Origin of the sequence: Streptomyces sp. NPDC026659, assembly GCF_040638245.1 — a bacterium.
Taxonomy (GTDB): domain Bacteria; phylum Actinomycetota; class Actinomycetes; order Streptomycetales; family Streptomycetaceae; genus Streptomyces.
Genome location: NZ_JBEZXY010000014.1, coordinates 1 through 56,394 on the forward strand (window position 1 = coordinate 1; position 56,394 = coordinate 56,394).

Sequence of the window (56,394 nt, forward strand, 5' to 3'; positions counted from 1 at the left end):
CCGATGCTCCGCATCGACTCCCTCCTCCGCCTTGCGATGCACGGCACCAGACGCCGCTCCCTGATCCGGCCTGATCGACGAGACACCCCCTAGGCGGACAGGGAGGCGGCCACCGTGGCGCCCAGTTCCCAGCACGCCTCCGTGTCGGTCTTCGCGGGGGTGCCGGTGACGGTCACGGTCTCGGCGACGCGGCGCCAGCCCAGGCCGGTGGTGATGGCGTCGAGGCCGCGCAGGGCGCCGGTCACGTCACTGCCGCCGTGGACCCAGCTGCCGAAGGGGCGGCCCCGGGTCGCGTCCAGGCAGGGGTAGTAGATCTGGTCGAAGAAATGCTTGAGGGCGCCCGACATGTAGCCGAGGTTCGCGGGGGTGCCGACGAGGTAGCCGTCGGCCTCCAGCACGTCGGAGGCGGTGGCGGCGAGGGCGGCCCGGCGTACCACGCGGACGCCCTCGATCTCGGGGGTCTCCGCGCCCGAGACCACGGCCTCGAAGAGTTCCTGGCAGTTCGGCGAGGGGGTGTGGTGGACGATCAGCAAGGTAGGCACGCCTGGCAGCGTGCCCTGCGGACACCGGGGGCCGCAAATGGTGTCGTTGTGGCGCACCGGCCGGGATGCGACGATGCCGGGCAGCTGAACGGGATACGGGAGGAGCCGTCTTGGCCGAGGACGAACAGCGGGCACCGGCAGCCGTGGTGTTCGACGCGCTGGGTCTCGCCTACGAGGAGGCGTTCGCCGCCTCCGCACCCCACCTCGCCTCGCTGGGCTGGCTGGTGGAGCGGCTGAAGCCGGGCAGCCGGGTGCTGGACGTGGGCAGCGGGACGGGACGGCCGACCGCGCGGGTCCTGGTGGACGCGGGGCACACGGTGCTCGGCGTCGATGTCTCGCCGGTGATGGTCGAGTTGGCCGCGCGCCAGGTGCCCGAGGCGGAGTTCCGGCTCGCGGACGTCCGTGAACTGCCGCTCGGCGAGGGGTCGTTCGACGCGGTGTGCGCGTACTTCTCGCTGCTCCAGATGACGCGCGCCGAACAGGTCGCCGTCGTCGGCAAGTTGGCCGCCGCACTGCGGCCGGGCGGGCTCGCCGTGCTGGCGACGGTGCCGGTCGACGTGGAGGGCGTGGACGTGACGTTCATGGGGCAGCCGGTGCGGGTGACGAGCTTCGCGGCGGCGGACTTCGCCCGGCTGGCGGCGGACGCGGGGCTGTCGGTGCTGGCGGAGGAGAACGTGCTGTTCACTCCGGCGCATCCGGACGGCGGGCCCGAGCCGCAGTTGTTCCTGTACTGCCGACGGAAGGCGGGCTGAGACGACGACAGCGGCGGTGCGGGGCTCGTCGCCCTCGCACCGCCGCTGTCCTGTCGCTACGGCTGTTCGTTCCGGGTCAGTAGCGCAGGCGCCGGGCCCGCAGGAACATCACCAGGCCGGAGAGGGCCAGGAGGACGCCGATCGCGGCGGGCCAGAGCTGTGCGCCGGTCTCCGCGAGGCTGCCGCCGGACGTCTGCGGCTCGGTGCCGGTGGCGGGCGGAGGCGTGGTGGTCTGCGGAACGACGGCCGCGCCCGTGCTGTCGGTGGCCGAGACGGAGGGGTTGGCCCCGGCGGTCTCGGTGGCCTGTGCGGTGGGGGCGGTGGTGCCGGCGGGGACGGTGGTGCGGTCCGCCTTCGGGGCCTGGGCCGGCCGGGTCGCGCCGGGCTCGGCGGGGTCGTCCTGCTTGACTCCGCTGCCGCGACCGTCGTTCTTGGTGCCGCCGGTCGGGGTGACGGTCGCGTCGGTCCTCGGCGCCTCGGCGGGGCTGCTCGCGGTGGCGGTGTCGTCGGGGTTGCCGCCCTCGGACGGCGCGGCGGTGCCCTTGTCGTCGCCGTTCTGGCCGCCGCCGTTCTGGCCGCCCTCGTTCTTGCCGCCGTCGCCCGGGTTGTCGCCGTTGCCGTCGCCGCCCGGGTTCGCCGTGGCGCCGCCGTCGTCACCGCCGTTGTTGTTGCCGTTGTCGCCGCCGTTGTTGCCGCCGCCGTCACCGCGCGGGCCGCACGTGCGGCCGGAGTTGATGCAGTCGACCATCTCGTTCATCAGGCCGTCGTCGAAGACGTTGATGAAGTCGCCGTGGTCGGTGACGGGCTTGTGCTGCTGCTCAGGGAAGGAGTCCACCGCGAACAACGGCACCGTCTTCCCACCGTCGTTCAGGCTCGGCGCGTCCACGTCGTAGACGATCCGCTGCACCAGCTGCGGGATGGGCTCGAAGCCCGCGGCGCAGGCGCCGTCCTGGCCCGCGAAGGCCACGTGCGTACGGTGGTTGGCGCTGTCGGTGTTGCGGCCGTCCCAGCAGCTCTGGAAGCGGAAGGTGCGCACCACGTCCGAACCGGACGGGCAGATCGGGTACTTGTCATTCAGCTGCCGGTCCTCGAACCCGGTGCAGCTCCAGGACGCGTTGGCGTTGGCGGGGCCGTTGACGAAGGACTTGGCGTCGCCGGTGATGATGCGCAGCAGCCGCGGCATGGCGGTGACCTTGCCGCGCGGGTTGCCCTCGAAGGTGATCGTGACCTGCTTGGGCGTGACGATCTCGCCCGCGTTGCCCTCGGTTCCGCCGCCCGGGGCGCCCGCGTCCTTCTCCTGCTTGCCGTTCTGCAGACGCAGCACCGGCCAGTAGTACGTGGACTTGTCGCCCTGGTCCACGCAGGAGGTGGCGGCCTTGGCGAGGTCGTCGTCGCTGGCGAAGGCGGTGTTGGACTGGTTGCCGACGTAGTCGTGGAAGTGGTGGGCGCCGTTGGAGACGCCGGGGGCCACGATGACGTTGTCGGAGTTGCGCAGGCCGTTCTCGTTGACGCCGCACTCGGAGGTGAAGGTGCCGCCGGAGGCGTCCGAACCCTTGGCCGGGTCGGGCACGTTGGGCTGTACGGAGTTGATGTCGACGTAGTCCGCCGCGACGGGTCCGTTGCCGCCCTGGCCCGGGGCGGGGGCCTGGCCGTTGTCGGCGGGGGCCTGTGTGGCGGCGGGAGGCGTGCTCTCGGCCGAGGCACTGTCACCAGGGGCGCTCTCGGCGGGGCGCATGGTGCAGGCGGCGAGCGCGTCGAGACCCTCGGGGCGGTTCCCGGCCCGGCCGATGGCGTCGGCCACGCGGTCCAGGGTCGCCTTCCGCTTGTCCTTCAGCGGGTTCATGATCGGGCCGTCTGCGGCGACCGGGTCCTGCCGTATCTCCGGTGCCGCCTGCTGGAGTTGCTGGTAGGCGGCGGCGATCTGCTGGTCCAGCTGGGCGAGTTCGCGGTCCACGTCGGCGCGGGCCGCCTCCGGCACCTGCGTCAACTGGGTGCCCACGTCGGGGCAGTCGATCGTGGCCATGCCGGCGGCCTTGACCTGTCCGGTCGCCTCCGCGCCCTGCCCGCCCCAGCCGCCTTCGGAGGCCGAGGCGTAGACGTTCGCCACGACGAGGCCACCGCCGCCGAGCATCAGGGCCATGGCGGCGAAGGTCACACGTCGTGCGCCGGTCGGGCGTCTGCGCCTGTTGGGTTCCAAGGTCGTTCCCCTGCGTGTCGTGGTCGGTCGGGGCGTGCTCGGTCCGGGGCATGAGGTGCCCCGGACCCCATACGCGGGGTGACGCAGATGTGTTCAACGACATCAGGGATTCAGGCCGAACTCATAAGAAAAACCGGCCACATGACGGGTGACGCCCTACAGGCGTGACGCGTTCGGCGCGTTCAGGGGGCGCAGGACCGGGCCTGTCACGGGCGTACTCCATTTCCCGCTCGAACGCTGCTGTGAACATCACAAATACGTATCGGACATTCCACCCGTCGACCTTCACACGAGTGACACAAGTTGGCTAGGTTGACGCCAAGGCCGCCCGGCTCCCCACCCCGAGAGCCCTCCGCGGCGCCCGGAGCGGGGGCTCGACCGACTCGCGGGCGCGCCGGCCCGATTGCCCCGCGGGGCGAGGAAGGAGCGCGTCTCGCATGGCATCGGAGAACCCCGAAGAGGTGCGGCAGCGGATCGACTCCCTCTACGCCCGGGCCGAGAACGACACCGGAAACTTCAACGCGACCCGCGCGATGGCGGCCGCCACCCGCAGGGGTGTGCCGCTGGCCAAGCAGCGGGGCGGCGGTTCCGACCCGGCCCTGGACGCCCTCGCCCAGCAGTGGTTCGACGTGGCCCGCGCCAAGCTGGGCCCGACGGTCCCCGCCGCGCTGCCGCCGGACCGGATGCCGGAGATCGCCCCGGGCGGCCGTACCGACTACGCCGCCGAACTCACCGCCCCCTCCGCGCCCGCGCTCGGCGCCGGGCCCTCCGGGCAGCGCGCGGCGGCGGAACTGATGGGCGGCGGCGGCCCCGCGGCGGCTCTCCCAGGTGCGCGGCCTCCGGCGGCGCTGGAGGCCGGACCGGGTCCCGCTCAACCTCAACTCCCGCCCACACAAGCCGCTTTCCCCGCCCCGACCCCGCCGGGCTACGCCGGGCCGGGCATGACCGAGACGAGCGGTCTGATCCCGCTTCCGGCCATGACGGCGGGACCGCCGGAGCCGATGGGGTACGGCGCGCCCGCCGCCGGTGCCGCGCTCGCCGCGCCGCCCGCCGGTCCCGCCCCGGCCGTCGCCCAGGAGACGGCGGTGCGCGCGTCCAGCGGGCTGCCCGCCTCGCCGACCGGCACGGAGGCCAAGGCGGAGTACCAGGACAAGCTCGCCTCCGCCAACCAGCTCCTCACCCGGCACCCCGTACCGCCGACGACCCCCTCCGCGCAGCCCGCGCAGCCGCCCGTCCAGCCCGCACAGCCGCCGGCCCAGGCCGCGCCGTCTCCGGCCCAGGCCCAGCCCATGGGCCAGGCTCAGCCCATGGGTCAGCAGCAGGCCGGGGGCCCGTCGCAGGCCACGGGTCAGTGGCAGCAGCCCCAGCAGTGGGCGGCGACGCCTCCGGCCGCCGCGCCGCTCACCGACACCGGTGCCGGTACCTGGGCCGCCTACGCGGCCTACGCGGCCATCCCGGACGCGGTGACGGACACGGGGTCGCTCGCGTACTTCCCGCCGACTTCGCCGACTCCGTCACCTGCGGCGGCTCCCGGCGGTACGGGGACGTTCCCCGGCGGGGACGCCGGTGCGTTCCAGGCGGCAAGTACGGGCGGCTTCCCGGCGGTTGACCCGGGGATGCTCCAGGCCGGTGGCACGGGCGCGTTCCCGGTCGTCGACCCGGCGATGGCCCAGGCGGGGAACACGGGGACTTTCCCGGGGGCCGCCACGGGTGCTCCTGCTCCGCAAGCGACAAACACGGGATCGTTCCCGGGAGTCGGCGCCGCGATGCCCCAGCAGGGCGGCACCGGCACCTACCCGATGGCCGACACGGGCTCCATGCAGGCCGCAAACGCGGTGGCTTTCGCGGGAGTTGGCACTGCCCCGCCCCAGCAGGGCGCCCCCGGGGCATACCCGGCAGCGGACACCGGCTCGATGCAGGCCGCGAGCACGGGAGCCTTTCCGGGGGTCGACCCCGGGATGCTCCAGCAGGGCAACGCGGGTGCGTACCCGGCGGCCGGAACCGCCGCTCCCCAGGCGGGAAACACGGGTTCGTTCCCGGGAGTTGGCGCCGCGATGCCCCAGCAGGGCGGCGGCATGGGGGCGTACCCGACGGCCGACACCGGCTCGTTCCAGGCGGTAAACGCGGGTGTCGCCAAGGCAGTTGACCCGGGGATGCTCCAGGCCGATGGCACGGGCGCGTACCCGGCCGTCGACCCGGCGATGGCGCAGGCGGGGGCACCGGGCCAGTTCCCGGCCGCCGACCCGAGCGCGTTCCCCACCACCGCCCCGGGGATGCAGCAGGCCGGTGGCACGGGCGCGTACCCGACCGTCGATCCGGCAATGGCGCAGGCGGAGGCACCGGGTCAGTTCCCGGCCGTCGATCCAGCGATGCTCCAGGCGGGAGCCACCGGCACGTACCAGGCGCCGAATACCGGTGCGATGCCTGTGGTCGACCCGGCCATGGCGCAGCCGGGCACCCCCGGGACAGCCCCGACCGCACCCGCCGCCGCGTACCAGACGGGCTCGTTCACGTTCCCGCCCGCCCAGGCTCAGGCCACTCCCCCTCAGGCCGCGCCGCAGCCCCAGACCACTCCCCCTCAGTTCGCGCCCCAGCCCCAGCAGCCCCCCGCCGCCCCCATGCCCCCGGCAGCCGCCGCACCCCCCGCCTACCCCCAGCAGCCCCCGGCCGCCGCTCCCGCTCCGCCGGCCCCAACGACCCCGCCCCAGCAAGCCGTCCCCACTCCCCCGCCCGCCCAGGCCACCGGCAGCTTCCCCCTCGCCGCCCCCATCGCGCCCGCCGCCAGCGAGTCCGCGCACGCGGTCCGTGCCGCCAAGGCCATCGAGTTCGCGCGGGCGCAGCTCGGGAGGCCGTGCGTCTGGGGGGCGACCGGGCCGGACTCGTACGACTGCTCCAGCCTCACCCAGGGCGCGTGGCGGGCGGCCGGGGTCGCGCTGCCGCGTACCGCGGCCGAGCAGGCGCTCGGGGGCAGCTCCGTCACCCTGGCCGCGATCCAGCCCGGCGACCTCGTCCTGTTCTTCGAGGACGACCGGCACGTGGGCCTCTACGTCGGCAACGGCACGATGATCCACGCCCCGGGCCCCGGCGCACTCATCCGCGAGGAGTCGATCTACGGCGCGGGAGAGGCCGCGATCCACCGCGTGATCCGCCCCGCATGATCCGCCGCGCATGACCGACCGGTCCCGCGCGGCCGGGAGCAGCGGAAACCTCTCGGCCGCGAGCACTCGGCCACACATGGGGTCAGACACCACATCTGGCCCCATAACCCGACCTATCGCCCCATAAGACAGCCTTATGAGTCCATAGATCGGACCCGCGTACTAACTTAGGGCTGCCTTAGCTTAGGCTTCCTGATCGAGTCGCCTGTCCACGCTCGAAGGGAACCTGATCATGCCGCGCCCCCTGCGGGTAGCCATCGTCGGAGCCGGCCCCGCCGGGATCTACGCCGCCGACGCCCTGCTGAAGTCCGAGACGGCCGCCGACCCGGGCGTGTCCATCGACATCTTCGAGCGGATGCCCGCCCCGTTCGGCCTGATCCGGTACGGCGTCGCCCCCGACCACCCGCGTATCAAGGGCATCATCACGGCCCTGCACCAGGTGCTCGACAAGCCGCAGATCCGTCTCTTCGGCAACGTCGACTACCCCGCCGACATCAGCCTGGACGACCTCCGCGCCTTCTACGACGCGGTGATCTTCTCCACCGGCGCGATGGCCGACCGCGAGATGTCGGTCCCCGGCATCGACCTGGACGGCTCGTACGGCGCGGCCGACTTCGTGTCCTGGTACGACGGTCACCCGGACGTCCCGCGCACCTGGCCGCTGGAGGCCGAGAAGGTCGCCGTCCTGGGCGTCGGCAACGTGGCCCTGGACGTGGCCCGCATCCTCGCCAAGACGGCGGACGAGCTGCTGCCGACGGAGATCCCGCAGAACGTCTACGACGGTCTGAAGGCCAACAAGGCCCTGGAGGTCCACGTCTTCGGCCGTCGCGGCCCGGCGCAGGCGAAGTTCAGCCCCATGGAGCTGCGCGAGCTGGACCACTCCCCGAACATCGAGGTCATCGTCGACCCCGAGGACATCGACTACGACAAGGGCTCCATCGAGACCCGGCGCGGCAACAAGCAGGCCGACATGGTCGCCAAGACGCTGGAGAACTGGGCGATCCGCGACGCCGGCGACCGTCCGCACAAGCTCTTCCTGCACTTCTTCGAGTCCCCGGCGGAGATCCTCGGCGAGGACGGCAAGGTCGTGGGCCTGCGCACCGAGCGCACCGCCCTCGACGGCACCGGCAACGTCAAGGGCACCGGCGAGTTCAAGGACTGGGACGTCACCGCGGTCTACCGCGCCGTCGGCTACCTCTCCGAGAAGCTGCCCAAGCTGCCCTGGGACCTGGAGACGGGCACCGTCCCGGACGAGGGCGGCCGCGTCATCGAGGAGAGCGGCAACCACCTGCAGTCCACGTACGTCACCGGCTGGATCCGGCGCGGCCCGGTCGGCCTGATCGGCCACACCAAGGGCGACGCCAACGAGACGGTGGCCAACCTGCTGGACGACTTCGCGGGCGGCCGTCTGCAGACCCCGGCCGCGCCCGAGCCGGAGGCCGTCGACGCCTTCCTGGCCGAGCGGAACGTCCGCTTCACCACCTGGGAGGGCTGGTACAAGCTGGACGCCGCCGAGCGCGCCCTCGGTGAGCCGCAGGGCCGCGCGCGCGTGAAGCTCGTCGAGCGCGAGGACATGCTCCGCGAGAGCGGCGCCTGAGACACGCGGAAGGCGACCTGAGCCGCGTACGAACTGAAGACCGAGACCCCTGCGGGACCGCGCCGGTCCCGCAGGGGTCTCGGCGCGTCACAGGCGCGTCGTACGGCGTTCTCCCACGTGGAAGCGGGAGGGACGCGACGGCGGGGGCGTCCGAACGGGCGACGCGCCGCCGGGGGGACCGGCCGCCGTCGCACGGACCCGAACGGTGATACTGGAGGACGCACCCGCCTCCATCAGCAGAATTGGCCCATGTCGAACTCCGCCACCGAACGCGACACCGTCCCCCGGACCCTCTGGGCGGCGCGGGGCCGGCACACCGGCCCCGCCCCCGAGGAGGTCGTGCGCCGCACCCTGCGACGGCGCAAGGAGAGCGGGGACATAGACGACTTCGCCGAACCCGCCGTACCCGGTGACGGGGACGACCGGTCCGGGAAGCACGTCTTCGAGGCCCGCTGGCGGGCCGGGGGCGCCGTCACCGTACGGGCCCGGATGACCCTCCTGCCCCGTACGGGACGCCCGGAGGGGCACGAGTGGCGGCTGGTCGCGGAGGCGGAGCGGCCCTGGGACGAGTCGTGGCCGTCGCCCGCCACCCTGTTCTGGCCCGAGGGCGGCGCCCCGCAGGACAGCGGCTGGGACCACCACCCCACGGTCACTGGCCTGCGCTTCCGGCAGGTCAACCCGCTTCCGGCGGACGACAAGGAGATGCGGCGCAGGCTGCGCGACGCGGCCAAGGACGCCTGGTGCGTCAACCTGGTCGTGCACGAGGCGATGACCCCGGACGAGCGCGGCCGCCTGCCGCTGGCCGGACTCCTCCCGCCGGGCCTGCGCCATCGCGTCGTCGAGCACCGGGCCACCCCGCAGCAGTTCCGCGGGGTCAACTGGGCCCTGAAGGACCTCGGGGTCGAGGTGCCGCGCGGCGGTGCCGTACTCCTGTCCCCGGACCCGGCGCCGAAGGACTACGACAGCCGCGACTTCAGCGTGCGCAGCGTGTTCCTGGACGGCTCCGAGCCCACCGAACTCCTCGCGGCGCTGCGGCGTTTCGTGGCGCTGCCCCGGCCGCTGTCCCGGAGCCTCGGGGAGGCCCTGACGGAGCTGAGGGACCACTGGACGCTGATGACGGCCCAGGAGGAGCTGGAGCGCGAGCGGCAGCGCGTCACGCGGTACGCCGAGGCGCTGGAGGCGATGACCAAGTCGCGGGACCTGTACCGGCAGGCCGCCGAGGAGGCCCACGAGGCGCTGGCCGCCTACCGTGAACTGGCGCCCGCCGCGCTGCCCCAGCAGCGGGCCGACGCCCGGACGGGCTCGCCGTTGCAGCAGCTCACACGGACCTTCGAGCGGCTGAGGTTTCTGCCCAAGGGCGCGAAGTCCGGGCCCGCCCCGGACGCGCCGTCCGACGACGAGGGGGCGGACCGGCCGGAGTGAGCGGGCCGCCGGTGCCGTAGGGCGCCGTACGGCGGGCAGAGGAAAGACGTACGGTTCCGGGGCTCCCGCGCGGGGCCCGCGAGGAGCTCACGGCGAAAGGGGAGGGGAGACCGTATGGATTCCACCACGATCCTGTTGCTGGTGGCCGCCGTCGTGGCGGCCGGGGTGCTGGCCGTCGCGGTCGCGGTGCTGGTGCGGCTGGTGCGGACCCGGCAGGGGCTGCGGCGGGCCGGACTGCCCACGGGGCCGCGCTGGGTGTTCTGGGGCGCGGTCGTCTATCTGCTGCTGCCGACCGACCTGCTGCCCGATCCCGTCTATCTGGACGACATCGGCGTGCTGCTCCTCGCCCTGCGCTCCATGCGCGCCCCGCGCGCCCTTCCGGAGGAACCCGTACGGGCTCCCGCCGCCGGGGTGAGGCGGGGGCGTCCGGGTAAGGCGGCGCGGCGGTCCTCGTAGTGCGCCGTCCGCCACCGGCTGTGACGGTCTCGCCTGATGGGGCCGGGCAGTGTAGACATGGGCACATGGTGCGACTGCCCGGCCGGCCCGACACGCGGACGCCCCGTTCGTTCGGGCATCCGCGTGCGCCCTTCGGTGCGCACCGACCGGACGGTACGCCCGGGAACGGCTCGCACCCCGGTGTGCTGCGGGCGGCGGTGTCCGCGCGCAGTCTCGCGGGGCAGGTGTTCATCCTCCAGGTCGTGATCGTGCTGCTGCTGGTCGTCGCGGCCGTGGTGGCACAGGTGCTCCAGGTACGGCACGACAGCGATCTGGAGGCACGCAACCGCTCCCTGGCCGCCGCCGGGACGTTCGCCAACGCGCCCGGCACGGCGGCGGCGCTGCGCGCCCCGGACCCGACGGCGATCCTCCAGCCGAGCGCGGAGGCGGCCCGCAAGGCGTCCGACGTGGACTTCATCGTCGTCATGAACACCGACGGCATCCGCTACACCCATCCCAACCGGGACCGCATCGGCAAGAAGTTCGTCGGCACCATCGGGCCCGCGGTGCACGGCGCCACGGTCGTCGAGCATCTGAACGGGACGATAGGGCCGCTGGTCCAGGTCGTGGTGCCGGTGCACGACTCCGGCGGCAAGGTGGTCGGGCTGGTGTCCGCGGGCATCACCACCGCGCACGTCGGCGGGGCGGCCGACCAGCAGGTGCCGCTGCTGCTCGCGGCGGCCGCGGCGGCGCTCGTGCTGGCCACGGCGGGCACGGCGCTGGTCAGCAGGCGGCTGCTGCGGCAGACGCACGGGCTCGGCCCCTACGAGATGACCCGGATGTACGAGCACCACGACGCGGTGCTGCACGCCGTCCGGGAGGGTGTGCTGATCGTCGGCGGCGACGGCAAACTGCTGCTCGCCAACGACGAGGCGCACCGGCTCCTCGACCTGCCCGACGACGCCGAGATGCGCAGCGTCCTCGACCTGGGCCTGGACGACGAGACGGCCGGTCTCCTCGCCTCCGGGCGGGTCGCGACGGACGAGGTGCACCTGGTCAAGGACAAGCTGGTCGCGATCAACCAGCGCCCCACCGATCTGCAGGGCGGCCCGCCCGGCAGCGTCACCACCCTGCGCGACTCCACGGAGCTGCGCGCCCTGTCGGGCCGGGCGGAGGTGGCGCGCGAGCGGCTGAACATGCTGTACGACGCCGGGGTGGGCATCGGCACCAGCCTGGACGTGAGCCGTACGGCGCAGGAGCTGGCCGAGCTGGCGGTGCCCCGGTTCGCGGACTTCGTGACGGTGGACCTGTTCGACGCGGTGCTCGGCGGCGAGGAGCCCAACCCGGGCACCGACCTGCGCCGGGCGGCGTACAGCGGCATCCGCAAGGACGCCCCGCTGTATCCGCTGGGCGAGCGCATCCGGTTCGTGCCGACCTCGCCGCAGGCCCGCAGCCTCGCCACGGGACAGTCGGTGGTGGAGCCGGACCTGCGGGAGGCGCCGGGCTGGCACGCGCAGGACCTGGAGCGCACCGGGGAGGTCGTGGAGTACGGCATCCACTCGCTGATCACGGTGCCGCTCAGGACGGGCAACCTGATCCTCGGGGTGGCCAACTTCTGGCGCTCGGAGAAGCCGCAGCCCTTCGACGCCGAGGACGTCACGCTCGCCGAGGAGCTGGTGACGCGGGCGGCGGTGTCCATCGACAACGCCCGCCGCTACACGCGGGAGCACAGCATGGCGGTGACGCTCCAGCGGAGTCTGCTGCCCCGCTCGCTGCCCGCGCAGGACGCCCTGGAGATCGCCTACCGCTATCTGCCCGCGCAGTCCGGCGTGGGCGGCGACTGGTTCGACGTACTGCCGCTGCCGGGCGCCCGGGTCGCGCTCGTGGTCGGTGACGTGGTCGGGCACGGGCTGCACGCGGCGGCGACGATGGGCCGGCTGCGCACGGCGGTGCACAACTTCTCCTCGCTCGACCTGCCGCCCGACGAACTCCTCGGTCTCCTGGACGAGTTGGTGGGCCGGATCGACCAGGACGAGACCCCGGCGGACGGCGCGGCAGCGGTGACCGGGGCGACCTGTCTGTACGCGGTGTACGACCCGGTGTCCCGGCGCTGCACCATCGCGCGCGCCGGTCATCTACCGCCCGCGGTGGTGTACCCGGACGGCCGGGTGGAGTTCCCGGACGTGCCCGCCGGCCCCCCGCTGGGCCTGGGCGGGCTGCCGTTCGAGACGGCGGAGCTGGAGCTGCCGGAGGGCAGCCGTCTGGTGCTGTACACCGACGGCCTGGTGGAGGACCGGGACCGGGACATCGACGTGGGCCTCGATCTGCTGCGCGACGCGCTCCGCCATGCCCCGGACGCCTCGCCGGAGGACACCTGCCGGGTCGTACTGGACCGGCTGCCGCTGCGACCCGCCGACGACGTGGCGCTGATCGTGGCCGAGACGCGGGTGCTGGGCACCGACCGGGTGGCCGAGTGGGAGGTGCCCTCCGATCCGGCGGCGGTCTCGGAGATCCGGGCCAAGGTGACCCGGCAGCTCGCGGAGTGGAACCTGGACGAGCTGACCTTCACCACCGAGCTGATCCTGAGCGAGCTGGTCACCAACGCCATCCGCTACGGACGTGGCCCCATCGGGGTACGGCTGCTGCTCGCCCGCTCGCTGATCTGCGAGGTCTCGGACGGTACGACGACCTCCCCGCACCTGCGGTACGCGGCGAGCACCGACGAGGGCGGCCGGGGTCTGTTCCTGGTGGCCCAGATCGCGGACCGCTGGGGCACCCGCTACACGCCGACCGGCAAGATCATCTGGGCGGAGCAGCCGCTGCCGTGAGGCTCGGCCGGAGAGCGGCCGGGCTGGAGTCGGACTAGAGGCGGCGCTGCCAGGTCTGGCCGATCAGATCCTGGCCGAAGCTGTGGTGGGGGTCCTCGGCGGTGAGTTCGAAGCCGTGGCGCCGGTAGAGGCGGCGGGCGGAGCCGAGGACGTCGTTGGTCCACAGGATGATCGCCTCGTATCCGGCCTCGCGGGCGAAGCCCAGGCACTCCTCGATCAGCCGGGCGCCGACGCCGAGGCCGCGGGCCGCCGGGTCGACGAGGAGCAGGCGCAGTTTGGCGGTCCGGTCGTCCGCGCGCACGCAGAAGACGCAGCCCGCCCGCCGCCCGTCCACCTCGGCGATCCAGGCGGCCTGCGGTCCGGGTTCCTTGCCGTCGGCGTAGTCGGCGACGATCCGGCAGACCAGTGCCTCGAAGTCGGTGTCCCAGCCGAACTCCCGGTCGTAGAACTCGCCGTGGGCCATGACCACCCAGCCCAGGTCGCCGGGCCTGCCCAGGGGCCGTACGACCGCCTCACGCTCCGTCATCGCGTCCTCCCGGTACCCTTCCGCGTCACTGAAACGACTGTTTCAGTAGACTAACTCCTGTGAGCCCCTCCGAGCCAGACCCCTCCCCCCGCCGCCGGGAACTGCTGGAGGCGGCCTACGCCTACGCGCTGCGCGGTGGCCTCGCCGAGCTGTCCCTGCGGCCGCTCGCGGAGGCGATCGGGTCCAGCCCGCGCGTGCTGCTCTATCTGTTCGGCAGCAAGGACGGGCTGATCCGCGCCCTGCTCGCCCGGGCACGGGCCGACGAACTGACCGCGCTGCGGCGGATCATGGACACGCGGGAGTCGCCGGAGGAGCCCGGCGGGCTGCGGCCGGTCGCGCTGGAGCTGTGGCGGTGGCTGTCCGACGACGCCCACCGGGGTCTGCTGACCCTGTGGGTGGAGAGCTACGCCCGCTCCCTCACCGACCCGGACGGCCCGTGGGGCGGCTTCGCGCGGGCCACGGTCGAGGACTGGCTGACGCTGCTCGCGGGCGCGCAGCCCGCCGAAGTGCGCGACAGCGAGGCGGCCCGCGCCGAGCGCACGCTCGTGCTCGCGGTGCTGCGGGGCGGACTGCTGGACCTGCTGGCGACGGGTGACACCGCGCGCGTCACGGTGGCGGTGCACAGCCAACTCGCCCCCGAAGAGCACTAGTTCACCCCAGCGCCCGGTCCAGGTTGAAGGCCGCGCTGATCAGGGAGAGGTGGGTGAACGCCTGCGGGAAATTGCCCTGTTGCTCTCCGGTGCGGCCGATCTCCTCGGCGTACAGGCCGAGATGGTTGGCGTAGGTGAGCATCTTCTCGAAGGCGAGGCGGGCTTCGTCCAGGCGGCCCGCGCGGACCAGTGCCTCGACGTACCAGAACGAGCAGATGGAGAAGGTGCCTTCGTCCCCGCGCAGGCCGTCGGGGCTGGCGCCGGGGTCGTAGCGGTAGACGAGGGAGTCGGAGACCAGTTCCTCGGTGAGCGCGTCCAGGGTGGAGAGCCACTTGGGGTCGGTGGGGGCGATGAACTTGGCGAGCGGCATCATCAGCACGGAGGCGTCCAGGACGTCGCTCGCCTCGTGCTGCACGAAGGCGTGGCGCCGCTCCGACCAGCCCCGGTCCATGATGCGGCGGTAGATGTCGTCGCGGGCCTGGCGCCAGCGGCGGTGGTCGGCGGGCAGGCCGCGGCGGTTGGCGAGCCGGATGGCGCGTTCGATGGCGACCCAGCACATCAGCCGGGAGTAGAGGAAGTTCTTGCGGCCGCCCCGGGTCTCCCACACGCCCTCGTCGGGCTGGTCCCAGTGGTCGCAGACCCAGTCGACCAGGCGGCACACGTCGTCCCACTGGGCGCTGGAGATGGGCTGGGCCCACTTGTCGTAGAGGTAGATGGAGTCCACCAGGGCGCCGTAGATGTCGAGTTGGAGCTGTCCGGCGGCTGCGTTGCCGACGCGGACCGGTGCGGAGCCCCGGTAGCCCTCCAGGTGGGGCAGTTCGCGCTCGGGCAGCCGGGTGCGGCCGTCGATGCCGTACATGATCTGGAGCGGGCCGCCGGACTCGCCGTCGCCGGGGCTGATGTGGGTGGTCAGGAAGCGCATGAACGCCTCGGCCTCGCCGCTGAAGCCGAGCCGGAGCAGGGCGTACACGGCGAAGGCGGCGTCGCGCACCCAGACGTAGCGGTAGTCCCAGTTGCGCTCGCCGCCGAGCTGTTCGGGCAGGCTGGTGGTGGGGGCGGCGACGATCGCGCCGGTGGGGGCGTAGGTGAGCAGCTTGAGGGTCAGGGCCGAGCGGTGGACCATCTCGCGCCAGCGCCCCCGGTAACGGGACTGGGAGAGCCAGCGGCGCCAGTAGGCGACGGTCGCGTTGAACTGGTGCTCGGCCTCGGCGTGGGCGCAGCCGCGCGGGGCGATCTCGTCGCCCGCCTGGTCGAGGGCGAACACGGCGGTCTCGCCCTCGCCGAGCTTGAAATCGCCCCGGGCGTCGTGGCCGTCGCGCTCCAGGGCGACGGTGGTGGTGAGCGCGAGGGACAGTTCCGGCGACTCGAAGAGCAGCCGCCCTTCGTCGTCGCGCAGGGTGTGCGGGTCGGCGCCGTAGCCGAAGCGCGGGGCGACCAGGACGCGGAACGGGACGGTGCCCCGGACGCAGACCACGCGCCGGATCAGCCGGTGGCGGCCCTGTGCCGCCTGGTCGTCGCCGGTGACCGGCATGAAGTCCTGGACCTCCCCGACGCCCTCCTCGGTGAAGAAGCGGGTGATGAGCACGTTGGTGTCGGGGAAGTAGAACTGCTTGGTGCGGGCGGGTACGGCGGCGGACAGCGCGAAACGGCCACCGCGCTCGGGGTCGAGCAGGGCCGCGAAGACGCTGGGGGCGTCGAAGGAGGGGCAGCAGTACCAGTCGATGGTGCCGTCGCTGCCGACCAGGGCCACACTGCGCAGATCCCCGACGAGGCCGTGCTCGGCGATGGGCAGATGGCGCGGGCCACCCCTGGGAATGTCCTGCTGGAAGGAGGTGCCGTCCATCGCCGCTGCCTCCCGGTGGGGGTACGGGGTGCTTCCAGCTTAGGGCGGGGTGGTGCGCGTGCACTCCGAGGGTGCACTCCGGGCCAGGGGGATGTGTGGGGCCGCCGAGGCCGGGCAGGCGCTCCGGCACCGGCCGCACGGGCCGCCCCGGGATGCGGGGCGTGGCCCGGCGGGCAATGGTGAAAGGGTGCCCCGTTCTGCGGGCACCGGCACGGATGCGCCCATCCGGACCGACGAGGAGGCATCATGTCGAGCTCAACATCCGAAGAGTCCCGGTCGTCCGACGATTACTGCACCCCGGACGCCCTGCTCCACACCGCTCCCTCCCGGGACGTCACACCGGAGGACCTGGTGATGGCGGCGGGCAGGGACGTCACGCCGAAGAACCTGGACTGGGCCCGCCGCAAGCTGGAGAGCGAGGGCTCGGTGGCGGTCGAGAAGCTGCTGCCCTAGAACGGGTGCGGCGCGCGGAGCCGGCGGCTCCGCGCGCCGTGGGCTCGGCCATGACCGGCAGGGTGATGCGGCGCTGCGCCGGGGCGCTGGAGAACGAGGTGCTGACCACGCTCTGGGCCACCGAGCGGGCGCTGACCCCTGCCGAGATCCAGGCCGGGATCGGCGGTCTCGCCTACAACACCGTGCACACCATCCTCAAGCGCCTCTACGACAAGGGGCTGGTGCTGCGCGACGCGGACGGCCGCCGGGGCGCGTACCGCCCGGCGAAGCACCCGGCCCAGTTGACCGCCGAGGCCCTGCGCCGCGCCCTGGACCAGGGGCCCGACCCCATCGGCGCGCTCGCCCGCCTGGTGCCGCTGCTGCGGCCGGAGGAGGCGCGGGCGCTGCGCGGCTTCCTGGCGGCGGAGCCGGACGGGGGCGCGGGGTGCGACGGAGGTGCGGGTCAGGGGTGCGACGGGAGCGCGGGGGGCGACGGGGCCCCGAGCCCGGCGGATTCCACCGCCCCGGCACCCCAGCCGCACCCCTGACCCGCGCCCCCGGGAATCCGTGACCGCTCAAAACCCGTGCCCCCTCAGACGTTCCGCGCTCAGACGTTCCGCGGCTCCCGGTGCGGCGGCTGCTCCGGAGCCGGCCGCAGCGGCACCGGCGGCAGGGGTCGTACGGCGGGCTCGCCGGTGTGCAGGGTGAAGGACTCCCCGTGGTGGCTGAGGAGCAGCGGCGGGCCGTCCAGCAGGGAGTACGTCGCCTTGTCCGCGCTGATCTCCACCCGCAGCCTGCGCCCCCGGTACTGGAGGTGGAAGGCGAGGCGGCGCAGATGCTCGGGCAGGCGCGGCGCGAACCGCAGCCCGGAGCGGCCGACGGGGCGCCGCATCCCGCCGAAGCCCACGACGAGTGCCATCCAGGTCCCGGCCAGCGAGGCGATGTGCAGTCCGTCGCGGGTGTTGTGCTCCAGGTCGTGCAGGTCCATCAGGGCCGCCTCGGTGGTGTAGGCGTAGGCGAGCCTGAGGTGCCCGGTCTGGGCGGCGATGACGGCCTGGCAGCAGGCGGACAGGGAGGAGTCGCGGACGGTCAGGGGCTCGTAGTAGGCGAAGTCGCGGGCGATCTGCTCGTCGTCGAAGCAGGTGTCGCAGGTGTAGAGCGCGAGGATCAGGTCGGCCTGTTTGACGACCTGTTTGCGGTAGAGGTCGAAGTACGGGAAGTTCAGCATCAGGGGGTACTGGTCGGGGCGGGTGCCCGCGAAGTCCCAGCGCTGGTAGCGGGTGAAGCCCGCGCTCTGTTCGTGGACGCCGAGTTCGTCGTTGTACGGGATGTTCATCGCCTCGGCGGCGTCGCGCCAGGCCGCGCTCTCCTCCTCGTCGGCGCCGAGCAACTGCGCCTCCTTGGGGTGGCGTTCGACCGCGTCGGCCGCCGCGAGCAGGTTCTGACGGGCCATCAGGTTGGTGTACGCGTTGTCGTCGGCGATGGCGCTGTACTCGTCGGGGCCGGTGACGCCGTCGATGTGGAAGGCGCCGTGGTGGTCGTGGTGGCCCAGCGAGCGCCACAACCGGGCGGTCTCCACGAGCAGTTCGACGCCGACCTCGCGCTCGAAGCGGACGTCGCCGGTGGCCTCGACGTAGCGGACGACCGCGTCCGCGATGGCCGCGTTCACATGGAAGGCGGCGGTGCCTGCCGGCCAGTACGCGGAGCCCTCCGAGCCCTCGATGGTGCGCCAGGGGAACGCGGCCCCGCCGAGCCCGAGTTGGGCGGCGCGTTCGCGGGCGGCGTCCAGGGTGTTGTGCCGCCAGCGCAGCGCCTCGGCGACGGCGCGCGGGGAGGTGTGGGTGAGGACGGGGAGCACGAACATCTCCGTGTCCCAGAAGGCGTGCCCGTCGTAGCCGGAGCCGGTGAGGCCCTTGGCGGGGATCGCGCGCTGCTCGGCGCGGGCGCCCGCCTGGAAGACGTGGAAGAGGCCGAAGCGTACGGCCTGCTGGATCTCCTCGTCGCCGTGCACCTCGACGTCGGCGCGGGCCCAGAAGTCGTCCAGGCACTCCCGCTGGTCGGCGAGCAGGCCCTGCCAGCCGTCGTGCGAGGCGGCGGCGAGGGCGGCGTCCACCTGGTCGGCCATCGCGGGCAGCGAGCGGGTGCCGGACCAGCCGTGCGCGACCAGTTTCTCCACCCGCAGGGTCTGGCCGGGCTCCAGGACGGAGGTGACGGTGAGCCGGGCCACGTCGGTGCCGCTCTCGCTGCGGCTGGTGGTGCGGCCGGGCCCGGAGACGACGTGGTCGGCGGCGACGGCGACCCGCAGTCCGCTGCGCTTGGTGCGGTGGACCAGGCGCAGCCGCTCGCCGGAGGCGAAGCCGTCCTCCTGTTCCAGCGGGGAGTGCGGGGTCATCGCGGCGCGCGGGTCGCCGTTGGGTCCGGGCAGGCTCTCGTTGGCGACCAGCTCCGACTGGATGACGACCCGGCTGCGGCGGCCGACGGCCTCCACCTCGTAGGCGATGGCGGCCACGGCGCGCTGGGTGAGCGAGACCAGGCGGGTGGAGCGGACCCGGACCGTGGACCCGGCGGGCGAGGTCCACTCGCAGGTGCGCTCCAGGACGCCGCGCCGCATGTCGAGGACGCGTTCGTGGGAGACGAGGCGGCCGTAGCGCAGGTCGAAGGGCTCGTCGTCGACGAGCAGCCGCAGGATCTTGCCGTTGGTGACGTCGATGACGCTCTGGCCGGACTCCGGGTAGCCGTACCCGGCCTCGGCGTACGGCAGCGGGTGCAGCTCGTGCACGCCGTTGAGGTAGCTGCCGGGCAGGCCGTGCGGCTCGCCCTCGTCGAGGTTGCCGCGCCAGCCGACGTGGCCGTTGGACAGGGCGAAGACCGACTCGCTCTGGGCGAGGATGTCCAGGTCGAGTGCCGTCTCGCGGACGGTCCACGGTTCGACGGTGTAGGCGCGCTCCGTGATCACGGCTTTCCTCCCAGCTCGGCGAGGTCTTTCACGACGATATGCGCGCCGTGCGCGTAGAGCGCGTCGGCCTGTCCGGTCCGGTCGAGTCCGACGACGTATCCGAAGCCGCCCGCGCGGCCCGCGTCCATCCCGGCGAGCGCGTCCTCGAAGACGGCGGCGCGCCCCGGCTCGATGCCGAGGTCGTGCGCGGCGGCCAGGAAGGTGTCGGGGTGCGGCTTGCCCGGCAGGTGCCGTTCCGCCGCCACCATCCCGTCGATCCGTACGTCGAAGAGGTCCTCGGCGCCGACCGCGCGCAGCACGTCGCGGCAGTTGGCACTGGACGACACGATGGCCGTCGGCAGCCCCCGCGCCCGCACCGCCTCGATGTACCGCAGCGTCCCCTCGTACGCCTCCACACCCCCGCTGCGGATCTTCGCGAGCAGCAGCTCGTTCTTCCGGTTGCCGAGGCCGTTGACGGTGTCGGCGCCGGGCGGGTCGTCCGGGCCGCCGTCGGGCAGGCGGATGTCCCGCGATTCCAGGAAGGCCCGCACCCCGTCCGCGCGGGGCCGCCCGTCCACGTACTCGTCGTAGTCGGCGACCGCGTCGAACGGCCGCCCCCGCTCCCCCTCGTACCCGCGCAGGAACGCGTCGAAGGTCTCCTTCCACGCGGCCGCGTGCACAACGGCCGTCTTCGTGACGACTCCATCGAGGTCGAACAGGCAGGCCAGGATGGTGTCGGGCAGTCCGAGCTGAGTCATAACAGGCAGCCTTCCCCGGAAGCGGGGGCGGATTCCCGGGGCTTTACGGGGGTACGGCCGTGTGGGGGGCGCCGCGCCGCCGGACGCGGGGCCGCGTGTCTCTCCCGCCGCGCACCCCCGACCTCACCCCGCGTCACCCGTTCCACCGGCGGAGCCCCGGTGGCACACTCGGCCCCATGCAGTCGATCTTCGAAGACCTTCTGGTCCGTGCGCGTGGCCTCGTCCGGGACGGGGAGCGGGCGATTCTGGGTATCGCGGGCGGCCCCGGGGCGGGTAAGACGACGCTCGCGGAGTCGTTGACGCGGGCGCTGAACGCCGAGGGGCCGCCGTGGGTGGCGCATGTGCCGATGGACGGGTTCCATCTGGCCGATGCCGAGCTGGAGCGGCTGGGCAGGCGGGAGCGGAAGGGGGCGCCGGACACGTTCGACGCGGGCGGGTACGCGGCGCTGCTGCGGCGGCTGCGGGAGGAGACGGACGACGTGGTGTACGCGCCCGGGTTCGAGCGCGTCCTCGAGCAGCCGCTCGCCGGGGTCGTCCCCGTGCCGCCGACCGCCCGGCTCGTGGTGACGGAGGGCAACTACCTTCTGCTGCGCGAGGGTTCGTGGGCGCGGGTGCGGCCGCTGCTGGACGAGGTCTGGTACTGCGAGGTGGACGAGGCGGAGCGGGTGCGGCGCCTGGTGGCGCGGCACGAGGAGTTCGGCAAGCCGCACGCGGACGCGATGGCCTGGGTGCTCGGCCCGGACCAGCGCAACGCCGACCTGATCGCGACGACGCGCGACGCCGCCGACCTGGTCGTGCCCTGCGCCGCACTGCCGTCACCGCAGGGGACGCCGCCCGTCCCCTCCCCGGCGTCGGGGTGAACCCCGGCCGCCCCGGGGCCGTACCCCAGGGCACGGCGGAGAGTCCGCCGGTACGACTCACGAGGCGGTGGCGCCGCCGGGTAAGGGTGACGCTTGCCGTCGCCCCGGGACCCGCCGGTGCCGTCGCGGGGCAGGCGATGGCAAGCGAACAGCGGACGGCACTTCGGGACGAGCGGGCATCCGAAGCCCCGGGACCCGTCCTCTCCCCGGCATGGCTCCGCCTCTCCCCGGCACGGCTCCGGCTGCCCCCGGAGGGCCGCCGCCGGCCCCTCCTCCTGCTGCTGATCGCCCTGCTGCTCGGCCAGATGGCCGTCGCCATGGTGACCACCGCCGTCCAGCAGACGCCCACCATAGACGAGCCGGTGTACGTCGCCACGGCCACCGACTACCTCCGCGAGCACCGCCTGCGCTACAACCCCGAGCACCCCCCGCTCGGCAAGCTCCTGATCGCCGCCGGGCTCGCGGTCGCCGACCCGCGCTACGACCCGTCCACCCCCGGCACCCAGGGCGATGTCGGCCGGCATCTGCTGTACGAGTCGGGCAACGACCCCGGGCGGCTGATGCTGTGGGCGCGGCTCCCGGTGATCGTGCTGACGCTGCTGACCGGCCTGGTGGTGTTCGCGTTCGCCCGTGACGTGGCGGGTACGGCGGGCGGCCTGGTGGCGCTCGCGCTGTACGCCTTCTCGCCCGACGTGATCGCGCACGGCTCGCTGGCCACGCTGGACATGCCCGTGACGGGCTTCCTCGTGACGGCCGCGTGGCTGGCCTGGCGCGCGCGACGGCGCCCCCGTCTCTACGTACCGCTCGCGGGCCTGGCACTCGGCGCGGCGCTCGCGACGAAGATGAGCGCGCTGCCCGCGATCCCGCTGCTGATGCTGCTCGCCGCGCTGTCCGTGTGGCACGCGCTGCCCGGCGCGGACCGGCGGCGCCGGGCGCTGCTGAGCGCCGGGGCCGCGGCGGCGGTGGCCGTGCTGGCGGTCGTCGTGGTGTGGGCGGTGTACGCGGCGGTCGATCCCCTCCTGCGCTTCTCCCCCGCCGAGCCGGTGCCCGTCATCGGCGGGCTGCGCGGCCGGCTGACCTCGCTGCTCCCGCTGCCGCCCGCCTACCGGGCCGGGATGCTGGTGCAGTTCGCCTTCGAGAACCACGCCTGGGAGGGCTTCCTGTTCGGGCGGCTGTACACCGGCCCGCTCTGGTACTACCTCCCCGTCGCCCTGCTGGTGAAGACCCCGCTCGCGCTCCTCGCGCTGGGCGCCGCCGGAACCGCGGCCGTCCTGGCGCTGCGCCCCCTGCGCCCCGCCGCGCCCTATCTGCTGCTGCCTCCGGCGCTGCTGCTGGCCGTGGCGATGACGGGCTCGCGGGGCTTCGGCACCCGGTACGCGCTGTTCGTGCCGGTGTTCCTGGCGGTGGCGGCGGGGTGCGTGACGCGGGTCCGGGCCCGGTACCGGTGGGCGGTGCCGCTGACCGGCCTCCTTGTGGCCTGGGCGGCGGTGAGTTCGCTGCGCGTGTTCCCGTACTACCTGCCGTACTCCAACGAGGCGTTCGGGGGCCCGGCGGCCACGCACCGGCTGCTGCACGACTCCAACGTGGACTGGGGGCAGGACCTCGGCAGGCTCGCGGACCGGCTGCGGGAGCGGTACCCCGGCGAGCGGGTGTGGCTGGTCTACAAGGGCGCCGGGGTGCCGTCGGCGTACGGCATCCGCGCCGGTGATCCGCGCAAGGTGCCCGTGTCCGAGGTGCACGGGCTGCTCGTGGTGTCGGACTCGTCGGCCGCGAAGGCGCGCGGGGATCTCGCCCGGCTGATCCGGACCAGCCGTCCCGTCGGTCAGGTGGGGTACTCGATCACGCTGTACCGGCGCTGATCCGGGTACTCCGGCCCGCCACGACCCGGCGGGCCGCCCAGGCCGGTGAGCTATGTTGACTGATCGTGGGAGAAAAAGTCGACGGGCCGGTGCCCTCTCCGCAAGCGGCACGCGCCCAGGCGTCAGCGATCACCTCGCGCGGCTCCGTCTCCCGGGACGACGCCTCCCCAACCTCCCGGCTGCGCGCGCTTTTCGACGGGCCCCGGCTGTCCCCGGGGCAGCGGCGGATCGCGCAGTATCTGATCGAGCACATCACCGAGGCCGCGTTCCTGTCGATCACCGAGCTGGCCGACCGGGCGGGGGTCAGCCAGCCGTCGGTGACCCGGTTCGCGGCCGCCGTCGGCTTCAGCGGCTACCCGGCGCTGCGCGAGCGGCTCCAGTCGATCGCGCTGAGCACGCTGCCGGGCCCGCACGAGGCGGACCGGGCGAACGAGCTCCAGGCCGCCGTGGACGCCGAGATCCAGAACCTGGAGAACCTGCGCCGCGACCTCGCGGACCCCGGCAAGGTGGTCCGGGTGGGCCGCGCGCTGTCCCGCTCGGCCCCGCTGACCGTCCTCGGCCTGCGCATCTCGGCCTCGCTGGCGGAGTACTTCGGGTACGCGGCCCGGCGCATCCACCCCGACGTCCGGCTGGTGACCCGGGGCGGGAGCGTGGCGTACGACGCGCTGCTCCAGGCGCGGGAGGCGGGCGGCAGCTGGGTGCTGGCGTTCGGGATGCCCCGGCACGCGCGGGAGACGCTGACCGCGCTGCGGGTGGCGCGCGAGGCGGGACTGAAGGTCGCCCTGGTCACCGATCTCGCGCTCGGTCCGCTGCCCGACGAGGCCGACGTCACCTTCGCCACGGGCACCGGCTCCCGGCTGGTCTTCGACTCGTACGCGGCGCCCGGCGTGATGGCCGCCGCGCTGCTCCAGGCCATGACGGACGCGGACCCCGAGCGCACCCAGGCCCGGCTGGAGAAGTACGAGCGGGGAGCCGAGGAGCGGCGGTTCTTCCTGCCGGAATGAGCCAAAACCCCTGAAACGCTCCACGTGACCAGGCACGCATGAATGTTTTCATGCGTCTTGAAAACCCGACGGCATATATAAATACTGCTCCCGGCGCCCCCCACGCGGCACACCCGGAAGCGACGACGATCATGCCCATGACCACCACGCGCATCAGCCCCGACTGGCCATGCCAGGTCAAGCCCCCGGGCAGCTACGACTGGGAGCGCTCGGCGACCCGCTGGCTGCGCGAGCTGATCCCCGCCCGCTACGCCGGTTACCCGGCGCTGATCCGGCACCCCGTCCTGCTCGCCCGGCACGCCCGGCTCCAGGTCCAGCAGGAGATCCGGGTCGCGCGCACCGCACTGCAGACCGCCCGGACCGAGCTGCCCGTCCTCGGCCTGCCCGAGTCGGTCATCGAGCACACGATCAAGCTCTACGCGGCCGAGCTGCTCCAGCTCCAGCACATCGCGCGCAGCGTGCGCGTGGTCTCCGAGGCGCTCGGCGGACGCGGCACCACCCGCTGAGCGGCGCGCGTACCGCGTGAGCAGCACACGTACCGGCCGGACACGTGATCGAGCGGGCTCGGCTGTGCCATGCTCGACGCGTGACGAGCGACCCGGCACTTCCCCTGGACCCGGACACGGGCGCCGACCCCACGGCGCCGGCCCGGGCCATGGCCCGGCAGCGCGCGGAACTGGAGCGGCTGCGCAACGAGGCCGCGATCACAGCGGTGGTGGAGCGCGCCAAGGGCGCCCTGATGGCGGTGGACGGCCGTTCCGCCGACGCGGCCCACCACGAACTGGTGCGGCGCGCCCGGGCGGGCGACCGCACCCTCCTGGAGGAGTGCTGGCTGACCCTGGGCGCCCTGGAACAGCCCCGCCGGGAGGCAGCGGGAAGCCCCGACCGGGCCACGCGGCGCTCCGCGGCGGCCCCCGGCACCGGCGACATCGCGGACGTGCTCGGCGCGGTGGGCCGGGACCTGGTGCGGGTCGGCTCCCCGCAGGAGCTGGCCGCGTGCCTGCTGCGGCATCTGACACCCGAGGCCGGTGCCGACGCCGTGATGCTGTACGAGCGGCTGCCCGAGGGCGGCCTCGAATTGATGGGGCACGCCGGGATCGCCCCCACCTTCGCCGCGCAGTGGCACCGGATACCGCCCCTGACCGGTGTCGCCCCGCTGGAGGCGCTGGCGGCGGGCGAGCCGCGCTGGCTGGAGGACCTGGCCAAGGACCGGGAGCACTATCTGCTCGTCGACGATCCGCCGGACCGGTGGCGGTCCCGGGCCTGGCTGCCGGTGCCCGGCGGGTCGGCCTCGAAGGTCGCGCTCGGTGTCCTGCGCGGCGAGGAGCGGCCGTTCACCTCGCGCGAGCGGCGGCTGCTGCCCGCCGTGGCCCGGCTGTGCGCGGGACGGCTGCGCGCCTTCGACGCGCGCCCGGACGGCCATGACGACGGGTCACGGCCCGTGCAGAGCGTGCTCGACGCGCTGCCCGGTGCTGCCATCCTGCTGTGCCCGCTGCGCTCCGCCTCCGGCGAGGTGGAGGACTACCGCATCGAGGCCGCGGCGCCCGAGGCGGTCGACGTGTTCGGCCGTACCGGGCAGGACATGGTCGGCAGCCGCATCCTGGAGAGCTATCCGTCCGTCGCGGGCGAGGCGCTGTGGGACGGCTACCTCCAGGCGCTCACCACCAAGGTCCCCTTCGAGAGCGAGCCGTTCGCCTACCACGACACCGTGGACGGCGTGCCCGTGACCGCGACCTACTCGGTGCGGGCCGCCCCGCTGGACGGCGGTCTGCTGGTGACCTGGCTGCGGCACGACCCGGCCGAACTCCAGGAGCAGCGCCTGGCCGACGTGCAGCGGCTCGGCAATCTGGGCTGGGCCAACTGGAACCTGGCCACCGGCGAGACGGCCTGGTCCGCGCAGACGTACGCCGTGCTCGGCCTGGACCCCGCCGCCGGACCGGTGCCGCTGGACCGTCTGCCCCGGCTGGTCGCGGCGGACGACACCGACACCCTCACCCGCGCGATCACCGAACTCACCACGACGGCAACGCCGTTCGACCTCCCGTTCCGCGTCCACACCGAGCGCGGCGTACGGCATCTGCGGATCGTCGCGGAGGCGGTGACCGAGCCGGACGGCACCCCGGTGGAGGTGCACGGGTTCGTGCAGGACCTCACCGCGCAGCGCAGCGCCGAACTGGCCCTGGTGGAGAGCGAACGCGCGATGCTGCTCCAGCGCGGTGTGCTCCAGGCCGAGCGGGCCATCGGGGACCGGCTCCAGCACGCGCTGCTGCCGCTGCCCCGCAAACCGGTGCGGCTGGCCGGACTGCGGGTCGAAGTCGCCTATCTGCCCGCGCAGTCGGGCATCCAGGTCGGCGGCGACTGGTTCAGCGCGATCGAACTCCCCGACGACCAGGCCCTGTTCGTGGTCGGTGACGTGGCCGGTCACGGGATCGACGCGGTGGCCACGATGGCGCAGCTGAGGTTCACCGCCAAGGGCATGGTCAGCACGGGCTCCTCGCCGGCCGGGGCGCTGGCCCGGCTCAACCAGCTGCTGCTGCACTCCCGGGACGCGCTGACCACCGCGACCATGATCCTCGCCCGCTACGACCCCCGTACCCACGTGCTGACCTGGACCCAGGCCGGGCATCCGCCGCCGCTGCTGGTGCGCGGCACGGAGGTGCGTTACGTGTCGCGGCCCCGGGGCATGCTGCTCGGCGCGAGCGCGGAACCGGTCTTCGAGTCGGCGGAGCTGCGCCTCGAACCGGGCGACCGGCTGCTGCTGTACACCGACGGCCTGGTGGAGCGGCCCGGCGAGAGCCTGGACACGGCTCTGTCGCGCCTGGCCGACACGGTCCGCGCGCAGGGCCGGAAGGGCGTCGGCTCGCTGGACGCGCTGCTCGCCTCGCTGCTGGCGGACGAGCGGCGCGACGACGTGTGCGTGGTGGACATCCGGGTGCCCTCGGCCGAGGAGTAGCCGGGCCGCTCACGTACGCGACTCCAGAGCGCGGCGGGTGTCGTCGCCGTAGACGCCGCGCTCGTCGCCGCTGACGCCGTACCAGACCTGGAACCGGGCGACGGCCTCGGCGAGTACGGCGTCGTAGCCGCCGCTCGGGGAGCCGTCCCGGAACACGTCGGGGATGCGCAGCAGGCGCTCGCGCAGTTCGGTGACGCCGGGCCCGGAGTCGCCCTCGCGCAGGGTGCCGGGGCCGTCCGGGTCGGCGGGTCCGGTGGTGGCCGGGGTGATGGTCACGGGGCGCGGAGCGGCGGAGTGCGCGGGGCGGGCGGCCGCGGTGGCGTTCTGCCGGGCGGGGAGCAGCAGGGCACAGCCGAAGCCGACGAGCGCGGCGGCGCCGAGGGCGAGGACCGCGGCGGCCCGGCGGTGCCCGGCCCGCGCCGGGGGCGCCTCGGGCACCGGGGTCAGCTCCTGGGTGTCGTCCTCGGCCCCGGCGGGCGCGAAGGGCGGCGGTGGCGGTGGCGTGACAGGGGGCCCGGGAGGCCGCGCACCGGCGCTCTCGCGCGGGCCCGGGCCGTCCTCCGGCAGCAGCTCGCGCATCAGCTCCGCGAGGGCGTCCTGACGGCGGGCCCGTACGACGCGGACGGGCTCCACGATCCGCCCGGGTCGCGGCGGCTGGGGATCAGGGGGTGTCGGCACGCTGCTCTCCTTTCCGTCCCTCGGGTCCGGGAGTGCGCGGTCCCGACGGGGGATACGGCGCGCGGGGCACGGGCGTTCAGGACCGCGCCCCGGCGGCGGAGATCAGCCCCTGGGGATGTCTCCCCCTAGGGGGTGTCTCGTCGATCAGGCCGGATCAGGGAGCGTCGTCTGGTGCCGTGCATCGCAAGGCGGAGGAGGGAGTCGATGCGGAGCATCGGCGACCGACGACAACGCGGCGAGGTGCGGTGCCAGGCGTCGCGAGCCCGGCTTGATCGACGAGACACCCCCTAGGACGCCTCCTGGGCGAAGCGGTTCAGGGAGGTGGTCAGGGTGGCCACGAAGGCGTCGCGGTCCTCCTCGGACAGCGCGTCCAGGGAGAGGTAGGGGTTGAGGTCCTCCAGCTCGACCAGGAGCAGGTCACCGGCGACGGTGCGGCAGGCATCGACGCGCTGGATGCCGTGGCCGAGCGCGTTCCAGTCGATGAACCGGCGGGCGAACTCCAGGTCGGCGGCGGTGGCCTGGTACGGCTTCAGCTCCCAGCGGCGCCGAGGGTCGGGGGCATAGAGGGCGTACTCGAAGTCGTCGTCCACGAAGTAGAAGGAGATCTCGTGGGTGAAGTCGACGTGCGGCTGCACCAGGACGCTGCCGTCGGCGACGGGCGCCTCGGCGACCCGGCTCGCGGGCACCAGGCGCAGGCCCAGGGAGTCGGCGCCGAAGCGCGGCTTGACCATGTAGCGGTCGGCCCGCGGCAGCCGGTCCAGGTCCTCGGCGCGGTCGACGGTGGGGATGACCGGGAAGCCCGCCGAGGTGAGCTCGATCAGATAGCCCTTGCCCGCCATGTCCGCCTTGCCGGTGAGCGGGTTGTACACCCGGGCCCCGGTCTCCAGCGCGTGCGCCCGGAACTTCTCGTACTCCGCCAGGTAACCGAGCACCGGGCCGCTGTTGCGGACCACCACGGCGTCGTAGCCGTCCATCAGGGCGGCCGCGTCCAGCGGGTGGCACAGGGCGAGGTCGAAATGGGCGCGCAGCCGGGAGGTGAGGAACACGTCCTCGTCGCCGTAGCGGCGCCCACGGGCCGGGAACGCCAGGTCGGTCACGTAGAGCAGGCGGGGGCGGCGCATGGGTTTCTCCTCGGGCGGACCGGTGGCGACAGGGTGGAGAAAGGTTACGCCGCAGGCCGGGAGCCATGATCGACGGGCGTGGGGGGATCGCGTGGAGACGCACGTCCCGGCCTTGCCGTACAGCACTCGGTTCCCTCGCGGGCGGCCCATGGTGCACCCAGTGCCACGCGGGTCCGCGGGGTGCTACGTTCCCGCTCATGAGCACCAGCAGCGCGGCCCCGGCCGTGAAGCCGCCGATGCGTGACGCCCTGGTCGAGGCCGCCTTCCGGCTCTTCCTGGAGCGGGGGTACGACCGCACCACCGTGGACGACATCGTGGCGCTGGCCGGGGTCGGACGGCGCTCGTTCTTCCGCTACTTCCCCTCCAAGGAGGACGTGGTCTTCCCCGACCACGAGCGCTGTCTCGCCGACATGACGGCGTTCCTCGCGGCGGGCGACGGCACCGGGGAGCCGGTGGCGCGGGTGTGCGACGCGGCCCGTCTCGTGCTGCGCATGTACGCGGAGAACCCGGCCTTCTCGGTGCGCCGTTACCGGCTGACCAAGCAGGTGCCGGGGCTGCGCGCGTACGAACTGTCGGTGGTGCGGCGCTACGAGCGGGCGCTCGCCGGATATCTGCGGGAGCGGTTCGCGGGGCGTCCCGACGGCACGCTGCGCGCGGACGTGATCGCGGCGGCGGTGGTCGCGGCGCACAACAACGCCCTGCGGTCCTGGCTGCGTTCGGACGGGGCGGGGGACGCGGACGCGGCCGTGGACCATGCGCTGGGGTGCGTGCGGGCGGCGTTCGCGGAACCGGGCGGCGATGCGGCGGTTCGGCCCCCTGCCACGCCCGCCCGGGGCGAGGACGTGGTCGTGGTCGTCGCCCGGCGCGATGCCCCGCTGTGGCGCGTGGTGCGGGAGGTCGAGGCGGCGCTCGGGCGGCCCTGAGGGGGCAATCGGGCGGTCGCGCCCGCACATTGAGGGTACGGAGTGCCTTTACGACTGACACTGAGTGCCATACGCTGGCGGTGTGCACGGTGGCACGACGACCGGGCACACGTGTGCGCGGTTCGCACCGCGCGTTCGGGATTTCCGGCCCAGCGCAGGGAGTTGACCAGCGTGTACCACCACTCAGCAAGCGCCACGCACCCGGCGGGCGGCTCGACGGCGGGTGTACTCGAACCCCGGTCCGCCGCGACGGCGTCCGACGCCCCCGCCACGTCCCCCACCACCGGTTCCGTCACACCCCAGCGCTCCACCGAGGACAAGGACGCCCTGACCTACCAGCGCTGTGCCTGGTGCGGCACGGCGATGTACCACCGGCTGCTGTGCCCGGTGTGTCAGGGCAGCGACCTGCGCACCGAGCGCAGTCAGGGTGCCGGCACGGTCCGCCACTCCACCGTCATGCACCGCAACACCCCGATGGCGCGCAATGTGTCGCTGGTCGAAATGGCCGAGGGCTTCGTGGTGCGCGGCCGGGTCATGGGCCCGGCCATCGGCATCCACAGCGGGGACCGGGTACGGCTGTCCACGGCCAAGGACCCGGTCCGGGGCGAGCCGGTGTTCCAGCTGGTCGACGAGGCGTACCGGGCCTGGAGCTGAGCCGCACGCGCTCTGCGGCTCCGCCCTCGCGCGACTCGGCCCTCGCTCGGCCCAGTCCTCGCTCGGCTCAGTCCTTGAGGGCGATCCGGATGCCGACCGTGCCCTCCACGCCTCGGCGCAGTCGGCTGCCCAGCAGGGTGAGGCGGCCGACGATGCCGTACTTGCGGGCGATCAGGGAGCGGTAGCGGGCCGTGGTGTCCGCGTCGGTGATCCCGGCGGTGGCCGGGACCGGCTCGCCGGTCGGACGGCCGCGCACGTCACAGGGGCCCACGAGGACGTCGGCGCGGCGGCGGATGCGCTTGACCTTCCAGCTGTCGGCGGTTGTCCACACTCCGAGGGTGTCGCCGTCGCGCACCACCCAGACCGGGGTGGGAACGGGCGTGCCGTCCTTGCGGTAGCTGGTGACCAGCAGGTACTTGCCCGTGCCGAGCCGGGTCAGGAGCGTGTCGTCCATGTCCGCAGTCTAGGAGGCTGCCCCGCACCCGGCAGCACGGCGGGGCCCGGTACCGGCGCCCGCTCCGCACGGACGCGCCCGGCGGAATACCCGGGACCAGCGACGGGGATCAACTCCTGCGTCTAGATTGCGTCTTGACCCGTGTACCGCTCAAGACACCACTGCCCCAAGGCCCTCAGGAGCTGACCCACGTGACCGACAACCCGGCCGCCGCCAACGATGTCGCCGAGTCGCTGCGCGCCCGTATCAACACCGGCCAGCCGCACACCGCCCGGATCTGGAACTACTGGCTCGGCGGCAAGGACAACTACGAGGTGGACCGCGCGGCCGGCGACCAGATCCGCCAACTGCACCCGGGCATCGGGGAGTACGCCCGCGCCGACCGTCTCTTCCTCGGCCGCGCCGTGCGCCATCTGGTGCAGGAGGAGGGCATACGGCAGTTCCTGGACATCGGCACCGGGCTGCCCACCGCCGACAACACGCACGAGGTCGCCCAGCGGCTCGCGCCTGACGCCCGGATCGTCTACGTCGACAACGACCCGCTGGTCCTCGCGCACGCCCGCGCCCTGCTCACCAGCACCCCCGAGGGGCGTACCGACTACCTGGACGAGGATCTGCGCAACATCGACGCGATCTTCGAACACGCCGCGAAGACACTGGACTTCAGCGAGCCCATCGGTCTGATCCTGCTCGGCGTGGTCATCTTCATCGGCGACGACGAGGACCCGTACGGCCTGGTGCGGCGGCTCACCGAGCGGCTGCCCGCCGGGAGCCATCTCGTGCTCTCGCACACCATCACCAGCCCGTCGATGCCGGACGTGGACGAGGCGGTCGCGTTCTGGAACGAGCACGGCACCCCGAAGCTCACCCAGCGCACGCCCGAGGACGTGACCCGTTTCTTCGACGGTCTCGAACTGCTGGAGCCGGGCGTGCTCTCCTGCTCGCGCTGGCGCCCGGAGCCGGGTGACGAGGGCGAACCGGAGGAGGTCGCGATGTTCGGCGGAGTGGCCCGCAAGCGCTGACCCGGCCCGCGCGAACTCGCCCCGCGCGCAAGGGAAAACGGAATCCGCGAACCCGAGCGGAAGATCGCCGCGGTCGCTGAACGCGCCCGCCCCGCCCCACGTACTCAGGGGCGGGCGCTCATCGACCGGAGGGCCCCGTGGTGCCGGCAGGGGCATCGCGCGCTCGGGGTTTTCGGGAGTCTGGCATGAGGCACGCACGACGGCGGGTCGTCCGGCGAGTGACACGGCTGGCGGCCGTCGGCGGACTCCTTCTGGGAGGCGCGATGGTGACGCAGGCGGCCATGGCGAGCGAGCCCCCGAGCTCCCCCGCGACCCCGCTGAGCACGGCGGGCACCGCCGGGGTGACGGGTTCCGCGCTGACGGCGAAGCTGGGCACCGCGCGCTCCGCGGGAAGCTGGATCGGCGCCGACGGGAAGCCGGTCGTCGCGGTGACGGACGCGAACGCCGCTACGGAGGTCCGGCGGGCGGGCGCCGAGCCCAAGATGGTGAGCCACAGCATGAACGAGCTGAAGTCGGCCACGGAGACGCTGCGTTCGGCACCGCGCGTGGCGGGCACCGCGTGGTCGGTGGACTACCGCACCAACCGGGTCGTGGTCCAGGCGGACAGCACCGTGTCGTCCGGCGACTGGACCTCGCTGACCAAAGTCGCCTCGCGCATCGGGAACTTCGTCACCATGGAGCGGTCGAAGGGCACCTTCACCACGCGACTGAACGGCGCGCAGCCGATCCTCTCCACGAGCGGCCGCTGCTCGGCCGGGTTCAACGTGACCAACGGGCAACGGGACTTCATCCTCACGGCGGGCCACTGCGGCCCGACCGGCTCCATCTGGTTCGCCGACAACCAGGGCAACCAGCAGCTCGGTTCCACGGTGAACAGCAACTTCCCGGGCGCCGACTTCTCGCTCGTGCAGTACGACTCCGGCAAGGCGGGACCGGGGGCCGACGTGGTCGCGATCGGCGGCGGCAAGGGCATCCGGATCACCGGGGCGGCCGACGCCACGGTGGGACAGCGGGTGTTCCGCAGCGGCAGCACCAGCGGGCTCCACGACGGCCAGGTGACCGCGCTCAACGCGACCGTGAACTACCCCGAGGGCAGCGTCAGCGGGCTGATCGAGACGAACGTGTGCGCCGAACCCGGCGACAGCGGCGGGCCGTTGTTCTCCGAGGGGCAGGCGCTCGGTGTCACCTCGGGCGGCAGCGGCGACTGCACGTCGGGCGGTACGACGTTCTTCCAGCCCCTGACCAAGGCGATGTCGGCGCTGAACGTCCGCCTGATCACCTCCGGCGCACAGGCCGGGGGCGCCGCCCAGAACCCAGCGCCGTCCTCCACCCCCGCTCCGCAGAGCACCCTGGCCCCGAGCGCTGCCGCGCCGGGCTCCTCGGCCCCGGTGAGCGGCATCGCCGAGGGCCGTACGCTGCTGGCGCGCCTCACGGACACCCGGAACGTGGGACCGGGTCTGCTCATCATGGCGGGCAGTCTCATCGCCCTGGTCGCGGCCCGCTACATCCGCTCGGAGCAGGAGCGCCGGGCCTACCAGCGGCAGTACTCGGCGACCTGGGGGTGACCGGGAGCCGCGTGCCGTTCCGGAAGGAATCGGTCACTCGAAACGCCCATCCGGTCACGGATGGGCGTTGAGGGGTATGTCGGTGGTCGCGCGGCGGCCGGTTCAGGACGGGCGGCGCGGCTGCGGTGTCGCGGAGGCCCACTCCAGGACGAGACGCTGGTACTCCGCGCGCTGCTCGGTGGTGAGTATCCCGCCCGAGCGGCGCCACAGGGCCCGGATCTCCTCGTTGACCTCCGCGGCCGACCGCTGGCAGGCGGTGTCAGCAGTGGTGGACATGATGTGAAGCATATGCCGGTCCCCGTGAAGACGACGTGAGCAAGTGCGCGCGATACGGACATTTCGGACCGTGTTACTCATCACGTCAATGGGGCGTGACCCGGGCGGAGTTCGGGGGCGAACGGGCGCCCCCGCCCCGCTTCTCAGGTGCCCGGCTTGCGGCCGTACACGAACACGTCGTCGCCGTTCCTGAGCAGCGACCAGTACTTCTTGGCGTCCTTCGTGGTCATGTTCACACACCCGTGGGAGCCCGGCGGGTTCCACACGCTCACGCCGACGGAGTGGAAGGCCTGGCCGCCGTCGAAGAACTGGCTGTACGGCATCGGCACGTTGTACAGCGTGGAGTAGTGGTCGATGTGCCGCCAGTAGATCTTCTTCAGACCGGTGCGGGTCTCGTAGCGGTCGCGACCGGTGCGCACCGGCACGGGGCCGTAGACCAGCTTCTTGCCGTCCTGGATCCAGCTGAGCTGGAGCGTGAGGTTCACACAGGCGATACGGCCCTTGTTCACCGGGCACTTGCCGGCCTTGTTGGGGTTCTTCCCCACGGCCTTCTGCTTGTTCATGAGGTCCATCACGCCCCAGGTCACCGGACCCGCGTAGCCGATGGTGGGGGTGATGCCGTGCTTCTTCTGGAAGGCGCGGATGGCCGTGCAGTCCGCGCTCGACTGCTTGCCGTCGACCGGCCGGCCGAGGAACCTCTCCACCTGCTTCTGGTACGGCCCGGCCTTCGTGCTGCAGCTCGCGGCCTGCGCCGGTGCGGCGGTGACGACGAGCGCCAGCGGCGCCGCCAGTGCGGTGACGCCGAGCAGCGCGGCACCTCGTCTGCGTGTGTCCCCCATGATCCTGACCCCTCTCCCACTCTGCTGCCCGAAGGCATCCGTCGCCTACTAGACCCGCCCCCGGGCCGGACGGTTGTGGTTCCGGTCGCGCTGTGACGAAACGGTGAACTTCACCGTCTGTCGGTCATCTTCTGTCGGTCATCTCCCGTGCAGCGCCGTGTGGAACCCGGTGTGCACGGCGGTGAGTCCGCCGTCCACCACGAGGGCGGTACCGGTGATCCAGGCGGCGTCACGGGAGGCGAGGAACGCCACGGCCGCGGCGACGTCCTCCGGCTCCCCGATCCGCCCGAGCGGATAGAGCCCGCGCACCGCCTCCAGATCCTCGTCGCGCCCCTCCCAGGCCGAGGTGCGCACCGTCCCCGGCACGACGAGGTTCACCCGCACCCCCCGCGCCGCCGCGTGCCCGGCGAGGGTACGGGTGAGCGAGGCCAGGCCCGCCTTGGCGGCGCTGTAGGCATGACCCCCGAAGTCCTGAAGCCCGTTGACCGACCCGATGCTGACGACGGCCCCTCGCCCCGAGGCGGCGAGATGCGGCAGCGCCGCACGGCAGCAGCGGTACACCCCGGTCAGTGTGGTGTCGAGATCCCGCTCCCACACGTCGTCGGAGCCGTCCTCGAACAACACCTCGTCCGGCGACGACCGGGCGGCACAGTTCACCAGCACGTCCAGCGCCCCGAACGCGTCCACGGCATACGCGACAGCCGCCTCGACCGATTCCCGATCCCTCACGTCGCACGCCAACTCCCGTGCGTCCAGCCCCTTTTCCCGCAGGCCCGCGGCCGTCCGCCCGGCCTCGTCGGCGTCCCGGTCGGTGACGAGAACCCGCCCGCCCTCCTCCGCGATCCGCCGCGCGACAGCCGCACCGATGCCCCGGGCCGCACCGGTGACGAGAACTCCGTACCCCGCAAAGCGAGTTGGATCGGTCATGGGGCGACGGTAGGGCAGCGGGACGCGCCGCGACAGAGGCCGTACCCGGCCTCGACCGTTGAACTGACCGGCCGGGCATGACGTACCAGTCGCTGCGGAGCGGCGCCGTGCCGCTCGGCGTTTCGAGAAGGAGTCGAGCGATTTTAGTGGATGCGAGCCGCCCGGGCGGCAGCGGAACTCTCGCCGTGGTCGCCCCGGCGGAACAGCCGAAGCGTGAAGTCCCCGCTCCCCAGCAGGTCTTGGGGCTCGACGGGCTGCGGGGGCTGGCGGCCCTGTACGTGGTGTTGTTCCACTGCTGGTTGTACACCTTCCCGGGTTACCCACGCAGTTCGGCGCCGGGTTGGCTGGACCCGCTCTCGTTCGGGCGCCTGGCCGTGGTGTTCTTCCTGGTGCTGTCCGGCTTCTCGCTCGCGATCGCTCCGGCGCGGCACGGCTGGCGGACGGCCGGTGCCGGCCGGTTTCTGCGGCGGCGGGCGTGGCGGATTCTGCCTCCGTACTGGGCGGCGCTGGTCATGAGTCTGGTCATCGCCTGGTTCGTGGTGTCGCCCTCCCACTACGGGCTGCCCACCGCGAAGTCGGTCCTGGTGTACGGCCTCGTCGCCCAGGACGTGTTCACCGCACCCACGCCGAACGGCGCGTTCTGGTCGATCGGCGTGGAGAGCGAGCTGTATCTCCTGTTTCCCCTTCTCCTGTTGGTCCGGCGGAAGTTCGGGGCGGCGGTGCTGGTCGCGGCCGTGACCCTTCCGGTGATCGCCTGGGGGATGTGGGCGCCCGGCGCGAACCCCGTCGAGGGTGCCAACGGACTCACTCCGCATCTCGCGCCCGTGTTCGTCGCGGGTATGGCGGGCGCGGGGGTCGTCGTCGCGTCGGAGCGGGTACGACGCCTGCCGTGGGGATGGCTCGCCGTACTGGCAGCCGCGCCCGTTGCCGTCGTCGGCGTCGCCCGGGGTTTCGTGTGGACGGTGAACCACTACTTCTGGGTGGATCTGGCCGTCGCTCCCGCCATGACGATGCTGATCGTCGCGGTGGCCACCGGCAGGTCCGCCGTGATCGTACGGTTCCTGACCGCGCGGCCGATGCGGAGTCTCGGTGACCTCTCGTACAGCCTGTATCTGATCCATCTGCCGATCGTCATGGCCGTGATCCACCGCGTGGCCCCGCATGTCGTGGGTCGCGGACTGCCCACCTTCCTGTTCACGCTCGGCGTGGCCCTGCCGGTTTCGGTGCTGGGGGCCTGGCTGTTCGCCCGGGTCTTCGAGCTGCCCTTCAAGCGGAACAGGTCCTGGAGGGCACTGGTCGCGGCCAGGCGGTCGTAGGACACGGACGTGGACGTGGACAGGGGCGGCCGGTCTCGCTACCGGCCGCCCCTGTCCGTGTCCCGGCGGGATCAGTGCCCGCGTGCGATCCACTCCTCCAGGTGCGGGGCCTCCGCGCCGATGGTGGTGGGTTCGCCGTGGCCGGTGAGGACCTTGGTCTCCGGGGGGAGGGTGAGGAGCTTGTCCCGGACGGAGTCGATGATGGTGGGGAAGTGGGAGTAGGAGCGGCCGGTGGCGCCGGGGCCGCCCTGGAACAGGGTGTCGCCGGTGAAGACGGTGCCGAGGCCGGGGTCGTAGAGGCAGACGGCGCCGGGGGCGTGGCCCGGGGTGTGCAGGACGGTCAGGTCGGCGCCGGCGGCCTCCATGACCAGGCCGTCGGTGAGGTGGGCGTCGGGGTCGCGGTCGGGGTGGGTGAGCTTCCACAGCGGCAGGTCGTCCGGGTGCAGCCAGATGACGGCGCCGGTGAGGTCCGCGAGGGCGGGGGCCGCGTTGACGTGGTCGTTGTGCGCGTGGGTGCAGATGATGGCGGTCAGGCGGCGGTCGCCGACCGCGCGGGCGATGGCCTCGGCGTCGTGGGCCGGGTCGATCACGATGGCCTCGTGGTCGTCGCCGACGATCCAGACGTTGTTCTCGACGTCCCACGTGCCGCCGTCGAGGGTGAACTGGCCGGAGGTGACGAGGCGTTCGATACGGGCGGTCATCAGAGCACCACCACCGAACGCAGCACGTCGCCCTCGTGCATCCGCTCGAACGCCTTCTCCACCTCGTCGATCTGGATCGTCTCGGTGACGAACGCGTCCAGCGGCAGCCGGCCCTGGAGGTGCAGGTCGATGAGCATCGGGAAGTCACGCGAGGGCAGACAGTCGCCGTACCAGGACGACTTGAGGGCGCCGCCGCGGCCGAACACGTCCAGCAGGGGCAGTTCGAGCTTCATCTCGGGGGTGGGGACGCCGACGAGGACGACGGTGCCCGCCAAGTCGCGGGCGTAGAAGGCCTGCTGGTAGGTCTCGGGGCGGCCGACCGCGTCGATGACGACATCGGCGCCGAAGCCGCCGGTCAGCGACCGGATCGCCTCGACCGCGTCCGTCTCGCGGGAGTTGACGGTGTCGGTGGCGCCGAGCTCGCGGGCCTTGGCCAGCTTGCGGTCGTCGATGTCGACGGCGATGATCTTCCCCGCCCCGGCCAGCCGGGCGCCCGCGATGGCCGCGTCGCCCACGCCGCCGCAGCCGATGACGGCGACGGAGTCGCCCCGGCCGACGTTGCCGGTGTTGATCGCGGCGCCGATGCCCGCCATCACACCGCAGCCGAGCAGTCCGGCGACCGCCGGGGAGACGGCCGGGTCGACCTTGGTGCACTGTCCGGCGGCGACGAGCGTCTTCTCCGCGAAGGCGCCGATGCCCAGGGCCGGGGTCAGCTCCTGCCCGGTGGAGGCGAGGGTCATCTTCTGCTTGGCGTTGTGGGTGTTGAAGCAGTACTGCGGGCGCCCGCGCAGACAGGCCCGGCAATTGCCGCACACCGCACGCCAGTTGAGGATCACGAAGTCACCCGGCGCCACATCGGTGACGCCTTCGCCGACCAACTCGACCACACCGGCGGCCTCGTGGCCCAGCAGGAAGGGGAAGTCGTCGTTGATGCCGCCCTGCTTGTAGTGCAGATCGGTGTGACAGACCCCGCAGGCCTGGATGCGTACGACGGCTTCGCCGGGCCCGGGATCGGGAATCACGATCGTCTCGACGCGCACCGGTTGGTCCTTGCCCGGTGCGACTACGCCGCGTACTTCCTGCGCCATGACCTGGCCCCTCTTCCCTTGTACGTACCTTCGCCGCCGACCCTACGCCACGGAAATGCGTCGGACCGGGCCTTGCGGGCCCGGTCCGGGGAGCGTCGGTCGTACGGTCAGCCGCCGAGGCCCGGGAGGAGGCCCAGCGCCGGGGCGGCCAGGTCGGTCACCTGGTGGAGTTCGTTGAGGCGGTTCATGTCGCTGAGCTGATTCAGGCCGCGCAGCTGCTCGCCGACGCCGGGGACCTCGGCGCGGTGCTCGGCGGGGATGTCGCTGACGGCGAGGTTGTCCAGCGTGGTCATCGGGTTGATCTGCCCGGTGCCCGCGGCGCTCGCATCGGCCGCGCTCGCGAGCGGTGCGGCCAGGCCCGTGACGCCGACGGCGAGACCGACCGCGGCGACGATACGTCGTGTTGAGATCATGTCCTCTGCAACGCCCGTCGCCCGCCCCGGACACGGGCACCGGCCGCCCCTCACCCGACAGGTGGAGCGCGTCGTCTGCGCTTGCCGTGGCCGCCGGGGCGGGGGAGCCTCGAAAGGTGGACCCGTGCGGTCCCGCTCCCCGCCGGGCCGCGAGCGTCCGAAGGAGGCCACCATGGGCAGCACGAAAAACCCCGCGTTCACCACCGACACACTGCGCGAGAGCATCGAGTCCGACACCGGCGACTCGCTCCTGAACCTGTACGAGGACGACGCCGAGATACGCGTCATCGACCGCGACGCCCAGCCGAGCCACCCCAAGGTGCTGCGCGGCCGGGGCGAGATCAGGGAGATGCTCGACGACATCTACAGCCGCGACATGATCCACCGGCTCGGCCAGTGCGTCATCGACGGCGATCACGCGGCGTTCACCGAGTCCTGCGAGTACGCCAACGGCGACCGGGTCTACGCCGAGTCGATGATCACCCTGCGGGACGGCAGGATCTCCGAGCAGATCCTGATCCAGGCATGGGACGAGTAGGCACGCGGGGCGCGCACGCCCAGGTCGGCTCCCGGCTGTCGTGGTCGTTCTCGGCCCGCGCGTCCTACGGCCCCCGCCCGGCCCGGCACGAGGTGGCCGGGCCGGGCCACGTACCCGGGGCGGGGGCGCTCCGCTCGGTGCTGCGGACGGCAGGACACGCGGCCAGGTTCGCGGCCCGGCACCGGCCGGGGCGGCGGCGCCACACCGCGTGACCCGCACCGGCGCCCCGCCGTGGCGTACGCCGGGCCTCCACCGGTCAGCCGGACCCGGCCGCCGTCTCCAGCACCATCCGGAACCGTGCCCGTCCGGCCAGCATCTTCTGGTACGCCGCCTCCACGTCGTCCAGCGGGACGACCTCGGTCATCGGGCGGATGCCGTGCAGGACGGCGAAGTCCATGGTGTCCTGCACGTCCTGGGAGGTCCCGGAGGGGTGGCCCTTGACGTCGCGGCCGCCGCTGATGAGCTGGAGCGGGGTGATGTCCAGCGGTTCGGGCGAGACCCCGATGATGACGAGTTCGCCGCGCGGGGTGAGGCCGTCCACCGTGGCGGACATCGCGGCGGAGTTCCCGGCGGTGGCGAGGACGACCTTGGCGCCGCCGAGGTTCTGCAGGGCCTCGGCGACCGGGGTGCCCGCCGTGCTGTCGATGTAGTGGTGGGCGCCCAACTCCTTGGCGAATCCGGCCTTTTCGGCGCCCCGGGCGATGGCGACGGTCTCGAAGCCCATGGCGGCCGCGAACTGCACGCCGAGATGGCCGAGCCCGCCGAGGCCGAGGACGGCGACCCGGTCACCGGCGCGGGCGGCGCTGCGCCGCAGCCCGTTGAAGGTGGTCACGCCCGCGCAGGCCATGGGTCCGGCGGCGGAGGCGTCGAGGCCGTCGGGAACGCGGGCCAGCGCGTCGACGGGCACGATCACCTTCTCCGCGAAGCCGCCGTCGTAGGCCCAGCCGGGCACCTTCAGGCGCACGCACGCGATGAAGTCGCCCCGGCGGCAGGGCGTGCAGTAGCCGCAGCTGCCGCCGAACCAGCCGACCGCCACCCGGTCGCCGACCTTCCAGCCCCGGCCGAGGGCGCCCTCGCCGAGCTCCTCGACGCGTCCGGCGATCTCGTGTCCGGGGACCTCCGGGAAGGTGATGCCGGGCGCGGCGGCGTCCACGAACAGGGCGTCGCTGTGGCAGATCCCGCACGCCTCCACGGCGATCCGCACCTCGCCGGGCCCCGGATGCGGCACCTCCCGCTCGACCAGCTCGAACGTCCCGCCGGGGGCGGTGACCTGCGCGACTCGGTACGTGCTCATGCGTGTCTCCGGAGTACGGCTCGGGGGGGGTGGGGATCCTGCCGTTCCAGCAGACCAGCTCGCCCGGGATCACGCGCGCCGAGAGCGGCGGCCGGGCCGGGCGCGTCCGCCGGGCATCCTTTTGGACAGGTAAAACTGAACAGTCTGAGCTGGACAGTTCGCCCTGCCGGTGTCTACGGTGACGGCATGGCCCACATCTCGGACTCCGCCGCCCTGGCCGCGCGCGAGCTGCGCGTGATGTTCAGCCGACTGCGGCGCCGTATCCGCGAGGTGGCGCGGGACTCCGACCTCACCCCGCCGCAGGAGTCGGCGCTCTCCCTGGTCGGCAAGCACGGCGCGGCCACGGCGAGCGCGCTGGCCGCCGCCGAGGGCGTACGGCCGCAGTCGATGGCGGCCACGCTGGCCGCGCTCGACCGGCACGGGCTGATCCGCCGTACGCCCGACCCGGCGGACGGCCGCCGTCAGCTGGTCACCCTGACCGAGGCGGGGCAGGCGCGGGTGGAGGGCAACCGGCAGGTGCGCGAGGAGTGGCTGGCGCGCGCCCTGGAGGACCGGTTCTCCGAGGAGGAGCGGCAGACCGTGCTCACGGCGCTGACCCTGCTGGAACGGCTCTCGCGGCCGTGACACCGAGCACCCCCGCCGGGCCGTGCCGCCCGGCCCCGTTCACGCTCGCCGGTCCGCCGGCGACGACCCCGCCGGACCGTTCGCGCGGCTGGCTCACCCCCCGAAAGGTCTGAACCCTCATGTCCGTCACCACGCTCGACCCCCGTACCGCCCTCGTCGTGATCGATCTCCAGCGCGGCATCGTGGGGATGCAGACCCAGCCGTACGCCGCCGCCGACGTGGTGGCCCGTTCCGTGGAGCTGGCGGACGCCTTCCGCGCACGCGAGCTGCCGGTGGTGCTGGTCCGCGTCTCCTTCGCCGCCGACGGCGCCGATGCGGTGCCCGGCCGCACCGAGCGGCAGCCGCGCGGTCTCGCCTTCCCCGAGGGCTGGGACGTCCTCGTGGACGAACTCTCCGGTCACGACGGCGACATCCTGGTCACCAAGCACAACTGGAGCGCCCTGTTCGGAACCGACCTGGACGTGCAGCTGCGCCGCCGGGGCATCACGCAGATCGTGCTGACCGGCATCGCCACCAGCATCGGCGTGGAGTCCACCGCCCGTGACGCCTACGCGGCGGGCTACAACGTCACCCTGGCCACCGACGCCATGGCCGACGCGGACGCCGAGGCGCACGCGAACAGCGTCGAGCGCGTCTTCCCGCGCCTCGGCGAGAACGGCACGACGGCAGAGATCCTGGAGCTGCTGGCCAAGACCCACGCCTGACGGGTCCACGACCGACGGCGCGACGGCGTGCCCGGCATCCGGTGCGGTTCACCGGATGCCGGGCACGCGCGTACGACACCCCTCGCGGGGTCAGCCCCCGGTCGCCGCCCGCTCCACCTCGGCCTCCACCTCGCCGCGTGGGCGGCCGGTCTCGCGGGCGTACTCGCTGACCGCGGTCTGGGCGTCGCGGGCCAGGTCGCGCCAGGCGCGCAGGGCGGTCTCGTAGGTGCCGGACTGGGCGCCGGTCATCCCGCGCTCGGCGGGCGGGCCGTAGGTGTCGCGCAGGTCCGTCACGGTGGCGTGCGCCGCGTCGGCCGCACGCTGTTTCTGCACGAGTTCTTCAAAGGTGTGAGCCACACCAACCGACCCTAGGCCGACGCGGTGAACGCGCCACTCGAAAGGGCCGGACCGCTCAGGTGTTCTCGTCCGTCACCAGATCCGCCCACACCTGTTTCCCGCCGCTGACCGGCACCGTGCCCCAGGTCGAGGAGACCGCCTCGACCAGGAGGATGCCCCGGCCGCCGGTGGCTTCCCAGCCGACGCTGGTGGGCTTGAGGGGGCCGCGCGGAGAGGCGTCGGCGACCGCGAGGCGCAGGCGGTGGCCGACCAGGCCCAGGTCGAGGCGGACCTGGCCCTCGGTGTGCACGAGGGCGTTGGTGACCAGCTCGGAGACGATCAGCAGCGCCGCGTCCTGGGTGTCCTCGGGCACGTCCCAGCCGCGCAGCACCCGCCGGGTGAAGCGGCGCGCGTGCCGGACCGCCTCGGGGACGCGCCACACGCTCCAGCTCTCGCGCAGCGGGCATACGGCCATGCCGTCGTAGCGGGTGAGCAGCAGGGCCACGTCGTCGCCCCGGTGGGCGCCGCCGAGCAGGGCGTCGGCGGCGGCGCCGAGACCGGCGGGGTCGACGGCGGCGAGGTCGCGGGCGAGCCGGGCCATGCCCCGGTCGAGGTCGGAGTCGGCGGACTCCACCAGGCCGTCGGTGGTGAGCGCGAGGACGGTGCCGGGTCTCAGGCGCAGCGGGGTCATCGGGAACTCGGCCTGGACCAGCACCCCGAGGGGCGGTCCGCCCTCGGCCGCGACGATGTCGGTGGTGCCGTCCGGGTGGCGCAGAACCGGTTGCGGATGCCCGGCGCGCACGCACAGCGCGGAGCCGCTCTCCATGTCGACGTCGACGTAGGCGCAGGTGGCGAAGAGGTCGGTCTCCATGTCGAGGAGCAGCCGGTTGGCGAGGGCGACCACGACGTCCGGGGGGTGGCCCTCGGCGGCGTAGGCGCGCAGGGCGGTGCGGAGCTGGCCCATGAGGGTGGCGGCGCCCGCGTTGTGGCCCTGGACGTCGCCGATGACGAGGGCGACGTGGTTGTCGGCGAGCGGGATCACGTCGTACCAGTCGCCGCCCACCTCCAGGCCGGCCGTCGCGGGGAGGTACCGGGCGACGGCCTCGACGCCGGGCAGCCGGGGCAGTCTGCGGGGCAGCAGGGTGCGCTGGAGCATGCCGACGAGTTCGTGTTCGGCGTCGAAGGCGTGGGCGCGCAGCAGGGCCTGGCCGGTGAGGCCCGCGCAGGCGGTGAGCAGGGCGCGTTCGTCGGGGCCGAACTCGTGCGGCCGGTCCCAGCCGATCAGGCAGACCCCGGCGGTGCGGCCCCCGGCGGGCAGGGGCAGTACGGCGAGGCCACCGGGGCCGACTCCGGCGAGGCCGGGCTCCAGCCGGGAGCCCGCGGGCCAGATGCGGGCGCGGCCCTTGCGCAGGGCGGCAGCGAGGGCGGGCATGGCGCGTACGGGGGCGTCGGGCCACTCGCCGCGCCATTCGGCGCGCCAGAGTTCGGGCCAGGCGCTGGGTTCCGGCGGGTCGAGGACGGTGACGACCAGACGGTCGTTCTCCAGTTCGGCGAGCGCGATGCGGTCGGCACGCAGGGGTGCACGCAGGGCGGCGACGACGGCCTGGCCGACGTCCTTGACGGTGCCCGCGGTGGCGAGGGCGGCGGCCAGACGCTGGACGCGGGCCACGTCGGTGACGTCGGAGCGGAAGGCGGACGCCTCGGCGACGGTGCCGACGAGCCGGGCGGGGTGTCCCCCGCCGCCGGGCAGCAGCCGGCCGCGCAGCCGCAGCCAGCGGGGCGCGCCCGAGGGCTGGAGGGCGCGGAACTCCAGTTCGCGGTCGCCGACGGGCATGTGGTCGGCCTCGACGACGGACATCAGCGCGGGCAGGTCCTCGGGCACGGTGCGGCCGAGCAGCGTCTCGACCTTGCCGTCGAACGCCTCGCGGGAGAGGCCGAAGAGCCGCAGGATGTCGTCGCCGACCTCGACCCGGCCGGTGTCCATGGCGAGCCGGAACGCGTCGTCGGCCAGTTCGCGGGGCGGGGCGGGCGGTACGGGGACCGGCGCGGTGACCGCCCCGGCGAGCAGTTCCAGGCAGGCCCGGTCGTCGGCGCCGAAGCCGCCGGGCTGTTCGGTGACGGCGACCAGGCAGCCGCTGCCCGGTGCCCCGAGCGGTAGCGCGGCGAGCGCGAAGTCGGCGTCCCGGGCGGGTGGTTCGCCGGGGCCCGACCAGACCGGCCGCCCGGTGCGGTGGGCCTCGGCGACGGGTGAGCGCGCCGTGGCCGGGCAGCCGTCGCGCAGGCCGTACCGCGCGCGCGAGAGGCCCGCGGACTCCACGAGCCGGAGTGTCGCGGGGTCGTCGCCGGGGGCGTAGATCCCCGCGAAGGCGGCGCCCGCCAGCACCAGTGCCTGTTCCAGGATCCGGCGGGGCCGGTCCGTGGACGGCATGGCCATGAGCGTGGCGAGGACACGCTCGGCACGCTCGGTTCTCGATCTGCGTACCGCAGCACCCTCGCTCGCCACGTTGGCCATTACAGCGCCTGTGGGGCGTGTGCGCAGCCCCTGTGCACGCCCCAAGTGGTACGAGCATTCCGCGCGTAGCGGTTCGAACACACCTTTACCTGTGCGTTTCGCATGACGATCTGATGACGTGTATGACTGTCCGCGACCATGCGACTCCTGAGAGTGTCTTCTCGTGCCGACCGGGACCTCCGGAGCGGCGAACGCAGGGGCGGGAGGGGCGACAAGGCCATGGACAAGCGGTACGAGGTGTACGCGCTCGCCGATGGACACTTCTACGACACGCCCGACCGGCTCTCGGCGGAGACGGGCGAGGCGGCACCGCAGTACGCGGCGGCACGCCGCCCGGTGCCGGACGGCTGGCACGCGGCCCGCTCCGGGGACTGGCTGACGCTGACCCCGCTCGGCGAGGACGGCGCGCCGGAGCCGGGACCGGCCCAGGGCTGGAAGATCCACTCCTCGGCCACCGCCGCGAACGCCGGCCGGGTCGCGGAGATCGTGTGGGACTACTGCGTGCCGCGCCGCATCCCCTTCAAGTTCGTGCCGGGACCGCATCTGCTGCACTTGCGCAACGCCAAGTACGCCGGCCGCGACACCAGCGGCAAGTTCGTCACCGTCTACCCGGCCGACGAGGAGCAACTGCACCGAATACTCATCGAGTTGGGCGAGCTGCTCGACGGTGTCGAGGGACCGTACATCCTGACCGACCTGCGCTGGGGCGCGGGCCCGCTCTACGTCCGCCACGGCGCGTTCGCCCGCCGGTACGTCGTCGACGAGCGCGGCTCGCTGGTACTCGCGGTGGCCGACGGCGAGGGGAACCTCGTGCCGGACCGGCGCGATCCCTCCTTCCAGGTGCCCGAGTGGATCACGCTGCCGGAGTTCCTGCGGCCGCATCTGGAGGCCCGCAACACCACGACGGTGGGCGAGCTGCCCTACCGCGTCGAGAAGGCGCTGCACTTCTCCAACGGCGGTGGCGTGTACGCCGGTTCGGACATCCGGGACGGCAGCCGCGTGGTGCTGAAGGAGGCCCGGCCGCATGCGGGGCTCGCGGCCGACGGCGCGGACGCGGTGACCCGCCTGGAGCGGGAGAAGGAGGCGCTGGAGCTGGTCGCCGGGACCGGGGTGGTCCCCGAGGTCCTCGACTGGCTGACTCTCGGCGAACACCGCTTCCTGGTCATGGAGTTCCTGGAGGGCCGCCCGCTCAACTCCTTCTTCGCGGAGCGCCATCCGCTGCTGATACCCGACCCCGACCCGGAGAAGACGGCCGCGTACACGGCCTGGGCGCTGCGGGTGCACGCGGCGGTGGAGCGGGCGGTCGCGGCGGTGCACGAGCGCGGCCTCGTCTTCAACGACCTGCACGTCTTCAACATCATGGTCGCGCCGGACGAGGAGACGGTCCATCTCATCGACTTCGAGGCGGCGGCGCCGGCCGCGGAGAACGGCCGACAGACGGTCGCCCACCCCGGCTTCTTCGCCCCGCCGGACCGCCGGGGCAAGGACGTGGACCGCTACGCGCTCGCCTGTCTGCGGATCGCCCTGTTCCTGCCGGTGACCTCGCTGTTCGTGGTGGACCGGGGCAAGGCCGCGCATCTGGCCGAGGTGATCGCGGAACAGTTCCCGGACGTGCCGCGCGCCTTCCTGGACGAGGCGGTCGCCGAGATCACCCGTAACACCCGGGGCGGCGAGGCCCGTCCGGCGACCCCGCTGGTGATGCCGGGCGACTGGCCGCACAGCCGGGACTCGATGGTGAAGGCGCTCCTCGCCTCCGCGACCCCGGAGCGCTCCGACCGCCTCTTCCCGGGCGACATCACCCAGTTCGCGGACGGCGGCGGTCTCGGACTCGCGCACGGCGCGGCCGGAGTGCTGTACGCGCTCGCGGCCTGCGGGGCCGACCGGTACGAGGAGGGTGAGCGCTGGCTGCTCCGGCACACCGCGCCCCCACCGCCCGGCACCCCGCTCGGCCTGTACGACGGACTCGCGGGCGTCGCCCTGGTCCTCGACCAACTGGGCTACCGGCAACAGGCGTTGGACCTGGTCGACGGCATCCTGCGCGAGAACTGGCGCAATCTGTCCTCCGACCTGCACGGCGGCCTGGCCGGGCTCGGCCTGGTCCTCGGGCACCTCGCGGCCGCCACTGGGGAGAAGGCCCTCGCGGAACACGCCGCCGAGGCCGCCGACATCCTCGTACGACGACTCGCCGAACCGGTCCCCGACACGCCCCGGCGACGGGCGGGACTGATGCGCGGCGCGAGCGGCCCGGCGCTGTTCCTGCTGCGCCGGTACGAGGAGACCGGCGACCCCCGCGCGGCAGCGGCGGCGGCCGAGGCGCTCCGCCGCGACCTGGCCTGCTGCGTCCTCCAGAAGGCGAGCGGCGGCCTGGAGGTCGACGAGGGCTGGCGCACGCTGCCCTACCTCGGGGACGGCAGCGTGGGTATCGGACTCGTCCTCGACGACTACCTCGCGCACACGGGCGCCGACGGCTTCGCCGCACAGGCCCGCGCGGCGGCTCCCGGCAGCCGGGAGCAGACCCTCCTCGCCCACGCGGCGGGCGCGGCAGAGGAGTTCGAGCGCGCCCGGGACGGCATCCTCGCCGCCGCGACCTCCCGCTTCTACGCACAACCCGGTCTCTTCCAGGGCCGCGCCGGAATGGTGCTGCATCTCGCGCGCAGTTCGGCGCCGGGTGCCACCCGGGAGCGGCTGGAGCGGCAGATCTCCGGGCTCGGCTGGTTCGCGATGGCCTACCAGGGCCAACTCGCCTTTCCCGGGCACCAGATGATGCGGCTCTCGATGGACCTCGCCACCGGAACGGCAGGCTGTCTGCTCGCCCTCGCCTCGGCGCTCGACGCCGGCAGGGCCGCGGGCGACGGCGCGGACGAACGCTCGGGCGAGCGCGCCCACCTGCCCTTCCTCCCGCCGCCGAAGGCGGCCCTCACACGCGGCTCCGACCCGGAGTCGTGACACAACCCCGTCCCCATGAATAGGGAGAGGACACCACCATGGCACTGCTCGACCTCCAGGTTCTCGAGTCCGACGACCACACCCTCACCGTCGCGAGCACGGTGAGCCTGCTCTCCTGCGTCTCGGCGGCCAGCGTTCTGCTCTGCCTGTGACCTGACCGGCACCACTCGGCTCCGGGCGGCCTCTCCCCTCGCGGGGAGGGGGCGTCCGGGGCCTTCCCGTTCCCGGCGGCGTTCCCGTTCCCGGCGGCGTTCCGGTTTCCCGGCGGTCTTCCGGTTCTCAACGCCCGCCGAGTGATTGCCTTTTGCCGCCCCCTGATCCGACCCACCCGCTCGAACCGAGGCGAGGCCGCAGCCGATGACGCCCAGTCCCGACGCCGACGCCACCCGCGCCCTGTCCCGCGCCGTACTCCGCCATGGGGGCCTGCGCGCCACCGCCCTGTTCGCCCTGAGCACCGCCGCGACCGCCGCCGGGCTGCTGCTGCCGGCCGCGCTGGGGCGGGCCCTCGATCTCCTGCTGGCCCGCGAGGACGCGACCCGCTGGGTGCTCTGGTGCGCGGGGCTCGTCCTGCTGTCGGGGGTGCTGGAAGCCTGCGTGGGTGTCGTCAGCGGCACCCTGGACGCCGGGTCGGCAGCGTGGCTGCGCCGCCAAGTCACCGGGCAAGTACTGGCGTTGGGGCCGCGCGCCGCGGCCCGGTTCGGCGGCGGGGACCTGGTGGCGCGGCTCGTCGGAGGCGCCGCGCAGGCGGGCACGGCCCCGGCGGCACTGGCCGCGCTGCTCGCCGAACTCGCGCTGCCACTGGGCGCGTTGGTCGCGCTCGGGCTGATCGACTGGCTGCTCGCGGCCGTGTTCCTCACCGGCGCGCCGGTGCTCGCGCTGCTGCTGCGGGCCCTGGCCCGGGACACCTCGGCATGCGCGGCCGAGTACCAGCGGGAGCAGGGCACGATCGCGGCCGCGCTGTCGGAGGCGGTCGGGGGGCACCGTACGATCCGCGCGGCGGGCGCCGAGGAGCGGGAGGCGGCCCGGGTGCTGGCCCCGCTCCCCCGGCTCTCCCGCGCGGGCCACGCGATGTGGCGGGTGCAGGGGCGGGCCGCCGCCCAAGCTCTCACCGTGGGCCCGCTGCTGAACCTGGGCGTGGTGGCCGTGGCGGGACTGTTGCTGGCCCACCAGCGGTTCACGGTGGGCGAGTTGCTGGCGGCGTCCCGGTACGCGGCGCTGGCGACCGGTGTCGGCGTCCTGGTCGGCCGGCTGGCGGCACTGAGCCGGGCACGGGCGGGCACGGCGCGGCTGGCCGAGGTGCTGGCGGAACCGGCGAGTGCGTACGGCGCGCGTGAACTCCCCTCCGGTCCCGGCAGGTTGGAGCTGCGGGGCGTCACGGCCCGGCGCGGCGGCCGTACCGTGCTCGACGGGGTGGACCTCACCGTGCCCGGCGGCACGACCCTCGCCGTCGTGGGCCGCTCGGGCACCGGCAAGTCGCTGCTCGCCGAGGTCGCCGGGCGGCTCGCCGACCCGGACGCGGGCGAGGTGCTGCTGGACGGCGTACCGCTGCGCGATCTCACCCATGACGCGCTGCGCCGGGCCGTCTCCTACGCCTTCGAACGCCCGGCGCTGTTCGGGACGACCGTCGAGGACGCCCTCGCCTTCGGCCTCGACCGGCCGCCCGCGCACCGGGTCCGCGAGGCCGCCCGCACGGCACGCGCCGACGCGTTCGTCCGCAGGCTGCCCCGGGGCTACGACACACCGCTCGCGGACGCGCCCCGCTCCGGCGGCGAGTCCCAACGCCTGGGTCTGGCACGCGCGTTCGCCCACGACGGCCGGCTGCTGATCCTGGACGACGCCCTCTCCAGCCTGGACACCGTCACCGAACGCCAGATCTCCCGCTCCCTGCTGACCCCGGGCGGCCCGACCCGTCTCCTGGTCGCCCACCGGGCCGCGACCGCCGCGGCGGCCGACGCCGTGGCGTGGCTGGACGAGGGGCGCCTGCGAGCGGTGGGGCCGCACGCGGAGCTGTGGCGGGAGGAGGAGTACCGGGCGGTGTTCGGGGACGCCGAGGCCGTGACCAAATAGCTCTTCACGACAAGGGAGTTGGGCTCCGATGAAGCTGCGGCAGCGGGCGGCCCGGTACGCGCGGACGAAGGGGCGGGTGCTGGTACGCCTGGGCGCCTGGTCCCTCCTGGAGGCCGGGCAGACCTTCCTGGCCGGGTACGCCCTCGCGCGCGCCCTGGACGCGGGCTTCCTCGCCGGGGACGTACGCACCGGACTGCTCTGGCTCGGGGCGGCCGGGGCGGCGGTGGTCGTGGGCGCGGTCGGCACCGGGCGGGTGTACGGCGTGGTGGCCGCACTGGTCGAACCGGTGCGGGACCGGCTGGTGACGCGAGTGGTCCGGCGCGGGGTCCGCGAGGCCGACCCGGGCGCGCTCTCGGGGCTGACCCAGCAGGTGGAGATAGCCCGGGACACCCTCGCGGGGCTGGTCCTGGTCTCCCGCTCCTTCCTCTTCACGGCGGCGGGCGCGCTGATCGGGCTGTTCTCCCTCGACCCCCTGCTCCTGGCGGTGGTGCTGCCCCCGTTGCTGGCCGGAGTGGCCCTCTTCGCCGTGACCCTGCGTCCCCTGGCGCGCCGCCAGGAGGCGTTCCTGACGGCCGACGAGGCGCTGGCCGAGGACCTGAACGCGGTGGGCCCCGGCCTCCGGGACATCACCGCCACCGGAGCCGAGGCCCAGGTCGCGGAGCACCTCGGCCGCCGCGTCCGGGCCGAGCTGCGGACGGCCCGCTCCCTGGCCCGCTGGAGCCCGGCCCGCGTGGCCGCGCTCACCCTGGGCGGCGAGGTCCCGGTGATCCTGCTCCTGGTGTCGGCCCCCTGGCTGCTGCGCCGGGGCGTCACGCCGGGCGCGCTCCTCGGCGCGCTCACGTACGTCGGCCAGTCCCTGTACCCGGCCCTGCAGAACCTGGTCCACGGGCTGGGCACGAGCGGGGCGCGGCTCACGGTCGTACTGCGCCGCCTGATCCCTCCGGGGAAGCCCGCCGCCGAAAGGGCACCCCGAGCCTCCGAACCGTCCCCGGAGCCGAAGACGCCCGCCCTGGCCCTCTCCGGCCTCCGTTTCGCCTACGGCCCCGCCAGTGAACCGGTGCTCCACGGGCTGGACTTGGCGCTGCCGCCCGGCACCCACCTCGCCGTCGTCGGCCCGAGCGGCACCGGCAAGTCCACGCTGACCGCCCTCGTCGCCGGGCTGCTCACACCCGACGCGGGCACCCTCCACCTCCACGGACACCCGGCGCCGGACGCGACCGCCCTCCGCACGCTCATCCCGCAGGAGGCGTACGTCCACGGCGGCACCCTCGCCGAGAACCTGACCCTGCACCGCCCGGACCCCGTACCCGAGGGCGAACTGCTGGCCGCCGCCGACGCGGTGGGCCTGGCCCCCTTGCTGAACGCCCTCGGCGGCCCGGCCGCGCGACTCGACCCCTCGGCGCTCTCCGCGGGCGAACGCCAGCTCGTCGCGCTCACCCGCGCCTACCTCTCCCCCGCCCCGCTCGCGCTGCTCGACGAGGCGACCTGCCACCTCGACGCGGCGGCCGAGGAACGCGCGGAGCGCGCGTTCGCGGCGCGCCCCGGGGGCACCCTGGTCGTCGTCGCGCACCGGATGAGCTCGGCCCGGCGGGCGGATCTCGTGCTGGTGCTGGACGGCGCGCGCACGGTGTGCGGGACGCACGTCGAGCTGCTGGCGTGCTCGCCGCTGTACCGGGACCTCATGGGCGACTGGGCCGGGGCGTCGGACACGCGGGTGGGCTGAGCGGCCCCGGGAGCCGCGTCACAGCCCGCGTCAGGGGCCGTGTCACAGCCACCCCTCACCCCGCGATATCCGGATCGCGTCGATCCGGTTCCGCGCCCCCGTCTTCCGGGTGATCGCCGCCATGTAGTTGCGGACCGTCCCGTGGGACAGGTGCAGGCTGCGGGCGATCTCGGCGATCGAGGCACCCCCCGCCGCGAGGTCCAGGACGCTCAGTTCGCGGCGTGTCAGGGGGATCTGCGTGGCGCGGAGGAAGCCGAAGCCGAGCGAGGCGTCGATGAAACGTTCCCGCGCGGCCACGTGCCGTATCGCGCGGACCAGACGTTCCGGGGAGCCCGCCTTGTCGACGAAGCCGAGCGCGCCCGCCTCGGCGGCGCGCTTGAGGAGGCCGGGGCGATGGGCACTGGCTAGGACCACGAGAGCGGGTGGGCGTCCTCCCGTGCCCGGGGGACACAACTCGGCCAGTGGGGGCGCCGCGTGGCCGTCGCCGTACTCGAGATCGGCCGCGCACACGTCCGGGGACAGTGTGCGCACCTGGTCGGAGGCGCCGCGCCACGGCGTGTCGTCCACGTGGAGGCCCGGTTCCCGCCGCAGCCACTCCGCCAGGACCGCCCGTACCAGACACGCGTCGTGCACCAGAAGCACCCGGATCACTCCCGCCCCCTCGGTTTCGCTCTGTGTCGCTCTGTGCGGCCGTGCTGTCACCCTCGGAAGTCGACCGCGTGCCCATTGTTGGGTGTGTCGGCCCATCTCGTGCGCGGAGATCCGGCCATCAGGAGGCGCGGGGGCGCACACGCGGCGCCCGTGTGCCATCGCGTGCTCCACCACCACGGGCATGGGCCCCGCCCTCACGGGGTACTCGGTCGGCCCAGCTGCCGGCCGGGCCGCTTCGCAGGTCAGGGACGCCGCCCGGTGGCGGCATCCGCCGCGCGCGGGGCGACCCCGGGCGGGCGCCCCGCTCCGCCCGGGCCGGGCGCGCGACCGTACGAGGAGGTGGTCGGGGTGTCCGACACACCGGGGCCCGCAGCCCAGTCCCCGGCGGCCGGACGACCGCTGCTGTCGGCCGCGCTCACCTCGATGATGGAGGAGGTCGGGGCGCACTCCGGTGCGGTGTATCTGCTGCGGTCCGACGCGCCGGTCCTGGAGATGGCGGTGATGGCGGGGCTGCCGCGCGCGTTCGCGGCGCCCTGGGAGCGGGTCGGGCTGAGCGCGCGGATCCCGGTGGCCCAGGCGGTCCGGGAACGGCGCATGGTGTGGGTGGGCGGCGCCGACGAGATGGCGCGCCGCTTCCCGAGGATCGCGGTGGTGCTGCCGTACCCCTTCGCGCTCGCCGCGGTGCCGCTGGCGACGGCGGAGCGGGTGCACGGCGTGGTGTTCGTGACCTGGCCCGGCACGCACCCGGCGGAGCTGTCCGGCGAGAAGCAGACGCGGCTGACGGCGGCCTGCGCGCGGCTGTCCGGGCAACTGGAGCAGGCCGCCGCCGAGGCCCGGCCGCCCGGTCCCGAGCCCGATCTGCTGGCGGCGCCCGCGCCGGAGGCCGCCGCCCCGGACCCGGCGGAGGCGGCCCGGCTGCTGGCCAGGCTGCCGTACGGGCTGGTCTCGATGGACCTGCGGGGCCGCATCGGCTTCCTGAACGAGGCCGCCGCCGAACTCCTCGGCCGCCCCGCCGGGGAACTGCTCGGCACCCCGCCGTGGGTGTCGGTCCCCTGGCTGAACGATCCGGGGTACGAGGACCGGTACCGGGCCGCGCTGCTCAGCCAGCGGCCGACCTCGTTCGTGGCGCTGCGGCCGCCGGACGAGTGGCTGTCCTTCCGGCTGTATCCGAGCACGACCGGGCTGAGCGTGCGCATCACCCGGGTCAAGGTGCTCACGGAGCGGGCGCGCGAGACCGCGCGGTCGGGCGCGCCCCCGCCCCGCCTGGTGACCATCTCCCAACTGCTCAGCCTGACCGGCGCGTTGACCGAGGCGGTGGCCGTACGGGACGTGGTGCGGCTGGTCGCCGACGAGCTGGGGCCCGCCGTCGGCAGCCGGGCGCTGGTGCTGCTCGGCTCGCAGGAGGGGCGGCTGCGCGTGCTGGGCCACCACGGCTATCCGGACGCGCACGCCGTGGACCACTACGACGGGCTGCCGCTGAGCGCGCACACCCCCGGCACCCGGGCCCTGGACAGCGGAGTGCCCGGCTTCTTCGAGTCGGTCGAGCATCTGGAACGGCTCTATCCCTCGGAGCACCGGACCCGGGACGGCTTCGCCGCCTGGGCGTATCTGCCGCTGGTCGCCTCCGGGCGCCCGGTGGGCATGTGCGTACTGGCGTACGCGCACCCGCACGTCTTCCCGGCGGAGGAACGCGCCGTCCTCACCAGCCTCGGCGGGATGATCGCGCAGGCCCTGGAACGCGCCCTCCTCTACGACGCCAAGCACCGGCTCGCGCACGGCCTCCAGTCGGCGCTGCTGCCGCACAGCCTGGTCCCGCCGCCGGGCATCGAGGCGGCGGCGCGCTATCTGCCCGCGACCCGGGGCATGGACATCGGCGGCGACTTCTACGACCTGGTGCCGACCGGCCCGCTCGCGGCGGCGGTGATCGGCGACGTGCAGGGGCACAACGTGACGGCGGCCGCGCTGATGGGGCAGATCCGCACCGGGGTACGGGCGTACACGGCGGTGGGGCAGGCGCCGGAGGAGGTGATGGACAGCATCAACCGGCTGCTGCTGGACCTCGGCGCCGATCTGTTCGCCAGCTGTCTGTATCTGCGGCTGGACCCGGCGCGCGGGCAGGCCGTGATGGCGCGGGCCGGGCATCCGCCGCCGCTGCTGCGCAGCCCGGACGGCCGGGTACGGGTACTGGACCTGGCCGGGGGCCCGCTGCTCGGGATCGACGCGGAGGCGGTGTATCCGACGACCGAGGTGACTCTCGCCCCGGGTTCGGTGCTGGCCCTCTACACGGACGGGCTGGTGGAGTCGCCGGGCGTGGACATCGAGGACGCGCTGGTCGAGCTGGGCGCGGTGTTCGCCGAGGCGGGTGGGGGGCCGCTGGAGAGCGTCGCCGACGAGCTGATCCGGCACGGGGCGTCGGGGCGGGAGCGGGTGGACGACGTGGCGGTGCTGCTGCTGCGGGCGAGCGGGGGCGGGTGAGGGCACTCCCGGGTCTCACGGGCGGCTTCCGCCGGAAAGAGGTGGTCCGGCCCTCCCGCCGGAGGGCCGGACCGTCCCCGGCCGACCGGAACCGCGTGCGAACGGCCGGCCGGGGCGTCTGGTTCCGGCACCCGCGCGGGGTGCCGGAGGGGGGGCGGCTCAGTTGCCGCCGCTGTGGTGGCGCGACTTGTGGTGCTGGCCGGTGCCGTTCTGGGCGGCACCCTGGTCACCGGCGGCCTGGTCATCAGCGGCCTGGTCGTCCGCCGCGGCGGACGGGTCGGCGGAGCCGCCGAGCTCGTCGCCGCCGACCTGCTCACCGGCACCCGCCTGGTCACCGGCGCCCGCACCGGCCTCGTCACCCGCGCCGGCCTGGTCGCCCGCGCCCGCCTGGCCGCCGTCGCCGAGGGTGGCGCCGGTGGCCGCGAGGGCGGTGGTGACCGGCTGGAAGAAGGTCTCACCGCCGCTGGTGCAGTCGCCGCTGCCGCCGGAGGTCAGACCGACCGCGCCGCCGTCCTGGGTGAACAGGGAGCCGCCGGAGTCGCCGGGCTCGGCGCACACGTTGGTCTGGATGAGACCGGTGACGGTGTCCACGCCGTTGGGGTCGGTCTCGCTCTGGAAGTTGACGGTGGCGTCCAGGCCGGTCACCTGGCCGTTGTGCAGCCCGGTGGTGGAGCCCATGCGGAATACGGTGGAGCCGACGGTGGCCTCCACGGCCTGGGCGATCGGCACGGTCTGGCCGTTGCCCGCGTTGACCTCGCTGGGGGCCTGGGTCGCCGGGTCGTCGTACTTCACGAGTGAGAAGTCGCCCTCGCCGGGGAAGGTCGCCTGGTCCACCGTGGCGATGGGCTGACCGGTCTGCGAGTCGGACCACTCCTTGGCGGCGACTCCGCAGTGACCGGCCGTCAGGAAGGCGGGGCTGCCGTCGGAGGCCGTGACGTTGAAGCCGAGGGAGCAGCGCACGTTGCCGCCCTCGACCTGGGAGAAGATGGCGTCGCCGCCCGAGACGAAGGTCTTGAAGGTGCCGGAGGACTTTCTGAGGGTGGCCATGTCCGGGCCGAGACCGGCCACGGTGGACTCCAGGCGGTCCCACTGGGCGCCGGTGACCGTGCTGTCGGCGCTGACGACGACCTTGTTGGTGCGCGGGTCCACCGCCCAGGCGGTGCCGGGGATGGTCGCCTTGGTCTTCAACGTCTGTGCGGCGGCCTTGAGTTCGGTGGTGCTGTTGTCGACCTCGCGGACGGTGGCACCGGCCTGCTGGGCCTGCGCCATGGCGTTCTGGTCGCCGCGGGCCACGTTGACGACGAGCTGCTGCTTGCCGTTCTCGTAGTAGGAACCGGCGAACGCGGCGCCGAGCTGCTTCTGGATCTGGGCGCTGAGCGTGGAGGCGTCGGTGGCCTTCAGCGTCTTGGCGGTGCCTGCGGCGGCGGTCGCGTCCTTGTCCTGGGACGCCATGGCGTTGGGCAGCAGGAGGGCCGCGGCTCCGAGCGCCGCGACGCCGCCCACCGCTATCGCGGCCTTGCGCTTGGGCATTCGCTTGTGACTCAACCTTCTCGACCTCCAGTGGGGGACGGGGGTCTGCCGCTAGGGCAGTTGGATCGGGGGCGCCCGGACGGCCACAAGTACGGGCGGGGTGCGCGCAGCGTTCAACTCCGTTCGCCAACTTCCTTCGGAGCAAAGCGAATCGGCCACCACACAAGGGGTGTCCGCACCTGCGGTGGGGCCGTACCCCACGGACGACGGATCCGGATCGTCACGCTGGGGCTCCGTCAGGTGACGGTCCGTCCAGAACGCGTACC

Annotated in this window: 47 protein-coding genes and 1 pseudogene; 28 read left to right on the top strand and 20 right to left on the bottom strand. The window is 73.6% G+C overall.

The features are described 5' to 3' along the window. Positions 1 to 89: 89 nt before the first annotated feature. Complete coding sequence (locus tag AB0E91_RS28700; protein ID WP_361787828.1) at positions 90 to 542, bottom strand: NAD(P)H-dependent oxidoreductase; 453 nt, start codon at positions 540 to 542, stop codon at positions 90 to 92. A 110-nt stretch (positions 543 to 652) separates the two neighbouring features. On the opposite strand from AB0E91_RS28700, the gene AB0E91_RS28705 reads away from it, so the two are divergent. After that, entirely contained in the window at positions 653 to 1,294 is a 642-nt protein-coding gene (locus AB0E91_RS28705) for a class I SAM-dependent methyltransferase (protein WP_361787830.1), read from the top strand. Between the two features lie 76 nt (positions 1,295 to 1,370). On the opposite strand, the gene AB0E91_RS28710 is transcribed toward AB0E91_RS28705, so the two are convergent. Continuing rightward, a complete protein-coding gene (locus AB0E91_RS28710; protein WP_361788112.1) occupies positions 1,371 to 3,434 on the bottom strand; it encodes a DUF1996 domain-containing protein in 2,064 nt (687 codons plus the stop codon). Between the two features lie 2,837 nt (positions 3,435 to 6,271). On the opposite strand from AB0E91_RS28710, the pseudogene AB0E91_RS28715 reads away from it, so the two are divergent. From AB0E91_RS28715 to AB0E91_RS28735, 5 genes and pseudogenes are all read left to right on the top strand, one after another. Continuing rightward, positions 6,272 to 6,649, top strand: a pseudogene (locus tag AB0E91_RS28715) (C40 family peptidase); the annotation flags it as partial. A 232-nt stretch (positions 6,650 to 6,881) separates the two neighbouring features. Further along, positions 6,882 to 8,246 carry an FAD-dependent oxidoreductase gene (locus tag AB0E91_RS28720; RefSeq protein WP_361787832.1) on the top strand — a complete coding sequence of 455 codons (1,365 nt, stop codon included), beginning with the start codon at positions 6,882 to 6,884 and terminating at the stop codon, positions 8,244 to 8,246. Between the two features lie 249 nt (positions 8,247 to 8,495). After that, on the top strand, positions 8,496 to 9,668 hold the full coding sequence (locus AB0E91_RS28725; RefSeq protein ID WP_361787834.1) for a hypothetical protein: 1,173 nt from the start codon (positions 8,496 to 8,498) through the stop codon (positions 9,666 to 9,668). A gap of 114 nt (positions 9,669 to 9,782) precedes the next feature. Further along, positions 9,783 to 10,124, top strand: a complete 342-nt coding sequence (locus AB0E91_RS28730; RefSeq protein WP_161183475.1) for a DUF1232 domain-containing protein — start codon at positions 9,783 to 9,785, stop codon at positions 10,122 to 10,124. A 65-nt stretch (positions 10,125 to 10,189) separates the two neighbouring features. After that, a complete protein-coding gene (locus AB0E91_RS28735; protein WP_361787836.1) occupies positions 10,190 to 12,931 on the top strand; it encodes a SpoIIE family protein phosphatase in 2,742 nt (913 codons plus the stop codon). Between the two features lie 34 nt (positions 12,932 to 12,965). Here AB0E91_RS28735 and AB0E91_RS28740 read toward each other — a convergent pair whose 3' ends face one another. Then, positions 12,966 to 13,457 (bottom strand): GNAT family N-acetyltransferase, encoded by a 492-nt coding sequence (locus AB0E91_RS28740; protein WP_361787838.1) that lies wholly within the window; start codon positions 13,455 to 13,457, stop codon positions 12,966 to 12,968. A gap of 59 nt (positions 13,458 to 13,516) precedes the next feature. On the opposite strand from AB0E91_RS28740, the gene AB0E91_RS28745 reads away from it, so the two are divergent. Continuing rightward, entirely contained in the window at positions 13,517 to 14,107 is a 591-nt protein-coding gene (locus AB0E91_RS28745) for a TetR family transcriptional regulator (protein WP_361787840.1), read from the top strand. Position 14,108: 1 nt separating this feature from the next. On the opposite strand, the gene AB0E91_RS28750 is transcribed toward AB0E91_RS28745, so the two are convergent. Then, positions 14,109 to 15,950 carry a glycoside hydrolase family 15 protein gene (locus AB0E91_RS28750; protein ID WP_361787842.1) on the bottom strand — a complete coding sequence of 614 codons (1,842 nt, stop codon included), beginning with the start codon at positions 15,948 to 15,950 and terminating at the stop codon, positions 14,109 to 14,111. A 246-nt stretch (positions 15,951 to 16,196) separates the two neighbouring features. Between AB0E91_RS28750 and AB0E91_RS28755 the strand changes: the two genes are divergently transcribed. Both AB0E91_RS28755 and AB0E91_RS28760 read left to right on the top strand, forming a co-directional pair. Continuing rightward, positions 16,197 to 16,403 carry a hypothetical protein gene (locus AB0E91_RS28755; protein WP_161181826.1) on the top strand — a complete coding sequence of 69 codons (207 nt, stop codon included), beginning with the start codon at positions 16,197 to 16,199 and terminating at the stop codon, positions 16,401 to 16,403. Positions 16,404 to 16,453: 50 nt separating this feature from the next. Beyond that, entirely contained in the window at positions 16,454 to 16,930 is a 477-nt protein-coding gene (locus AB0E91_RS28760) for a BlaI/MecI/CopY family transcriptional regulator (RefSeq protein WP_361787844.1), read from the top strand. A 59-nt stretch (positions 16,931 to 16,989) separates the two neighbouring features. On the opposite strand, the gene AB0E91_RS28765 is transcribed toward AB0E91_RS28760, so the two are convergent. Next, on the bottom strand, positions 16,990 to 19,338 hold the full coding sequence (locus tag AB0E91_RS28765; protein ID WP_361787846.1) for a glycosyl hydrolase family 65 protein: 2,349 nt from the start codon (positions 19,336 to 19,338) through the stop codon (positions 16,990 to 16,992). Next, a complete protein-coding gene (locus AB0E91_RS28770) occupies positions 19,335 to 20,075 on the bottom strand; it encodes a beta-phosphoglucomutase family hydrolase (protein WP_361787848.1) in 741 nt (246 codons plus the stop codon). Before AB0E91_RS28770 ends, AB0E91_RS28765 begins: the two co-directional genes overlap by 4 nt. A 176-nt stretch (positions 20,076 to 20,251) precedes the next feature. Here AB0E91_RS28770 and AB0E91_RS28775 point away from each other — a divergent pair, with 176 nt between their 5' ends. From AB0E91_RS28775 to AB0E91_RS28795, 5 genes are all read left to right on the top strand, one after another. After that, positions 20,252 to 20,935, top strand: coding sequence for a nucleoside/nucleotide kinase family protein (locus AB0E91_RS28775; protein WP_361787850.1), 684 nt, complete (start codon positions 20,252 to 20,254; stop codon positions 20,933 to 20,935). Between the two features lie 305 nt (positions 20,936 to 21,240). Beyond that, positions 21,241 to 22,794: a phospholipid carrier-dependent glycosyltransferase gene (locus AB0E91_RS28780; protein WP_361788114.1), complete on the top strand. Its 1,554-nt coding sequence runs from the start codon at positions 21,241 to 21,243 to the stop codon at positions 22,792 to 22,794. Between the two features lie 89 nt (positions 22,795 to 22,883). Beyond that, positions 22,884 to 23,798, top strand: a complete 915-nt coding sequence (locus AB0E91_RS28785; protein ID WP_361787852.1) for a MurR/RpiR family transcriptional regulator — start codon at positions 22,884 to 22,886, stop codon at positions 23,796 to 23,798. 131 nt (positions 23,799 to 23,929) lie between these two features. Continuing rightward, a complete protein-coding gene (locus AB0E91_RS28790) occupies positions 23,930 to 24,304 on the top strand; it encodes a hypothetical protein (RefSeq protein WP_361788116.1) in 375 nt (124 codons plus the stop codon). Between the two features lie 149 nt (positions 24,305 to 24,453). Beyond that, positions 24,454 to 26,751, top strand: a complete 2,298-nt coding sequence (locus AB0E91_RS28795) for a SpoIIE family protein phosphatase (RefSeq protein ID WP_361788118.1) — start codon at positions 24,454 to 24,456, stop codon at positions 26,749 to 26,751. A 9-nt stretch (positions 26,752 to 26,760) separates the two neighbouring features. Here AB0E91_RS28795 and AB0E91_RS28800 read toward each other — a convergent pair whose 3' ends face one another. Then, on the bottom strand, positions 26,761 to 27,429 hold the full coding sequence (locus AB0E91_RS28800; protein ID WP_361787854.1) for a peptidoglycan-binding protein: 669 nt from the start codon (positions 27,427 to 27,429) through the stop codon (positions 26,761 to 26,763). 287 nt (positions 27,430 to 27,716) lie between these two features. Continuing rightward, positions 27,717 to 28,550, bottom strand: a complete 834-nt coding sequence (locus AB0E91_RS28805; RefSeq protein ID WP_361787856.1) for a hypothetical protein — start codon at positions 28,548 to 28,550, stop codon at positions 27,717 to 27,719. A 197-nt stretch (positions 28,551 to 28,747) separates the two neighbouring features. On the opposite strand from AB0E91_RS28805, the gene AB0E91_RS28810 reads away from it, so the two are divergent. Both AB0E91_RS28810 and AB0E91_RS28815 read left to right on the top strand, forming a co-directional pair. Further along, positions 28,748 to 29,473, top strand: coding sequence for a TetR family transcriptional regulator (locus AB0E91_RS28810; protein ID WP_361787858.1), 726 nt, complete (start codon positions 28,748 to 28,750; stop codon positions 29,471 to 29,473). A 171-nt stretch (positions 29,474 to 29,644) separates the two neighbouring features. After that, a complete protein-coding gene (locus AB0E91_RS28815; protein WP_361787860.1) occupies positions 29,645 to 30,127 on the top strand; it encodes a zinc ribbon domain-containing protein in 483 nt (160 codons plus the stop codon). Between the two features lie 67 nt (positions 30,128 to 30,194). Here the strand turns inward: AB0E91_RS28815 and AB0E91_RS28820 are convergent, their stop codons facing one another. Beyond that, positions 30,195 to 30,581 (bottom strand): PPOX class F420-dependent oxidoreductase, encoded by a 387-nt coding sequence (locus tag AB0E91_RS28820; RefSeq protein ID WP_361787862.1) that lies wholly within the window; start codon positions 30,579 to 30,581, stop codon positions 30,195 to 30,197. Positions 30,582 to 30,772: 191 nt separating this feature from the next. Between AB0E91_RS28820 and AB0E91_RS28825 the strand changes: the two genes are divergently transcribed. Then, on the top strand, positions 30,773 to 31,603 hold the full coding sequence (locus tag AB0E91_RS28825) for an SAM-dependent methyltransferase (RefSeq protein ID WP_361787864.1): 831 nt from the start codon (positions 30,773 to 30,775) through the stop codon (positions 31,601 to 31,603). Between the two features lie 185 nt (positions 31,604 to 31,788). Further along, positions 31,789 to 33,168 carry a S1 family peptidase gene (locus tag AB0E91_RS28830; protein ID WP_361787866.1) on the top strand — a complete coding sequence of 460 codons (1,380 nt, stop codon included), beginning with the start codon at positions 31,789 to 31,791 and terminating at the stop codon, positions 33,166 to 33,168. A 102-nt stretch (positions 33,169 to 33,270) separates the two neighbouring features. On the opposite strand, the gene AB0E91_RS28835 is transcribed toward AB0E91_RS28830, so the two are convergent. From AB0E91_RS28835 to AB0E91_RS28845, 3 genes are all read right to left on the bottom strand, one after another. Then, positions 33,271 to 33,456 carry a hypothetical protein gene (locus AB0E91_RS28835; RefSeq protein WP_161180205.1) on the bottom strand — a complete coding sequence of 62 codons (186 nt, stop codon included), beginning with the start codon at positions 33,454 to 33,456 and terminating at the stop codon, positions 33,271 to 33,273. A gap of 131 nt (positions 33,457 to 33,587) precedes the next feature. Further along, positions 33,588 to 34,283 carry a L,D-transpeptidase family protein gene (locus tag AB0E91_RS28840; RefSeq protein ID WP_361787868.1) on the bottom strand — a complete coding sequence of 232 codons (696 nt, stop codon included), beginning with the start codon at positions 34,281 to 34,283 and terminating at the stop codon, positions 33,588 to 33,590. 138 nt (positions 34,284 to 34,421) lie between these two features. After that, positions 34,422 to 35,210 (bottom strand): SDR family NAD(P)-dependent oxidoreductase, encoded by a 789-nt coding sequence (locus AB0E91_RS28845; protein WP_361787870.1) that lies wholly within the window; start codon positions 35,208 to 35,210, stop codon positions 34,422 to 34,424. A gap of 146 nt (positions 35,211 to 35,356) precedes the next feature. Here AB0E91_RS28845 and AB0E91_RS28850 point away from each other — a divergent pair, with 146 nt between their 5' ends. Beyond that, entirely contained in the window at positions 35,357 to 36,526 is a 1,170-nt protein-coding gene (locus AB0E91_RS28850; RefSeq protein WP_361787872.1) for an acyltransferase, read from the top strand. Positions 36,527 to 36,597: 71 nt separating this feature from the next. Here AB0E91_RS28850 and AB0E91_RS28855 read toward each other — a convergent pair whose 3' ends face one another. The 3 genes from AB0E91_RS28855 to AB0E91_RS28865 form a co-directional block, all read right to left on the bottom strand. Next, positions 36,598 to 37,227: an MBL fold metallo-hydrolase gene (locus AB0E91_RS28855; protein WP_361787874.1), complete on the bottom strand. Its 630-nt coding sequence runs from the start codon at positions 37,225 to 37,227 to the stop codon at positions 36,598 to 36,600. Beyond that, complete coding sequence (locus AB0E91_RS28860) at positions 37,227 to 38,315, bottom strand: S-(hydroxymethyl)mycothiol dehydrogenase (protein WP_361787876.1); 1,089 nt, start codon at positions 38,313 to 38,315, stop codon at positions 37,227 to 37,229. The genes AB0E91_RS28855 and AB0E91_RS28860 overlap by 1 nt, the downstream gene beginning before the upstream one ends. Before the next feature lie 107 nt (positions 38,316 to 38,422). Next, the gene (locus tag AB0E91_RS28865) at positions 38,423 to 38,728 is read right to left on the bottom strand and encodes a hypothetical protein (RefSeq protein ID WP_361787878.1); all 306 of its coding nucleotides are present in this window, start codon (positions 38,726 to 38,728) and stop codon (positions 38,423 to 38,425) included. A gap of 172 nt (positions 38,729 to 38,900) precedes the next feature. On the opposite strand from AB0E91_RS28865, the gene AB0E91_RS28870 reads away from it, so the two are divergent. Then, a complete protein-coding gene (locus AB0E91_RS28870; RefSeq protein ID WP_018548659.1) occupies positions 38,901 to 39,266 on the top strand; it encodes a nuclear transport factor 2 family protein in 366 nt (121 codons plus the stop codon). Continuing rightward, positions 39,254 to 39,478: a hypothetical protein gene (locus tag AB0E91_RS28875; protein ID WP_361787880.1), complete on the top strand. Its 225-nt coding sequence runs from the start codon at positions 39,254 to 39,256 to the stop codon at positions 39,476 to 39,478. Before AB0E91_RS28870 ends, AB0E91_RS28875 begins: the two co-directional genes overlap by 13 nt. Before the next feature lie 44 nt (positions 39,479 to 39,522). Here AB0E91_RS28875 and AB0E91_RS28880 read toward each other — a convergent pair whose 3' ends face one another. Continuing rightward, positions 39,523 to 40,560, bottom strand: coding sequence for an alcohol dehydrogenase (locus AB0E91_RS28880; protein ID WP_361787882.1), 1,038 nt, complete (start codon positions 40,558 to 40,560; stop codon positions 39,523 to 39,525). A gap of 186 nt (positions 40,561 to 40,746) precedes the next feature. Here AB0E91_RS28880 and AB0E91_RS28885 point away from each other — a divergent pair, with 186 nt between their 5' ends. Next, positions 40,747 to 41,184 carry a MarR family transcriptional regulator gene (locus tag AB0E91_RS28885; RefSeq protein WP_361787884.1) on the top strand — a complete coding sequence of 146 codons (438 nt, stop codon included), beginning with the start codon at positions 40,747 to 40,749 and terminating at the stop codon, positions 41,182 to 41,184. A gap of 119 nt (positions 41,185 to 41,303) precedes the next feature. Beyond that, positions 41,304 to 41,888 (top strand): hydrolase, encoded by a 585-nt coding sequence (locus AB0E91_RS28890; protein ID WP_361787886.1) that lies wholly within the window; start codon positions 41,304 to 41,306, stop codon positions 41,886 to 41,888. Between the two features lie 90 nt (positions 41,889 to 41,978). Here AB0E91_RS28890 and AB0E91_RS28895 read toward each other — a convergent pair whose 3' ends face one another. Both AB0E91_RS28895 and AB0E91_RS28900 read right to left on the bottom strand, forming a co-directional pair. Beyond that, positions 41,979 to 42,245: a hypothetical protein gene (locus tag AB0E91_RS28895; RefSeq protein ID WP_161180195.1), complete on the bottom strand. Its 267-nt coding sequence runs from the start codon at positions 42,243 to 42,245 to the stop codon at positions 41,979 to 41,981. Between the two features lie 55 nt (positions 42,246 to 42,300). Continuing rightward, positions 42,301 to 44,736, bottom strand: a complete 2,436-nt coding sequence (locus AB0E91_RS28900) for a SpoIIE family protein phosphatase (RefSeq protein ID WP_361787888.1) — start codon at positions 44,734 to 44,736, stop codon at positions 42,301 to 42,303. A 219-nt stretch (positions 44,737 to 44,955) separates the two neighbouring features. On the opposite strand from AB0E91_RS28900, the gene lanKC reads away from it, so the two are divergent. The 4 genes from lanKC to AB0E91_RS28920 all read left to right on the top strand — a co-directional run bounded on the left by lanKC (position 44,956) and on the right by AB0E91_RS28920 (position 51,472). Further along, positions 44,956 to 47,682: a class III lanthionine synthetase LanKC gene (lanKC, locus tag AB0E91_RS28905; RefSeq protein WP_361787890.1), complete on the top strand. Its 2,727-nt coding sequence runs from the start codon at positions 44,956 to 44,958 to the stop codon at positions 47,680 to 47,682. Positions 47,683 to 47,720: 38 nt separating this feature from the next. Further along, complete coding sequence (locus AB0E91_RS28910) at positions 47,721 to 47,834, top strand: SapB/AmfS family lanthipeptide (protein ID WP_018548652.1); 114 nt, start codon at positions 47,721 to 47,723, stop codon at positions 47,832 to 47,834. Between the two features lie 205 nt (positions 47,835 to 48,039). Then, entirely contained in the window at positions 48,040 to 49,749 is a 1,710-nt protein-coding gene (locus AB0E91_RS28915; protein ID WP_361787892.1) for an ABC transporter ATP-binding protein, read from the top strand. A gap of 28 nt (positions 49,750 to 49,777) precedes the next feature. Continuing rightward, on the top strand, positions 49,778 to 51,472 hold the full coding sequence (locus tag AB0E91_RS28920) for an ABC transporter ATP-binding protein (protein ID WP_361787894.1): 1,695 nt from the start codon (positions 49,778 to 49,780) through the stop codon (positions 51,470 to 51,472). A gap of 42 nt (positions 51,473 to 51,514) precedes the next feature. Here AB0E91_RS28920 and AB0E91_RS28925 read toward each other — a convergent pair whose 3' ends face one another. Next, on the bottom strand, positions 51,515 to 52,123 hold the full coding sequence (locus tag AB0E91_RS28925; protein ID WP_161179247.1) for a response regulator transcription factor: 609 nt from the start codon (positions 52,121 to 52,123) through the stop codon (positions 51,515 to 51,517). A gap of 348 nt (positions 52,124 to 52,471) precedes the next feature. Between AB0E91_RS28925 and AB0E91_RS28930 the strand changes: the two genes are divergently transcribed. After that, positions 52,472 to 54,598, top strand: coding sequence for a SpoIIE family protein phosphatase (locus AB0E91_RS28930; protein WP_361787896.1), 2,127 nt, complete (start codon positions 52,472 to 52,474; stop codon positions 54,596 to 54,598). 159 nt (positions 54,599 to 54,757) lie between these two features. Here AB0E91_RS28930 and AB0E91_RS28935 read toward each other — a convergent pair whose 3' ends face one another. Further along, a complete protein-coding gene (locus tag AB0E91_RS28935) occupies positions 54,758 to 56,128 on the bottom strand; it encodes a S1 family peptidase (protein WP_361787898.1) in 1,371 nt (456 codons plus the stop codon). Between the last annotated feature and the right edge of the window lie 266 nt (positions 56,129 to 56,394).

Coding starts and splice junctions, on each gene's coding strand:
- AB0E91_RS28710 (WP_361788112.1), bottom strand. CDS start 3,434: ATGGCCCTGATGCTCGGCGGCGGTGGCCTCGTCGTGGCGAACGTCTAC.
- AB0E91_RS28720 (WP_361787832.1), top strand. CDS start 6,882: ATGCCGCGCCCCCTGCGGGTAGCCATCGTCGGAGCCGGCCCCGCCGGG.
- AB0E91_RS28725 (WP_361787834.1), top strand. CDS start 8,496: ATGTCGAACTCCGCCACCGAACGCGACACCGTCCCCCGGACCCTCTGG.
- AB0E91_RS28730 (WP_161183475.1), top strand. CDS start 9,783: ATGGATTCCACCACGATCCTGTTGCTGGTGGCCGCCGTCGTGGCGGCC.
- AB0E91_RS28735 (WP_361787836.1), top strand. CDS start 10,190: ATGGTGCGACTGCCCGGCCGGCCCGACACGCGGACGCCCCGTTCGTTC.
- AB0E91_RS28740 (WP_361787838.1), bottom strand. CDS start 13,457: ATGACGGAGCGTGAGGCGGTCGTACGGCCCCTGGGCAGGCCCGGCGAC.
- AB0E91_RS28750 (WP_361787842.1), bottom strand. CDS start 15,950: ATGGACGGCACCTCCTTCCAGCAGGACATTCCCAGGGGTGGCCCGCGC.
- AB0E91_RS28755 (WP_161181826.1), top strand. CDS start 16,197: ATGTCGAGCTCAACATCCGAAGAGTCCCGGTCGTCCGACGATTACTGC.
- AB0E91_RS28760 (WP_361787844.1), top strand. CDS start 16,454: ATGACCGGCAGGGTGATGCGGCGCTGCGCCGGGGCGCTGGAGAACGAG.
- AB0E91_RS28770 (WP_361787848.1), bottom strand. CDS start 20,075: ATGACTCAGCTCGGACTGCCCGACACCATCCTGGCCTGCCTGTTCGAC.
- AB0E91_RS28775 (WP_361787850.1), top strand. CDS start 20,252: ATGCAGTCGATCTTCGAAGACCTTCTGGTCCGTGCGCGTGGCCTCGTC.
- AB0E91_RS28780 (WP_361788114.1), top strand. CDS start 21,241: ATGGCCGTCGCCATGGTGACCACCGCCGTCCAGCAGACGCCCACCATA.
- AB0E91_RS28790 (WP_361788116.1), top strand. CDS start 23,930: ATGCCCATGACCACCACGCGCATCAGCCCCGACTGGCCATGCCAGGTC.
- AB0E91_RS28795 (WP_361788118.1), top strand. CDS start 24,454: ATGGCCCGGCAGCGCGCGGAACTGGAGCGGCTGCGCAACGAGGCCGCG.
- AB0E91_RS28805 (WP_361787856.1), bottom strand. CDS start 28,550: ATGCGCCGCCCCCGCCTGCTCTACGTGACCGACCTGGCGTTCCCGGCC.
- AB0E91_RS28810 (WP_361787858.1), top strand. CDS start 28,748: ATGAGCACCAGCAGCGCGGCCCCGGCCGTGAAGCCGCCGATGCGTGAC.
- AB0E91_RS28820 (WP_361787862.1), bottom strand. CDS start 30,581: ATGGACGACACGCTCCTGACCCGGCTCGGCACGGGCAAGTACCTGCTG.
- AB0E91_RS28830 (WP_361787866.1), top strand. CDS start 31,789: ATGAGGCACGCACGACGGCGGGTCGTCCGGCGAGTGACACGGCTGGCG.
- AB0E91_RS28835 (WP_161180205.1), bottom strand. CDS start 33,456: ATGCTTCACATCATGTCCACCACTGCTGACACCGCCTGCCAGCGGTCG.
- AB0E91_RS28840 (WP_361787868.1), bottom strand. CDS start 34,283: ATGGGGGACACACGCAGACGAGGTGCCGCGCTGCTCGGCGTCACCGCA.
- AB0E91_RS28845 (WP_361787870.1), bottom strand. CDS start 35,210: ATGACCGATCCAACTCGCTTTGCGGGGTACGGAGTTCTCGTCACCGGT.
- AB0E91_RS28855 (WP_361787874.1), bottom strand. CDS start 37,227: ATGACCGCCCGTATCGAACGCCTCGTCACCTCCGGCCAGTTCACCCTC.
- AB0E91_RS28860 (WP_361787876.1), bottom strand. CDS start 38,315: ATGGCGCAGGAAGTACGCGGCGTAGTCGCACCGGGCAAGGACCAACCG.
- AB0E91_RS28865 (WP_361787878.1), bottom strand. CDS start 38,728: ATGATCTCAACACGACGTATCGTCGCCGCGGTCGGTCTCGCCGTCGGC.
- AB0E91_RS28870 (WP_018548659.1), top strand. CDS start 38,901: ATGGGCAGCACGAAAAACCCCGCGTTCACCACCGACACACTGCGCGAG.
- AB0E91_RS28875 (WP_361787880.1), top strand. CDS start 39,254: ATGGGACGAGTAGGCACGCGGGGCGCGCACGCCCAGGTCGGCTCCCGG.
- AB0E91_RS28880 (WP_361787882.1), bottom strand. CDS start 40,560: ATGAGCACGTACCGAGTCGCGCAGGTCACCGCCCCCGGCGGGACGTTC.
- AB0E91_RS28885 (WP_361787884.1), top strand. CDS start 40,747: ATGGCCCACATCTCGGACTCCGCCGCCCTGGCCGCGCGCGAGCTGCGC.
- AB0E91_RS28890 (WP_361787886.1), top strand. CDS start 41,304: ATGTCCGTCACCACGCTCGACCCCCGTACCGCCCTCGTCGTGATCGAT.
- AB0E91_RS28900 (WP_361787888.1), bottom strand. CDS start 44,736: ATGGCCAACGTGGCGAGCGAGGGTGCTGCGGTACGCAGATCGAGAACC.
- lanKC (WP_361787890.1), top strand. CDS start 44,956: ATGGACAAGCGGTACGAGGTGTACGCGCTCGCCGATGGACACTTCTAC.
- AB0E91_RS28910 (WP_018548652.1), top strand. CDS start 47,721: ATGGCACTGCTCGACCTCCAGGTTCTCGAGTCCGACGACCACACCCTC.
- AB0E91_RS28915 (WP_361787892.1), top strand. CDS start 48,040: ATGACGCCCAGTCCCGACGCCGACGCCACCCGCGCCCTGTCCCGCGCC.
- AB0E91_RS28920 (WP_361787894.1), top strand. CDS start 49,778: ATGAAGCTGCGGCAGCGGGCGGCCCGGTACGCGCGGACGAAGGGGCGG.
- AB0E91_RS28935 (WP_361787898.1), bottom strand. CDS start 56,128: ATGCCCAAGCGCAAGGCCGCGATAGCGGTGGGCGGCGTCGCGGCGCTC.